At 39.1% G+C, this 56,438-nt stretch carries 63 protein-coding genes and 1 other annotated feature (1 of these 64 cut by a window edge); of the genes, 49 read left to right on the plus strand and 14 right to left on the minus strand.

The genetic code is table 11. The features are described from left to right. Positions 1 to 196 precede the first annotated feature (196 nt). The 3 genes from I858_RS17300 (at position 197) to I858_RS01270 (ending at position 3,023) form a co-directional block, all read left to right on the plus strand. The gene (locus tag I858_RS17300) at positions 197 to 376 is read left to right on the plus strand and encodes a hypothetical protein (protein WP_239457200.1); all 180 of its coding nucleotides are present in this window, start codon (positions 197 to 199) and stop codon (positions 374 to 376) included. A gap of 131 nt (positions 377 to 507) precedes the next feature. Next, positions 508 to 1,419 carry an ABC transporter ATP-binding protein gene (locus I858_RS01265; protein ID WP_049693484.1) on the plus strand — a complete coding sequence of 304 codons (912 nt, stop codon included), beginning with the start codon at positions 508 to 510 and terminating at the stop codon, positions 1,417 to 1,419. Then, positions 1,419 to 3,023 carry an ABC transporter permease gene (locus I858_RS01270; RefSeq protein ID WP_049693485.1) on the plus strand — a complete coding sequence of 535 codons (1,605 nt, stop codon included), beginning with the start codon at positions 1,419 to 1,421 and terminating at the stop codon, positions 3,021 to 3,023. Before I858_RS01265 ends, I858_RS01270 begins: the two co-directional genes overlap by 1 nt. A 49-nt stretch (positions 3,024 to 3,072) precedes the next feature. On the opposite strand, the gene I858_RS01275 is transcribed toward I858_RS01270, so the two are convergent. Both I858_RS01275 and I858_RS01280 read right to left on the minus strand, forming a co-directional pair. Beyond that, positions 3,073 to 3,765: an LrgB family protein gene (locus I858_RS01275; RefSeq protein WP_049693486.1), complete on the minus strand. Its 693-nt coding sequence runs from the start codon at positions 3,763 to 3,765 to the stop codon at positions 3,073 to 3,075. Beyond that, on the minus strand, positions 3,765 to 4,130 hold the full coding sequence (locus tag I858_RS01280; protein WP_049693487.1) for a CidA/LrgA family protein: 366 nt from the start codon (positions 4,128 to 4,130) through the stop codon (positions 3,765 to 3,767). The genes I858_RS01275 and I858_RS01280 overlap by 1 nt, the downstream gene beginning before the upstream one ends. Positions 4,131 to 4,610: 480 nt before the next feature. Here I858_RS01280 and brnQ point away from each other — a divergent pair, with 480 nt between their 5' ends. Continuing rightward, entirely contained in the window at positions 4,611 to 5,981 is a 1,371-nt protein-coding gene (brnQ, locus tag I858_RS01285) for a branched-chain amino acid transport system II carrier protein (RefSeq protein ID WP_049693488.1), read from the plus strand. 66 nt (positions 5,982 to 6,047) lie between these two features. On the opposite strand, the gene I858_RS01290 is transcribed toward brnQ, so the two are convergent. After that, on the minus strand, positions 6,048 to 6,710 hold the full coding sequence (locus I858_RS01290) for a GntR family transcriptional regulator (RefSeq protein ID WP_049693489.1): 663 nt from the start codon (positions 6,708 to 6,710) through the stop codon (positions 6,048 to 6,050). Between the two features lie 181 nt (positions 6,711 to 6,891). Here I858_RS01290 and I858_RS01295 point away from each other — a divergent pair, with 181 nt between their 5' ends. From I858_RS01295 to I858_RS01365, 15 genes are all read left to right on the plus strand, one after another. Then, on the plus strand, positions 6,892 to 7,260 hold the full coding sequence (locus I858_RS01295) for a SpoIIAA family protein (RefSeq protein WP_049693490.1): 369 nt from the start codon (positions 6,892 to 6,894) through the stop codon (positions 7,258 to 7,260). Positions 7,261 to 7,281: 21 nt separating this feature from the next. Continuing rightward, a complete protein-coding gene (locus tag I858_RS01300; protein WP_049693491.1) occupies positions 7,282 to 7,638 on the plus strand; it encodes a SpoIIAA family protein in 357 nt (118 codons plus the stop codon). A 170-nt stretch (positions 7,639 to 7,808) separates the two neighbouring features. Continuing rightward, complete coding sequence (locus I858_RS01305) at positions 7,809 to 9,002, plus strand: class I SAM-dependent rRNA methyltransferase (protein WP_049693492.1); 1,194 nt, start codon at positions 7,809 to 7,811, stop codon at positions 9,000 to 9,002. Positions 9,003 to 9,142: 140 nt separating this feature from the next. Further along, positions 9,143 to 9,454: a DUF3817 domain-containing protein gene (locus I858_RS01310; protein ID WP_049693493.1), complete on the plus strand. Its 312-nt coding sequence runs from the start codon at positions 9,143 to 9,145 to the stop codon at positions 9,452 to 9,454. A gap of 129 nt (positions 9,455 to 9,583) precedes the next feature. Next, on the plus strand, positions 9,584 to 10,798 hold the full coding sequence (locus I858_RS01315; protein ID WP_049693494.1) for an MFS transporter: 1,215 nt from the start codon (positions 9,584 to 9,586) through the stop codon (positions 10,796 to 10,798). Positions 10,799 to 10,836: 38 nt separating this feature from the next. Beyond that, on the plus strand, positions 10,837 to 11,397 hold the full coding sequence (locus tag I858_RS01320; RefSeq protein WP_049693495.1) for a GNAT family N-acetyltransferase: 561 nt from the start codon (positions 10,837 to 10,839) through the stop codon (positions 11,395 to 11,397). Positions 11,398 to 11,425: 28 nt separating this feature from the next. After that, complete coding sequence (locus I858_RS01325) at positions 11,426 to 13,159, plus strand: ABC transporter ATP-binding protein (RefSeq protein ID WP_049693496.1); 1,734 nt, start codon at positions 11,426 to 11,428, stop codon at positions 13,157 to 13,159. Between the two features lie 162 nt (positions 13,160 to 13,321). Beyond that, the gene (locus I858_RS17460) at positions 13,322 to 13,600 is read left to right on the plus strand and encodes a TipAS antibiotic-recognition domain-containing protein (RefSeq protein ID WP_053221267.1); all 279 of its coding nucleotides are present in this window, start codon (positions 13,322 to 13,324) and stop codon (positions 13,598 to 13,600) included. Between the two features lie 25 nt (positions 13,601 to 13,625). Next, positions 13,626 to 13,811, plus strand: a complete 186-nt coding sequence (locus I858_RS17465) for a TipAS antibiotic-recognition domain-containing protein (protein ID WP_065524419.1) — start codon at positions 13,626 to 13,628, stop codon at positions 13,809 to 13,811. Between the two features lie 205 nt (positions 13,812 to 14,016). Continuing rightward, complete coding sequence (locus I858_RS01340) at positions 14,017 to 15,051, plus strand: endonuclease/exonuclease/phosphatase family protein (RefSeq protein ID WP_239457201.1); 1,035 nt, start codon at positions 14,017 to 14,019, stop codon at positions 15,049 to 15,051. 202 nt (positions 15,052 to 15,253) lie between these two features. Next, positions 15,254 to 16,156 (plus strand): cation diffusion facilitator family transporter, encoded by a 903-nt coding sequence (locus I858_RS01345; protein WP_049693498.1) that lies wholly within the window; start codon positions 15,254 to 15,256, stop codon positions 16,154 to 16,156. Between the two features lie 90 nt (positions 16,157 to 16,246). Continuing rightward, positions 16,247 to 17,182, plus strand: coding sequence for a phosphotransferase family protein (locus I858_RS01350; protein ID WP_049693499.1), 936 nt, complete (start codon positions 16,247 to 16,249; stop codon positions 17,180 to 17,182). A 95-nt stretch (positions 17,183 to 17,277) separates the two neighbouring features. Next, a complete protein-coding gene (locus I858_RS01355) occupies positions 17,278 to 17,805 on the plus strand; it encodes a TraR/DksA C4-type zinc finger protein (RefSeq protein WP_049693500.1) in 528 nt (175 codons plus the stop codon). Between the two features lie 86 nt (positions 17,806 to 17,891). Next, positions 17,892 to 18,254, plus strand: coding sequence for a nuclear transport factor 2 family protein (locus I858_RS01360; protein WP_049693501.1), 363 nt, complete (start codon positions 17,892 to 17,894; stop codon positions 18,252 to 18,254). A gap of 54 nt (positions 18,255 to 18,308) precedes the next feature. After that, the gene (locus I858_RS01365) at positions 18,309 to 18,707 is read left to right on the plus strand and encodes a thiol-disulfide oxidoreductase DCC family protein (RefSeq protein WP_049693502.1); all 399 of its coding nucleotides are present in this window, start codon (positions 18,309 to 18,311) and stop codon (positions 18,705 to 18,707) included. A 65-nt stretch (positions 18,708 to 18,772) separates the two neighbouring features. On the opposite strand, the gene I858_RS01370 is transcribed toward I858_RS01365, so the two are convergent. Next, positions 18,773 to 19,966 carry a DUF3238 domain-containing protein gene (locus I858_RS01370; protein ID WP_049693503.1) on the minus strand — a complete coding sequence of 398 codons (1,194 nt, stop codon included), beginning with the start codon at positions 19,964 to 19,966 and terminating at the stop codon, positions 18,773 to 18,775. 134 nt (positions 19,967 to 20,100) lie between these two features. Between I858_RS01370 and I858_RS01375 the strand changes: the two genes are divergently transcribed. After that, positions 20,101 to 20,979: an STAS domain-containing protein gene (locus I858_RS01375; RefSeq protein WP_065524418.1), complete on the plus strand. Its 879-nt coding sequence runs from the start codon at positions 20,101 to 20,103 to the stop codon at positions 20,977 to 20,979. Between the two features lie 306 nt (positions 20,980 to 21,285). Here the strand turns inward: I858_RS01375 and I858_RS01380 are convergent, their stop codons facing one another. After that, entirely contained in the window at positions 21,286 to 21,786 is a 501-nt protein-coding gene (locus I858_RS01380) for a metallophosphoesterase family protein (protein WP_049693505.1), read from the minus strand. Positions 21,787 to 22,093: 307 nt separating this feature from the next. On the opposite strand from I858_RS01380, the gene I858_RS01385 reads away from it, so the two are divergent. The 5 genes from I858_RS01385 (at position 22,094) to I858_RS01405 (ending at position 26,048) form a co-directional block, all read left to right on the plus strand. Further along, positions 22,094 to 22,717: a cell wall hydrolase gene (locus I858_RS01385; RefSeq protein ID WP_049693506.1), complete on the plus strand. Its 624-nt coding sequence runs from the start codon at positions 22,094 to 22,096 to the stop codon at positions 22,715 to 22,717. A 101-nt stretch (positions 22,718 to 22,818) separates the two neighbouring features. Beyond that, on the plus strand, positions 22,819 to 23,166 hold the full coding sequence (locus tag I858_RS01390) for an ASCH domain-containing protein (protein WP_049693507.1): 348 nt from the start codon (positions 22,819 to 22,821) through the stop codon (positions 23,164 to 23,166). Positions 23,167 to 23,173: 7 nt separating this feature from the next. Continuing rightward, a complete protein-coding gene (locus I858_RS01395; protein ID WP_049693508.1) occupies positions 23,174 to 23,605 on the plus strand; it encodes a hypothetical protein in 432 nt (143 codons plus the stop codon). A gap of 190 nt (positions 23,606 to 23,795) precedes the next feature. Then, positions 23,796 to 24,007 (plus strand) — a binding site (T-box leader). A 98-nt stretch (positions 24,008 to 24,105) separates the two neighbouring features. Beyond that, a complete protein-coding gene (gene trpE / locus I858_RS01400; protein ID WP_049693509.1) occupies positions 24,106 to 25,458 on the plus strand; it encodes an anthranilate synthase component I in 1,353 nt (450 codons plus the stop codon). Beyond that, positions 25,455 to 26,048, plus strand: a complete 594-nt coding sequence (locus I858_RS01405) for an anthranilate synthase component II (protein WP_049693510.1) — start codon at positions 25,455 to 25,457, stop codon at positions 26,046 to 26,048. The genes trpE and I858_RS01405 overlap by 4 nt, the downstream gene beginning before the upstream one ends. A gap of 44 nt (positions 26,049 to 26,092) precedes the next feature. Here I858_RS01405 and I858_RS01410 read toward each other — a convergent pair whose 3' ends face one another. Beyond that, positions 26,093 to 26,947, minus strand: a complete 855-nt coding sequence (locus I858_RS01410; protein WP_049693511.1) for a dimethylarginine dimethylaminohydrolase family protein — start codon at positions 26,945 to 26,947, stop codon at positions 26,093 to 26,095. 140 nt (positions 26,948 to 27,087) lie between these two features. Between I858_RS01410 and I858_RS01415 the strand changes: the two genes are divergently transcribed. After that, positions 27,088 to 27,531, plus strand: coding sequence for a GNAT family N-acetyltransferase (locus I858_RS01415; protein ID WP_049693512.1), 444 nt, complete (start codon positions 27,088 to 27,090; stop codon positions 27,529 to 27,531). A gap of 26 nt (positions 27,532 to 27,557) precedes the next feature. Here I858_RS01415 and I858_RS01420 read toward each other — a convergent pair whose 3' ends face one another. Next, on the minus strand, positions 27,558 to 27,944 hold the full coding sequence (locus tag I858_RS01420; RefSeq protein ID WP_049693513.1) for a nucleotide excision repair endonuclease: 387 nt from the start codon (positions 27,942 to 27,944) through the stop codon (positions 27,558 to 27,560). 94 nt (positions 27,945 to 28,038) lie between these two features. Then, entirely contained in the window at positions 28,039 to 28,686 is a 648-nt protein-coding gene (locus I858_RS01425; protein ID WP_049693514.1) for an SDR family oxidoreductase, read from the minus strand. Positions 28,687 to 28,819: 133 nt separating this feature from the next. On the opposite strand from I858_RS01425, the gene I858_RS01430 reads away from it, so the two are divergent. Then, complete coding sequence (locus I858_RS01430) at positions 28,820 to 29,101, plus strand: DUF6509 family protein (RefSeq protein ID WP_049693515.1); 282 nt, start codon at positions 28,820 to 28,822, stop codon at positions 29,099 to 29,101. A 288-nt stretch (positions 29,102 to 29,389) separates the two neighbouring features. After that, on the plus strand, positions 29,390 to 30,499 hold the full coding sequence (gene hisC, locus I858_RS01435; RefSeq protein WP_049693516.1) for a histidinol-phosphate transaminase: 1,110 nt from the start codon (positions 29,390 to 29,392) through the stop codon (positions 30,497 to 30,499). A 43-nt stretch (positions 30,500 to 30,542) separates the two neighbouring features. Here hisC and I858_RS01440 read toward each other — a convergent pair whose 3' ends face one another. Beyond that, a complete protein-coding gene (locus I858_RS01440; RefSeq protein WP_049693517.1) occupies positions 30,543 to 31,256 on the minus strand; it encodes a YwaF family protein in 714 nt (237 codons plus the stop codon). A 157-nt stretch (positions 31,257 to 31,413) separates the two neighbouring features. Here I858_RS01440 and I858_RS01445 point away from each other — a divergent pair, with 157 nt between their 5' ends. From I858_RS01445 to I858_RS01495, 11 genes are all read left to right on the plus strand, one after another. Then, entirely contained in the window at positions 31,414 to 31,713 is a 300-nt protein-coding gene (locus I858_RS01445) for a hypothetical protein (RefSeq protein WP_049693518.1), read from the plus strand. A gap of 503 nt (positions 31,714 to 32,216) precedes the next feature. After that, entirely contained in the window at positions 32,217 to 33,221 is a 1,005-nt protein-coding gene (locus I858_RS01450) for a LacI family DNA-binding transcriptional regulator (protein WP_049693519.1), read from the plus strand. An 18-nt stretch (positions 33,222 to 33,239) separates the two neighbouring features. Then, positions 33,240 to 34,196: a sugar kinase gene (locus I858_RS01455; protein WP_071645338.1), complete on the plus strand. Its 957-nt coding sequence runs from the start codon at positions 33,240 to 33,242 to the stop codon at positions 34,194 to 34,196. Between the two features lie 61 nt (positions 34,197 to 34,257). After that, positions 34,258 to 35,271, plus strand: coding sequence for an ureidoglycolate dehydrogenase (gene allD / locus I858_RS01460; RefSeq protein WP_049693520.1), 1,014 nt, complete (start codon positions 34,258 to 34,260; stop codon positions 35,269 to 35,271). Between the two features lie 21 nt (positions 35,272 to 35,292). Continuing rightward, the gene (locus I858_RS01465; RefSeq protein ID WP_049693521.1) at positions 35,293 to 36,294 is read left to right on the plus strand and encodes a TRAP transporter substrate-binding protein; all 1,002 of its coding nucleotides are present in this window, start codon (positions 35,293 to 35,295) and stop codon (positions 36,292 to 36,294) included. A 68-nt stretch (positions 36,295 to 36,362) separates the two neighbouring features. Further along, positions 36,363 to 36,860, plus strand: coding sequence for a TRAP transporter small permease (locus tag I858_RS01470; protein WP_049693522.1), 498 nt, complete (start codon positions 36,363 to 36,365; stop codon positions 36,858 to 36,860). Next, positions 36,860 to 38,131, plus strand: a complete 1,272-nt coding sequence (locus I858_RS01475) for a TRAP transporter large permease (protein ID WP_049693523.1) — start codon at positions 36,860 to 36,862, stop codon at positions 38,129 to 38,131. The genes I858_RS01470 and I858_RS01475 overlap by 1 nt, the downstream gene beginning before the upstream one ends. A gap of 12 nt (positions 38,132 to 38,143) precedes the next feature. Beyond that, complete coding sequence (locus I858_RS01480) at positions 38,144 to 39,163, plus strand: zinc-binding alcohol dehydrogenase family protein (protein WP_049693524.1); 1,020 nt, start codon at positions 38,144 to 38,146, stop codon at positions 39,161 to 39,163. 12 nt (positions 39,164 to 39,175) lie between these two features. Next, positions 39,176 to 39,796 (plus strand): bifunctional 2-keto-4-hydroxyglutarate aldolase/2-keto-3-deoxy-6-phosphogluconate aldolase, encoded by a 621-nt coding sequence (locus tag I858_RS01485; protein ID WP_049693525.1) that lies wholly within the window; start codon positions 39,176 to 39,178, stop codon positions 39,794 to 39,796. A gap of 15 nt (positions 39,797 to 39,811) precedes the next feature. Next, positions 39,812 to 40,870 carry a mannonate dehydratase gene (gene uxuA, locus I858_RS01490; RefSeq protein ID WP_049693526.1) on the plus strand — a complete coding sequence of 353 codons (1,059 nt, stop codon included), beginning with the start codon at positions 39,812 to 39,814 and terminating at the stop codon, positions 40,868 to 40,870. 10 nt (positions 40,871 to 40,880) lie between these two features. Continuing rightward, positions 40,881 to 41,717 (plus strand): SDR family oxidoreductase, encoded by an 837-nt coding sequence (locus I858_RS01495; RefSeq protein ID WP_049693527.1) that lies wholly within the window; start codon positions 40,881 to 40,883, stop codon positions 41,715 to 41,717. Between the two features lie 462 nt (positions 41,718 to 42,179). Here the strand turns inward: I858_RS01495 and I858_RS01500 are convergent, their stop codons facing one another. From I858_RS01500 to I858_RS01510, 3 genes are read right to left on the minus strand one after another with little or no spacing between them, the layout of a single operon-like run. Continuing rightward, on the minus strand, positions 42,180 to 42,752 hold the full coding sequence (locus tag I858_RS01500; RefSeq protein ID WP_049693528.1) for a 5' nucleotidase, NT5C type: 573 nt from the start codon (positions 42,750 to 42,752) through the stop codon (positions 42,180 to 42,182). Continuing rightward, complete coding sequence (ribD, locus tag I858_RS01505) at positions 42,749 to 43,852, minus strand: bifunctional diaminohydroxyphosphoribosylaminopyrimidine deaminase/5-amino-6-(5-phosphoribosylamino)uracil reductase RibD (protein WP_049693529.1); 1,104 nt, start codon at positions 43,850 to 43,852, stop codon at positions 42,749 to 42,751. Before ribD ends, I858_RS01500 begins: the two co-directional genes overlap by 4 nt. Then, positions 43,839 to 44,600 carry a GTP cyclohydrolase II gene (locus I858_RS01510; protein WP_049693530.1) on the minus strand — a complete coding sequence of 254 codons (762 nt, stop codon included), beginning with the start codon at positions 44,598 to 44,600 and terminating at the stop codon, positions 43,839 to 43,841. The genes ribD and I858_RS01510 overlap by 14 nt, the downstream gene beginning before the upstream one ends. A 234-nt stretch (positions 44,601 to 44,834) precedes the next feature. On the opposite strand from I858_RS01510, the gene I858_RS01515 reads away from it, so the two are divergent. The 3 genes from I858_RS01515 to I858_RS01525 all read left to right on the plus strand — a co-directional run bounded on the left by I858_RS01515 (position 44,835) and on the right by I858_RS01525 (position 46,881). Beyond that, complete coding sequence (locus I858_RS01515; RefSeq protein WP_049693531.1) at positions 44,835 to 45,332, plus strand: ferritin; 498 nt, start codon at positions 44,835 to 44,837, stop codon at positions 45,330 to 45,332. Between the two features lie 62 nt (positions 45,333 to 45,394). Then, positions 45,395 to 46,126: an ABC transporter ATP-binding protein gene (locus I858_RS01520; protein WP_049693532.1), complete on the plus strand. Its 732-nt coding sequence runs from the start codon at positions 45,395 to 45,397 to the stop codon at positions 46,124 to 46,126. Then, positions 46,123 to 46,881 carry an ABC transporter permease gene (locus I858_RS01525; protein ID WP_049693533.1) on the plus strand — a complete coding sequence of 253 codons (759 nt, stop codon included), beginning with the start codon at positions 46,123 to 46,125 and terminating at the stop codon, positions 46,879 to 46,881. Before I858_RS01520 ends, I858_RS01525 begins: the two co-directional genes overlap by 4 nt. A 57-nt stretch (positions 46,882 to 46,938) precedes the next feature. Here I858_RS01525 and I858_RS01530 read toward each other — a convergent pair whose 3' ends face one another. Beyond that, entirely contained in the window at positions 46,939 to 48,000 is a 1,062-nt protein-coding gene (locus I858_RS01530) for a saccharopine dehydrogenase family protein (RefSeq protein ID WP_049693534.1), read from the minus strand. Positions 48,001 to 48,180: 180 nt separating this feature from the next. Between I858_RS01530 and I858_RS01535 the strand changes: the two genes are divergently transcribed. From I858_RS01535 to I858_RS01560, 6 genes are all read left to right on the plus strand, one after another. Beyond that, positions 48,181 to 49,182: a S8 family peptidase gene (locus I858_RS01535; protein WP_049693535.1), complete on the plus strand. Its 1,002-nt coding sequence runs from the start codon at positions 48,181 to 48,183 to the stop codon at positions 49,180 to 49,182. A 199-nt stretch (positions 49,183 to 49,381) separates the two neighbouring features. Next, complete coding sequence (locus I858_RS01540) at positions 49,382 to 51,022, plus strand: ABC transporter substrate-binding protein (protein WP_049693536.1); 1,641 nt, start codon at positions 49,382 to 49,384, stop codon at positions 51,020 to 51,022. 17 nt (positions 51,023 to 51,039) lie between these two features. Next, complete coding sequence (locus I858_RS01545; protein WP_049693537.1) at positions 51,040 to 52,119, plus strand: M42 family metallopeptidase; 1,080 nt, start codon at positions 51,040 to 51,042, stop codon at positions 52,117 to 52,119. A 167-nt stretch (positions 52,120 to 52,286) separates the two neighbouring features. Continuing rightward, positions 52,287 to 53,648 (plus strand): copper amine oxidase, encoded by a 1,362-nt coding sequence (locus I858_RS01550; protein WP_065524417.1) that lies wholly within the window; start codon positions 52,287 to 52,289, stop codon positions 53,646 to 53,648. 127 nt (positions 53,649 to 53,775) lie between these two features. After that, positions 53,776 to 54,333 carry a copper resistance CopC family protein gene (locus I858_RS01555; RefSeq protein ID WP_049694083.1) on the plus strand — a complete coding sequence of 186 codons (558 nt, stop codon included), beginning with the start codon at positions 53,776 to 53,778 and terminating at the stop codon, positions 54,331 to 54,333. 200 nt (positions 54,334 to 54,533) lie between these two features. Continuing rightward, positions 54,534 to 55,376 carry a mechanosensitive ion channel family protein gene (locus tag I858_RS01560; protein WP_049694082.1) on the plus strand — a complete coding sequence of 281 codons (843 nt, stop codon included), beginning with the start codon at positions 54,534 to 54,536 and terminating at the stop codon, positions 55,374 to 55,376. Positions 55,377 to 55,461: 85 nt separating this feature from the next. Here the strand turns inward: I858_RS01560 and I858_RS01565 are convergent, their stop codons facing one another. Beyond that, positions 55,462 to 55,938, minus strand: coding sequence for a DUF948 domain-containing protein (locus I858_RS01565; protein WP_049694081.1), 477 nt, complete (start codon positions 55,936 to 55,938; stop codon positions 55,462 to 55,464). Between the two features lie 210 nt (positions 55,939 to 56,148). On the opposite strand from I858_RS01565, the gene coaW reads away from it, so the two are divergent. Then, on the plus strand, positions 56,149 to 56,438 hold the beginning of the coding sequence (gene coaW, locus I858_RS01570; RefSeq protein WP_049694080.1) for a type II pantothenate kinase. It continues 526 nt past the right edge of the window; the window shows 290 of its 816 coding nt (coding positions 1–290); the start codon lies at positions 56,149 to 56,151; the stop codon falls past the right edge of the window.

The following is a 56,438-nucleotide window of genomic DNA, read 5'->3' on the forward strand; positions in this document are numbered from 1 at the left end:
CAGGCATATTCTAAAATAGACCATACTGGTCAACGAAGCAGGAAGAAGGAAAGCCTATGAAGAAATTCAAAAACCTCAATTCTGAAAAACAACAAAAATACTCAATTCAGCATTAAGCGAGTTTGCTGAATACGGCTATGAGCAAGCATCCACTAATCGTATCGCAAAACTGGAAAATGAGCATATCTTCAATTTTATGGAGACAATGTTATTATCAAAAGAGCTCGAGTTGCCGTTACATTTAGAAATGCGATTTGAACAATTGCACCAGCAAGGATATGTCTTGATGCATAAAGAGATCTGTAAGTCTCTAGTTAGAAATGATCTTGACATTGAAAAAGTATTTAATTTAATTCGGTGGGGAATTGACGGCTAACAGCAAGATCTTTTGCGCAAACTACACGACCAAAAAATGAGTAAACTGAATTTTGAGCCGTATTGGGACGAGTTTTACGACTATCTTGATACTTTACAAAAAAGCTTTTATATCAGTAAGGAGAGAGACTCATGACCGTATTAAAAACAACAAATTTAACAAAGACATTCGGTGAGTTTACAGCATTGGATGGCGTCAATATTGAAGTGAAAAAAGGCGAAGTGTATGGGTTTATCGGACCCAACGGCTCTGGAAAATCAACCACTTTGCGTGTGTTACTCGGTATTTTGAAAGCTACGGGAGGAAGTGCTGAAATTTTCGGCAAAGATTCTTGGAAAGAAGCTGTAGAAATCCATAAACGTGTTGCTTATGTTCCAGGCGACGTCAACTTATGGCCTAACTTAACAGGTGGAGAAGTTATCGATTTATTCGTTAACTTGCGTGGGGGCACTAGTCTAGAACGACGTGAAGAGTTGATTCAGAAATTTGATTTGGATCCGACTAAAAAATGCCGTACCTATTCAAAAGGCAATCGTCAAAAAGTAGCTTTAATCGCGGCTTTTTCTTCGGATGTTGATTTGTATATCTTAGATGAACCTACATCAGGGCTAGATCCTTTAATGGAACGAGTTTTCCAAGAATACGTTTTAGAAGCGAAACAACAAGGCAAAAGTATTTTATTGTCTAGTCATATCTTATCTGAAGTGGAAAAGCTCTGTGACAAAGTGGCGATTATTCGTGAAGGGAAAATCATTGAAACAGGAAGCTTACAAGAACTTCGTCATTTGACAGGAATAGTAATGTTGGTCGAAACAAAAGAACCCATTACTGATCTGGCAGCGCTCAACGGGGTTAGCGGCATTCAACAAAAAGGCAACGGATGGTCTTTTCAAGTAGAAACAAAAGAAGTAGATCGAGTGATTCGTTACCTTAGTCAATTTGGTGTGACGCGTATCGAAAGTTCACCACCTACGTTAGAAGAATTGTTTATGCGCCATTACGAAGGAACCGACAAGATAGCAGGGGCGGGAGGCGAATTCTAATGAATAGGCATCTCTTCGACGGCACCGGAACATTGATGCGTTTTATGTTACGTCGCGATCGTCTGCGTCTGCCGATTTGGCTGTTATCGTTTACTGCTGTTACAGCTATTATTGCGTTAACTTTTGTGGGATTGTATCAAAATGCAGAAGAAAGACAAGCCATGGCCCAGACGCTAGAAAACCCCGCTATGGTGGCCATGGTAGGTCCCGGCTATGGGATAACTAATTATACAGTGGGTGCTATGACGGCGCATGAAATGCTTTTGATAACGGCTGTAGTTGTTGGTCTGATGAGTATTTTGTTAGTTATCCGTCATACACGTACTGATGAAGAAGATGGTCGCATTGAAATGGTACGTTCTTTACCTGTCGGCCGCTTGGCAAATGTGTCTTCAATCTTATTGCTATTGATTGGTGTTAACGTCGTTTTGGCTTTGCTTGTAGCGGGCTCATTAACCGTTCTTAGCATCGACAGCATCGATTTAAATGGATCGCTCATTTACGGTTCAGCCCTCGGTGCAAGTGGAATACTTTTTGCAGCAATTGCTGCTCTTTGTGCACAGCTTTTTTCAAATGCAAGAAGCGCACTGGGCTTGTCGATTGCAGTTTTGCTCTTGATGTATATCACACGCGCGGTTGGTGATGTTACAAATGAAACCATATCTTGGTTTTCACCACTTAGTTGGGTCTTGCGTTCAGAAGCTTTTGTGAATAATTACTGGTGGCCAATTTTATTGACATTAGCGGTAGCATTTTTGTTTATGGTACTTGCACTGTACCTCAATGCCATTCGTGATTTAGACTCAGGGTTTTTTGCTTCTCGTGGGGGAAAAGAAGAAGCTTCAACATTATTGCTAAGTCCATTCGGTCTAGTTTTTCGACTTCAGCGAACGGGATTGATTTCTTGGGGAGTCGGTTTGTTGCTAATCGGTATTTCTTACGGCTCGATTCTTGGAGAGTTGGAATCTTTTTTTGACGAAATTGAACTGATTCAACAACTGATTGTGAAAGTAGAAGGATTTTCGCTAGTCGAACAATTTATCCCCATGCTCATGTCGGTTATGGCCATTTTAGGTGCTATTCCGGCGCTCATGGCCATATTAAAATTAAAGACAGAAGAAAAAAATGATCGTCTTGAGCATATTTTGAGCCGCGCAGTTTCTCGAAATCATTTAATGGTCAGTTATCTTGTCATGGCCATTTTATCAGGAGTCATCATGCTGTCTTTAGCATCGTTAGGTCTGGGTATAGCAGGAAATGCAGTAATGGAAGAGAAGTTTTCGATGGGTATGTTATATGGTGCTGCGCTGGCTTATCTTCCGGCAATTTGTGTGATGATCGGGCTAACTGTTGTACTGCTAGGATGGACTCCTCGACTAACAAATGGCATTTGGCTGTATTTAGCTTTTTCGTTTTTTGTTATTTACTTGGGTGGATTGTTTCAATTTCCGGACTGGGTAGAAAAACTAACACCATTCGGATTTGTTGCTAAGATGCCAATTGAAGAAATGAATTATATGAATGCAATAGTATTAATAGGAGTGGCTATGGTGTTCGTAGTCGTTGGAATGATTGGATTCAACCGCAGAGATATCGGAAAGTAAAACGCTCGAAAGCCCACTCTTCTGAAAATAGAAGAATGGGCTTTTTTGTTTACAATAGTAATAACCATGCGATAACAGGACCAAGCAAAGCACCAAATACTGCGCTTAATGTCATGGCAACAGAACCCATGGAAGCTTCTTGTTGACCATATTCGAATGCTTTTGCCGTGCCCATACCGTGTGCGGAAGTACCGAGACCAATACCTCGACCAATCGACGAATCTATGTGTAACCAGTTCAGCACAAATGGACCGAAAATATAACCAGTAAATCCGGCGACCATGACAAATACCGCTGCTAACGAAGGAATTCCACCTAAGTTACTTGCGACTTGCATCGCGACAGGTGTCGTTAATGATTTCGGCAACACTGTCAAAATCAGTTGTTCTGAAAAATGGAATAGTTGCGTAAACAACACGCCGCTAGTCATTCCCACAGTAACACCTGCGAGAATGCCCGAAACAACAGGCACCAAGTTGCTAAAAAGCAATTCTCTTTGTTTATAGAGCGGTATTGCTAAAGCTACAACTGCGGGTCCCAACAAAGTACCAATCCAGCTACCTCCTGTCATATACGTATTATAAGGAACATTAGCCAGCACCAAAATGAATGCAAGAATAGCTGTAGAAGCAAGTACTGGGTTTAATAAAGTTTTTCGGTAGCGTAAATAAACAAAATTGGTAACAAAATAAGTACTGACAGTTAAAAAAGCGAAAAAAGCAGCGATTAAGTTAAAGGTCATTACTCCGATCGCTCCTTTCGTTCAGCGGCATACTGGCTTACCCAGCCAGCTGAAGCCAGCGTCAGAAACGTACTAACCATGACGATGGGAAGAAGCAAAATGCCTTTTCCAGAAAATAATTCACCGTACTCAATTACACCGACAGTTGCTGGTATAAAATAAAGCGGTAAAAAAGCCAATATAAAGTGAGCGCCAGATTCAATCCACTCCAAGCGGTAAATTTTTAGCATCAAAGCAGTAAAAAGTAAAAGAAAACCAATAATACTACCGGGTAATGGAATGTGAAGAAATTCCTGCAGCTTTTCACCCAACAGATAAAAACCGGTAATCGCAAGAAGGTGAAAGAAAGTGTAGATGATTTTCAAAAAAGAGCACCGCCTTTCGTTTGGTCGAGTAGTTCATGCCTATTCTTTCTGTAGTAAATTATTTTACAGCATTCCATGTGAAAAGCGAGAAGGGATTGTGTAACGTATAATTCAATAAAAACTAATCAAGAAAATTCGAAGAAATTTTTCTGTAAAAAATGCTCATTTGTTAAATGAATAGAAGGTGAATAAAGAGTTAACTTATCAAGTCGCTAAACTTGCTTTAATTAGCGATAGGATATTATGTTTCGATTTTTTATGCATTTAAAAGCATATATAATATTTTAAGATAACAACTAGAAAACCGGAAATGACATAAAAGAGATGAATATTTTGAAAATTAGTAATGATAAGGCTTGCAATTCATACTCTGTATTGTATTATTACTTTGTGCAATATATCGCAATTCGAAAAAATAAAATGTATTATACTGGAATAGATATAAAATCTTTATCGTTCTAATTTTAGGAGGAACTTGTAATGGATAGCAAATTATCTTTTAAGTCATACGCTGTAGTAGGAATGATGTTGTTTGCACTGTTTTTTGGAGCAGGTAACTTGATTTTTCCTGCAGAGCTTGGTCAATATGCAGGAACAAATGTGTGGATTGCTATTTTAGGATTTCTAATTACAGGCGTTGGATTGCCATTATTAGGTATTCTCGCAATCGGTTTTTCAAAAAGCAACGATCTGCAAGATTTATCAAGTCGTGTCCATCCATTATACGGTGTGATTTTCACAGCTGTACTGTATTTAACAATAGGTCCACTGTTTGCATTACCAAGAACGGGGGCAGTTTCTTATGAAGTGGGTATTGCTCCATTTGTTGGAGAAGCACATGCAGCAATCGGTTTACTTGTATTTTCAGTGGTTTTCTTTGGAATTTCACTAATCGTTTCACTAAATCCTACGAAAATAGTGGATAGTATTGGTAAAATTCTTTCGCCGGCTATTTTAGTTACACTAGGTGTATTATTGGTGACTGCTATTGTAAAACCGATGGGCAAACAACAAGTTCCAGAGCCAGTTTATACAAGCGATGCTTTTTTTACAGGATTTACGGAAGGCTATAATACAATGGATGCACTCGCTTCATTGGTATTTGGAATTATCGTAATTTCAGCTGTTCGCAAGATGGGTGTAAATTCACCGAAAGGTGTCTTAACTGCAACGTTAAAAAGTGGTATAGTGGCTGCAACTTTACTAGCTATCGTTTATACAGGAATTGCTTATTTAGGATCCACAAGTACAGCCGCTTTAGGTCTTTTGGAAACGGGAGGACCCGTATTGAGTGGTGCTTCTGATTATTATTTTGGAACATTAGGTGCAAGCTTGTTGGCAATGATCATTATTTTGGCTTGTTTAACCACAGCTATCGGCTTAACGGTTGCCAATGCTGGGTTTTTCCATAAATTAACACCGAAAGTTAGTTATAAAACATATGTCTTTATTTTCTCTGCTTTTTCATTAGTCGTGACCAATGCGGGGCTTGCAAATATCATTACATATTCAATTCCGGTACTGATGTTCTTGTATCCACTAGCGATAGTGTTGATCTTGCTAGCATTTTTGTCACCTTTGTTCAGACACGCTCAATTTGTCTACATATCCACAACTGTTGTGACATTTTTTGTTAGCGTAATTGATGGCTTAAAAGCATTAACTTCTTCATTAAACGTCGCTAATCCTCAATGGCTGCAGTCAATTATTGATTTTTACGCGAACTTACTGCCTCTTTACAGCAATGGATTAGGGTGGTTCTTGCCTGCGATCATCGTTGTTGCCATTACGACAGTTATTGCGCGCAGTAAAAAAAATGTAACAGTTCAAGCGGTTCAAGATAACGGATAAAATCTATGCTAACTAAAAAGCTATATTCAAAGCACATGGCTTTGAATATAGCTTTTTTGATTGTTATTATAAGCTTTTAACAGTCGAGAGTTCATCTATTGTACGTACCCAATTAGACTTCATTAAATGTGTTACTTTTTCTGGGTTTTTTTCTTTTAAAGTTTGGATAATTTCCACGTGCTCATCATAAGAGCTCCTTGTTAGCATTAAGGAGTGGTGAAAAAACTGTCTTCTTACGTGAGACTGAAGACTTCCAAGTATGCTGTAAATATAGGGATTGTTGGCAGCATCTACAATGATTTGATGAAACTCTTGATCAATTTTTAAAGCCGAAAATCCATCTTGGCTTTGGATAGCTTCAATAAATCGTTGGTTGGTTTCTTCTAATAAAGTAAAAACGTCTTGATCAAGATTAGGGATGGCGAGTTCTGCAGATAGTGCTTGTAAGACAGCAAGAGGCGGTAGTAAGTCTTTGAGATCACCTTTTTTTACATTTGTAACACGTGTAGCTTTTCCGGGAAACATTTCTACAAATCCTTGAACTTCTAATAATTGCAAAGCTTCACGGATTGGGGTTCTGCTCAAATTTAATGCTTGCGCTAAATCCGTATCGATTAATTTTTCTTCTGGCTGTAACGTGCCATCAATAATCCATTGCTGCAATTGAAGATAAGCACTTTCTTTAGCTGAGACACGAACGGGCTTAGAGTGATTAACTGGAATCGGCATTGCAAGCTCTCCTTTTTTACTGTGTGATTTCTTCCATTATACAGTAATTAACACCAATCACAAAATATACTATGCAATATACTAGTAGATCTCTCAAATAAATTTTATGTGTCTGTTTGTCGTTATCCAAATAGGGAATAATACAGACATAATCGCATGCACAGAAATGAGGAGGAATAGCATGCTGTCATTTATTCCAAGCCAAGATTCAACCACAATTGCTTTTGAACTTAATGGAACAGCCACAAAAGAAGACTTACTCAAATTGGAACAGGCAATTGGAGAACAATTCTCTGATGATCAGCAGTTTAATGCTTTTGCTGTTATGCAAAAGATAGAGGTACCGACGATTAAAGCACTGATTGAAGAATCTAAAATCGATATGAAGTATGGCAACCAATACAATAAGCTGGCGGTCATCGGTGAAAAGAAACTCCTTGAAACAATAACCAAGCTTAGTAATGTTATGCCGGGTGTTAAAGCTCGATATTTCGAAATAGATGAAGCCGAGCAGGCATGGAACTGGATTAAAAACAAGCAGTTTGAATAACAAATTCGAGGAGGAAAAAAGATGTTATCATTTGTACCAAGTAAAGACGAAGAAACGATTGCTATTGAATTTGAAGGAACAGCAACACACGAAGATGCCATGAAAATCGATAGAATTATACAAGAAAAATTTGCGGACAAAGGAAAGTTCAATATTTATGCCATCATAAATAATGTAGAAGGTCCAGCTTTTTCAGGTCTTGAAGAAAGCATGCAAGTAAATATGAAGGCATGGCATCAATTTCATAAATTCGCCGTTATTAGCGCTAATTCTTTACCAGAACAATCGGCTGAAGTTGAAAATCTGCTGCCAAAACTTCAAGTAAAGTATTTTAATTTAGATGAAATGAACGATGCGTGGGATTGGATTCAAGAGTAAGAAAAGCGTTTTGCATTTACAATGCAAAACGCTTTTCTGATTGTAGTGTAAGCAAGCTAACCAAAGGTAGCGAGAGTTAGAAAATTCCCTTGACCAGGGTGGGCATAGAGTCAGCTATCGTATACACTAATTATGGAGTGAATGATGTTTAACAGATAGGATGAGAGACGATGAAAACAGAAATTTCTATTAAGATAAATGATAAATTTAAAGCGGAATACGCAAAAGGCTATCCGTTAATTTCGAAAGAAGCGTTAGAAGATCCCGAAGTGATAGCGACTGAAGGAAGCATTTTAAAGCTGGTCGATAAGCAAGGTCATTTTTTGGCAAAAGGCTATTATGGTCGCCAAAACAAAGGGTACGGTTGGGTATTAACAAATACCGAAAGTGAGACCATTGACCAAACCTTTATTGAACAAAAGCTAGCGGCTGCTATTTCTCGTCGACACGCTTTTTTCACTAACAAAGAAACGACGGCTTTCCGTATTTTTAATGGAGAAGGCGATGGTTTTGGTGGCTTAATCATCGATTACTACGATGGATTTTACTTGCTTAGCTGGTATAGCGAAGGAATGTATACGTTCAAAGATCAAGTGATTGCTGCTCTACAAAATGTGGTGGACTGCAAAGGCATTTATCAGAAAAAACGCTTTGATACAAAAGGTCAATATATTGAAGAAGATGATTTTGTAGCAGGTGAACGTGGTGAATTTCCACTAGTTGTAAAGGAAAATGGTGTAAACTTCGCTGTTTACTTAAATGACGGAGCCATGACGGGAATTTTTTTAGATCAGCGAGATGTACGAAACGTCATCAAACAAAAATACGCCAAAGGCAAAACCGTACTTAACACATTTTCTTATACAGGTGCATTTTCAGTAGTGGCAGCACTTGGTGGCGCAACAAACACAACGAGTGTGGACTTGGCAAAACGAAGTTCGAGTAAAACGATTGAGCAATTTAGTGTGAATGGTCTTGATTTTGAGAGTCAAGATATTTTGGTGATGGATGTTTTTAATTATTTTAAGTATGCTAAACGAAAAGAAATGAAATTTGATTTGGTTATTTTAGATCCGCCAAGCTTTGCACGTTCAAAAAAATATACGTTTAGTACATCCAAAGATTATACGAACTTGATGAAAGAAGCGATTGCCCTCACGGAAAAAAACGGCGTCATTGTTGCTTCGACAAACAGTGCTTCTTTTGGAATGAAAAAGTTCAAAGGGTTTGTTGATAAAGCTTTTAAAGAACTAGGTGGAAAATATAGCATAGTCGAAGAATTTACATTGCCAAGCGATTTTCGCGTTCGAAAAGAATTTAAAGAAGGCGATTATTTGAAAGTGCTCTTTGTAAAATTGAGCTAACTGAGAAAAAGCACATAAAAAACGAATAGTTTGTGACAGAATGGTTTTATACCACCATAAAAAAGATGTATTTGTTGTCAATCTCTGTACAGTTTCTGCTGCTACTTTTATAATGAAAAGCAGACTGTGAGGGATCGTCGATGTTTAAAAATGCGTTGAGCACTTTTCGTTTTATGGGCTTGCTAGAAGGTAGTTCATTATTGATCTTGCTTTTCATTGCCATGCCATTAAAATATTTTTTTGAGTTTCCAGAAGCCGTTCGTGCTATTGGGCCGATTCATGGTGCCTTGTTTAGTATGTATATACTTATCACGATTTATATGACGTTTGTTTATAAATGGCCGTTTCGCTTTTCGATTGGCGCAGTGGTTTCAGCGTTTTTACCATTCGGAAACTTTATTTTAGATAAACGCCTTGGACATTGGCTGCAGTTGAAACCTTCAACTGCCTGAGTACAAAACGAAACGAAAACATCTGTGGGATTTTTCCATAGGTGTTTTTGTTTTGTATTAACGAAATATCTTCTGTTCCTCTATAATGAAACTAGTGTAACGAATAGCTTCACAGGGGAGGTAGGGGCAATGACACAGTCGATCAACTCTTCTTCGTTAGTAGAAAAGCCTATTTACGGGGTCATGTTCGCGATCGGTGGCTGTCATTTATTGAATGATTCGTTGCAGTCTGTCATTCCGGCAATGTTCCCCATACTCGAAGTGAGTCTTAGTTTAACGTATACACAATTGGGCTTGATTGCTTTTGTGTTAAATATGGTAGCTTCTGTACTTCAACCAGTTGTCGGATTTATTAGCGATAAAAAACCAATGCCATTTGCATTACCACTCGGCATGACGAGCTCTTTTATGGGCATTGCTGGATTGGCGTTTGCTTCGGAATATTGGATGATTTTGGTCTCCGTTATTTTTCTTGGCCTGGGCTCTGCGATTTTTCATCCGGAAGGCTCACGGGTTTCGTTTATGGCTGCAGGATCAAAAAGAGGGTTGTCGCAGTCAATTTATCAAGTAGGTGGAAATACCGGACAAGCTCTTGCACCCTTAATCAGCGCATTTATTTTAGTGCCTCTTGGTCAAATAGGGATTGCTTTGTTTTTATTTGTTGCAGCTCTTGGTATTTTTATTTTATCGAAAATCTCAATTTGGTATAAACAGCAACTAGAACAAGAAAAACGTCAAAAAGTAAAAAAGATTTTGCTTTCTTCTTTACCTGAAATGACAAAACAGCAAATAGGTGTGGCTTTAGTTCTTTTACTGATTATTATTTTTGCGCGCTCTTTTTACGTAACAAATATGACCAGTTTTTATATTTTTCACTTGATTGAATTCTATGGACTCACCATTCAACAAGGACAACTCTATGTTTTTCTGTTTTTAGGTGTTGGAGCAGTAGGGACGTTTTTTGGAGGACCGATAGCAGACAAAATCGGTCGCAAAAATGTCATTTTGTTGTCTATTACTGTACCCATTCCGCTTGCTGCATTCTTGCCTTACTTGCCCTTGCCTGCCGTCTTATTGTTTTTAGCATGTATTGGATTTTTCATTATGCTAAGCTTTTCTGTGACAGTCGTTTATGCACAAGAACTTGTGCCTAGTAAGATTGGCACGATGGCTGGATTAACGGTGGGACTTGCTTTTGGTATGGGAGCCATTGGAGCTGTAGTTATCGGGATACTAATGGATGCTATTGGTGTGTACCATACGATGATTATAGTATCGTTTCTGCCAATTATCGGCGTGGTTGGTTTCTGGCTACCTCGCGACCGAAAACTAACAGTTGCTTAACGGCCATTCAATTAAAATGAACACGAAGGGGATATTTTATGTCAATCACTGGATTAGAAATACCAACTGAAATTCATACTGAACGCTTATTGTTACGTATGCCTAAAACGGGAGATGGAAAAGCAGTAAATGCCGCTATTCAAGCGTCTCTTGCTGAATTAAGACCATGGCTTGGCTTTGCAGAAGCAGAACCGTCTCCTCAAGACACAGAAATCAATTTGCTAGAATCACGTGTGAAGTTTTTAAAAAAACAAGCTTTTCGCTATTTGATGTTTGATAAAGAAAGCCACGAGTATATCGGAACTGCTGGTTTTCATAGTATTCAATGGGACGTGCCCAAAATGGAAATTGGCTACTGGATCAATACGAAAGCTGCAGGTAAGGGCTATATAAGTGAAGCGGTTAAAGCGTTGACTGAGCTTGCTTTTACGACATTAAAATGCAATCGTCTTGAAATTCAATGTGATGCCGAAAACGTGAAAAGTCGTGCAATTCCTGAGAAACTTGGCTTTGTATTAGAAGGAACATTGCACAACGATGTACGTTCAGTAGATGGCAAACGATTAACCGATACATGCATCTACGCTAAATACGCTTAATGAGACAGAGAGAACAGGAGCTTTCGCGATGAAAAAGAAAGAAATAGGGTTCAAGCCGTTTATTTCATTATTGCTGTCTTTGAAAATTCCAAAATCTGCACTTGCAGTTGGATTGATTGCGAGCTTAATAACAACACTAGTTGGTTTGATCGTACCACTGCTAACAAAAAATTTAGTAGATGGATTTTCCTTAGCGTCTTTAAGTGTTCCATTAATTTTAGGCATTGCACTTGCTTTTATTGTTCAAGCTGTTATTAATGGTGTTTCAATTTACTTGCTCAGCATGGTAGGTCAACGAGTAGTCGCAGGATTGCGAGAACGAATGTGGGCAAAGTTAATCCGGTTACGTGTAAGTTATTTTGATCAACATTCGAGTGGTGAAACGGTGAGTCGTGTTGTGAATGATACGGGAATTGTCCGGAATTTAATCACAGACCATTTTCCTTCTTTTATTACCGGTATGATTTCTATAATTGGAGCAGTAATTATTTTAGTCATTCTAGATTGGAAGATGACTCTCTTGATCATGTTGTCGGTTCCACTGACCGTTATTGTTATGGTTCCTTTGGGTCGTCAGATGGCGAAGATTTCTCGCAACTTACAGGATGAGACAGCTCATTTTACCGGTCATGTTCAACAAACCCTAGGCGAAATTCGATTAATGAAATCCTCGACAGCGGAAAATACAGAAGAAGCAAGAGGCGTAGAAGGCATAGATAAATTGTTTAAGTTAGGTATGAAAGAAGCAAAAATTTATGCGTTGATTGCACCGCTTATGTATTTGGTCGTTATGGTAGTCATTGTTTCAATTATTGGCTATGGCGGAATTCGTGTAGCGAACGGGGAAATGACTACAGGATCACTCGTCGCTTTTCTACTGTATTTATTTCAAATTATTGTGCCAATGGCGACATTCGCTCGATTTTTCACAGAGCTTCAAAAAGCCAGAGGCGCAACGGAACGCATTATTGGTATTCTAGAATTGCCGCTCGAAGAACCAGTTCAACAACCAGCTTTGAGTATTGATGGAAAAACTTTGTGCGTAGATAAGTTGAGCTTTTCGTATGATGAAGGAGAACCAGTGTTACAAGATGTGTCGTTTAAAGCGCGACCTGGTGAAATGATTGCTTTTGCAGGTCCAAGTGGTGGAGGGAAAACAACCGTTTTCGGTTTGATTGAACGATTTTACGAACCATCTTCAGGTGAGATTTCTATCGGAACAGTTCCAATTCAAGAAATTTCAATCGCTTCTTGGCGAGACCAAATTGGCTATGTATCTCAAGAAAGTGCAATGGTTGGCGGAACTGTTAGAGAAAATTTAACTTATGGATTGCCAAACGCTCAAGCGATTGAAACAGAAGAGTTGTGGCGCGTCACTCGTATGGCATATGCCGAAGATTTCATTCGACAATTTCCTAATGGATTAGACACAGAAGTAGGAGAACGTGGTATTAAATTATCAGGTGGACAGCGTCAACGAATTGCGATTGCACGTGCCTTTTTACGTGATCCCAAAATTTTAATGATGGACGAAGCGACAGCGAGTCTAGACAGTCAGTCAGAGGGAATTGTCCAACAAGCTTTGAGTCGTTTAATGGATGGCAGAACTACGTTAGTGATTGCTCATCGTTTATCGACGATTGTCGATGCGGATAAGATTGTTTTTATTGAAAAAGGACGTGTGACTGGAGTTGGCACACATCAAGAACTGATTGCTACGCACTCACTTTATCGTAACTTTGCCGAACAACAATTAACTTGATAGTACTGCTTGACCTTGACGCAACGTCAAGGTGTGAAGTGAGTTTATCAGGAGGGGGAGAAATGGAATACACCGTGCAAAACTTCTCGCTAAACGCATGCAACTCGATCTCTTGATCACCAATATGGAAAAACCATTTCCACAAAACAAGAAACAAGCATCATGATAGACAAAGAGAAATTTCAGGGGGTTAAGCAAAAGCTAGTCGACGATAACGAGCAACGATATGGCAATGAAATCCGTGAGAAATTTGGCGACCAATTGATCGATCAATCGAATGCCAAGATGTTAAATATGAGTCGAGAGAAATACCGAGAATTTATGGAGCTGGAGCAACAAGTAGTAGATCACTTAGTTGATGCGATAAAAACGAATGACTCATCAAGTGATGCAGCACAACAAACAGTTAGATTGCATCAACAGTTAGCCAAGTTACAGTAAAAGAGCGCATCGAGGACTTGTAGAAATGTATGTAGCAGACGAGCGATTTGTTGCGTATTGCGATAACGTACAGTCAGGTGCTGCCCAATTCTTGAGAGACACGATCGCATCATATAAGGTTAATAGCAGGCGGTCCGGTTTATGGGCTGCCTGTCTTTTTTATGTGGTATTCATTGGGAGTGGAAAGCCTTTTTTTGCTAAGCGTGCGTAAACTTTTTTTACCGTGCATAAGGATCTGTGGACCGTGCGTAAGTTTCGTCAAACGTGCATAAACTTCTAGAAGCGTGCATAACGCTCCAAAAATTAAAAGAACCCAGCTAGTCTGTCTTACACCCGTCGAATCTACACGGCTGCTTCTGCTTTTCTGATTGTCTAGCTCCAGCAGCCAGATTCTAGGGTCATAAGTCACTCCGGCTGTGCGGCTGAAAACATGCCACTTCGCCAGAGCGTCTTATGCCCGTCGAATCTACACGGCTGCTTCTGCTTTTCGTGTTTACAAACCCTTAACAATTGTTTACATCCTTGTCATGGCATCTTCACAAGCAGTTGGTATACTGGGGTCAATTCAGCAACTGTCAACGATTCGTTTTAATCGAAAAGGAGAGGTTTGCATGCAGGAGAAGAAAAAGAAAGCGCCAATTGTTAAGGTCATGTCGTTTAATATTGCTCATGGTTTAGGAATGGACGGGAGAGTTGATTTAGAGCGGACTGCAGAAGTAATTGAAGATTCGTGTGCGAACATTATTGCCTTGCAGGAAGTTGATCGCTATTTTTCGGATCGCAGCTCATTTATGGATCAAGTGGGATGGTTGAGTGAACGACTTGGAATGTATGCGGCTTACGGGCCCAATATAAACATTGCACCGCAAGATTCAAGGCGTTCGAACCATCAGTACGGCAATGTGATATTAAGTAAGTCTCCAATCATATTTAGTGAAAATCACTTGCTAACACAAGTGTACTGTCCTTTTGGTAATAATGAACAGCGTGGTATGTTAGAGACTGTTATTGAGATAGAAGGCAGTTACGTGAGCGTCTTTAATACACATCTAGCCTTAAAAGAAGATGAGCTCGCGACAAGTGTCGATGAAATGTTAATGATTTTCAAAAACAGTCATTTCCCAAAGATTATTGCGGGTGATTTTAATGCCGCTCCTTCAAGTATTCATATGCAAAAGCTTCATCATCGTGTTAAAGATGTCTTTTTGAAAATGAAACGCGGAGATTCCTACACGTATCCCTCTCCTTACGTGAGTAGTGTATCAGGCGAAGTATTCCAGCCTGCTACACGGATTGACTATATTTTTGCCGATCATTATGTGGAAGTTATTCAAGTAGCAACTATTAAAACCGCGGTTTCTGATCACTTGCCAATTGTCGCAGACATGATCTTGACGAATGTTAAAGTGAATGATAAGGTCCGTGCAGCAAAAGTTCACATAACTGTATAACTGTATTCACGCAACTAGAAACCGGCGGCTCTACTAAAGAGCTTCTGGTTTTTTCTGTGTAAGTTTTCCTATCCGTTTATTTCCATTTTCATCTGTTGACTCCATATGCTATAAGCTAAAGTCACGCTGATAAGACTTGGCATTCGTGGTTAAGCGGGAAAATTGTTAAAATGAATATATGTAGATATAAGGAGAGGACAAAATGGGACATGATCATGATCATTTTGAAACTGTAAGAAGTGGTAACAAAAAAGCGTTAGCTACTGCACTTGTCATAACAGCAGGTATTATGCTAGTTGAATTTTTCGGTGGACTTTTTACAAATAGCTTGGCATTGATTGCAGATAGCGGTCATATGTTGTCGGATACGGTTTCACTAGCACTTAGTTTGTTAGCCATTTGGTTTGCAGGAAGAGCTGTATCGGCTAAAAAGACGTATGGCTCTTATCGTTTTGAAATTATTACAGCTTTTATTAACGGCATTACTTTGTTTGTTATGGCGGGGATTATCATATATGAAGCCGTTCAGCGATTGTACGAACCTGCAGAAGTCCAAGGTGGGTGGATGTTGATAATTGCTGCCATCGGACTTTTAGCTAATTTGTTGAGCGCTTGGGTGTTAAATCGTGGCGCTGACGTTGACGGTAACTTAAATATGAAAAGTGCCTACATGCATATTATTGGAGATGCCTTAGGTTCGGTTGGAGCAATAGTTGCCGGATTGCTTATCTTGTTGTTCGATTGGACGATAGCCGATCCGCTTATTTCGATCGCGGTTGCATTATTAATATTGCGTAGTGCATGGGGAATTTTGCAGAACAGTCTTCATATTTTGATGGAAGGGACGCCGGAAGAAATTGATACACAAGAAGTAGAAAAGCGACTTCTTGAAATTGAGGGTGTATTAGCTGTTCACGATTTGCATATTTGGACAATCACTTCAGGAATGGATCTTTTCACTTGTCATATTGATGTTGATATGGATATAGACGAACAAGAAGTTTTGCAACAAGCAATAAAGTTAGTGCATGATAGTTGCGGAATTGAACACACCACAATTCAAATTGAAAAGCCAAAAATTGTACATCCTTCACTAAAAGTATAACTAGAGTAATTTTCTTATTTATAGAGTGAGGGAACCTCTTTTTTTCATGGTAAACTAAACATAAAAATTAGATGGAAAGGAGCAGCGAGTATGACAGAAAACCAGTGGCTTAAATTGCACGCGCAATCCTTAGAATGGGTAAAAGCACAATTGAATCCAACCGCAAAAGTTCTAGACGTTTACTCATTAAAAGGTGGAACTTCTTCAACTCTTTTAGAGTTACTTGTCCAAGAAGAAGATCAACAACGTTTTTATGTATTACGTCTTTTTCATAAAGCGGATTGGTTAGCAAAAGAACCTGATTTAGCAAAGCATGAAGCAGAAAGCCTTCAGTATGCAAAAAGAGCAGGTCTTGCGGTTCCTCGTTTGATTGCCTATGATGAAACAGGCGAAAATAGTGGGATGCCTGCGGTGTTAATGACCAAAATGCCTGGTTCTGTCGTACTTCAGCCCTCTAATGATGAGCAATGGCTTGATAGCTTGGCAGCGACACTAGCAAAATTACACCAGACAAAAGTAGACAATTTTTCTTATGACTACTTTTCGTATAACGATGTGTTCTTATTGGAAAAGCCTATTTGGTCGAAATTTCAACATGATTGGATGCGTGCTTTTTATATCGTCTCTGGGGGCCGTCCTTCATTTCAAGAATGTTTTATCCACAGAGATTTTCACCCAGCCAATATCCTTTGGGAAGATCGACAAGTAAGTGCTATCGTCGATTGGGTCAATGCGTGTCGAGGTCCAGCTGGAATTGATATTGGACATTGCCGAGTTAATTTGGCTCAACTGTACGGCATTTCTGTTGCGAATGATTTTTTGACGGCTTATGAGCGTCATGCGGGAAGTTCGTTTACTTATGATCCTTATTGGGACCTTCTGTCATTGACGGATACACTTGATGGTTCACCTACTGTTTACCCTGGCTGGAAAGTGTTTGGCATGAAAGGTCTGTCAGATGAATTGATGCGTCACCGTTTAGATGATTATTTATTGAGTTTGCTCGATCGTTTTGACGATTTTTAAGAGCAAATGAGAAGTTGTTAAATTCGTTCTGAGGTTTGATTTCTCCGATAAAGGCAATATACAACAATAAGTGAGTTTTTTGAGGAGGAAATCAAATGACAGATGGACAACTAAAAAAGTTAAAAAAGCAGTTAGAAGAACAGGTAGCATCACTAGAAGAACGCGTTGAACAGACAGACGAGTTTGAGACAACAGAGCTTTCAAATTATGACAACCATCCAGCTGATAACGCAACAGATCTATACGATCAAGAGCGCGGTTTGGCGATGACTCAATTTAAAGAAGAAGAATTAGAAGAAGCAAAAGCTGCACTAGCTGCAATTGAAGAAGGCACATATGGAACCTGTTCGGTTTGTGGGAAAGACATTCCGTTTGAACGGTTAGAAGCATTGCCTACAGCCTTAACATGCATCGACCATGCAGACCATGACTTAGATTTGGAAAGTCGCCCTTCTGAGGAAGACGTGCTTCAAGCTTCTACAAAACAGCCTGTCAAAAAAGAAGACGGCGCTATTCGAGATGATGAAGATAGCTTTGAAGAAGTAGAAGATTTTGGATCATCCGATACGCCACAAGATCAACCAAATGAAAATTCAGAGAAGTTCTTTAAAGATGAGGATTAATCGTAAAACCCTTGCTAGCTTTGAGTAGCAAGGGTTTTAAAACGAAATCGTATTTCCCGGGAAATACGATGGTGAGGAGAACGACTATGGGTGAGTTACTGAAAGAAATTTATGCCTTAGAATGTAGCCACATCGATCCAGAAGTTCGGATTTCTGCTGAAAAGCTTGGCAATGTGCTAGATGACGATTTTTTTGAATTTGGCAGTTCTGGTGGCCTCATAAAGCGCTCGGATTATAAAGAGGATCATCAGTTAAGTCCGGATCCAATGGAGATTAAATTTTTCGACATGCATGAATTGGGACCAGACGCTGTTCTCACCACTTATCAAGTACATAACCGGAATACGGGAAGACTAACAAATCGTAGTTCTATTTGGAAAAAGCGAGAGAATGGCTGGAAACTGTTTTTTCACCAAGGGACAGTTTCTGCTGGAGATGTGTTTAACTAAGAGAACAAAAGGATATTTACGTAAGAGAACTATTTTGTTGAAGGAGGAACTCAGATGAAACACGCCGTCGTATTATTTGATGGAGATTGCAATTTTTGCGACTCAAGCGTTAAATTTATTATAAATCATGATCCAGCTGCTTATTTTCAGTTTGCTTCATTGCAAAGTGAAGTCGGCCAAGAACTGACTAGAAAACACAAGGTTCCTGATGATGTAGACAGTTTGGTCCTTATACAAGACGGGCAAGCTTATGTAAAATCTGAAGGAGCTTTAATGATTTCACATCATTTAACGGGTCTTTGGAAACTGGCGCATTACTTGAAGCCGTTTCCTCGAGCACTTCGAGATGGAGCATACGATGTTATTGCCAAAAACCGTTACAAAGTGTTTGGGAAACTAGACAGTTGTACGTTGCCACCACCTCACGTCCGAAAACGATTTTTGGATAAGTAAATGCAAAATCCCGAACTAGATTTTTCTAGTTCGGGGTTTTTTGACTGAGACGACATTAGCAATCTTCAACAAAAATTAGATAGTCGCCAATATTTGTTAGCAGTTGGACCGGCCATAAAAGCCAATCCTTCACTTTCGGATTGATGAAGTTCTGTCCATTCTGTTTCGTTGTCTAGTTTTAAATACACTTCGTGGTTAGGTGATTGATCATGTACGCTAATGACGTCATAGATGCCATTACGGTGAAAGCTAGCGGATAGTTTATAATCAATGGCTGGTGAAGTAGTAAGTGGATTTCCAACGCTATGCGTTAACACTAGTGAGCATTTAGAGTCTGATGTTACGGTTTTTTTCAAATTGATTTTTTCGTCTGAAGCGACATCTGCTTTGCTGAACTTTTTTCGCCAATTGTAGCCAATTGTCGGACCAACGTTTTTATCCCATGTCAAAGTAGGCAGAGTGTCTTGAAAAGACACAGTAAACTTAACGTGCGTCCGGGATTGCGTAGCTTCCGGATCAAATTTTCGGTCGTCTCCTTTAAAATAGTGAAAAGGTGACAACAAATTCGGATTTTTTAATAGGCTATCTGGCAAGAAAGTGTTGTAACGGAAATGCCAAATAGGGTGCTTGACTTGTTCTTCTGTATCATTCAATAATGATTGAAGAGGTGCTATTTTTTTAGTTATCCAAAACTCTTCCATCGCTGCTTTTTCGGGGGGAGAGCTTGGATTTAAAGATCCAAAGAGTTTGTTCAAAGTAAATGGTTTCTTTCCATCGTTTTCGTTAGATTTTGTGACAGGACGTTTTCCACGCACCCAATACGTAAAATGTTGTTCGTTTGAAACAGCACGATCGGTATATTGATTTTTTTCCACCGTTTCGATCCATTCACTATTTCGATAAATATCGAAAGTCGTGATGTCGTCAATTTTTCCCCATGCTAAAGAGATTCGACTTTCTGAAACAATTGTTGTTATCACCAATTCCGCCAACCGGTTCATGCTATCAATTTGACGATTTTCAGTGCCGGTTTGCATCTTGATTTTGTCCATCCATTTTCCAGATCCATCTAAGCGTTCAATGGTATACGTATACAATTCTCCTTCGATCAATCCTTCATCTTTGAAAAAATTTTGAGTCCCCGTATAAACGACTTGGTCTCCTCTTTTGACTCGACAGACATCTTCTGTGCTAGACCACCGAAAATAAATTAACGTATCAGATTGCTCTACTACAATAATATCTATAGCGTGTTGCATTTCTACACCTCCAGAATGTATTAATAAGGATATACCCCATTTAAAATAAGATGAACTCTTTTCTCTAACTTATATAGAAACAACGAATTTATCTGTATAATGAAAACACATAAAGCTGCTTAAGCAGATAGACAATGAACAACGAACAAAGGGGGATTTTAGTGGGAAACAAAGAACAAGTAAAAAAATTCGGTAACTTTGATGAAGTTGCTAGTCATATATTGGCGTTATTGAGTAAACAAATTGGCATAAACTCTTTGTTTATTGCTAAAAACGATGGTCAGACAAATGATATTCTTAAAGTACACAACAAAAAGAAAACTCTTGTTGAAGAAGGAAGTTCAATGCCACTTTCTCAATCGTACTGCAACTTGAGTGTCAATCACGGTAGCCAACCACTCGTTATAGAAGATGTTTCAGAAAATGAGTTGACTCGATCTATGAAAGTTACTGAAAACTTCGGTCGCGGCACATTTGTTGGTATTCCTGTTTATTACAGTGATCACACAGTGTACGGAACTATTTGTGGTTTAGATGATCAAACTTACAGCTTCTCTGAAGAAGACTTGACTACTTTTGAAACCATGTCAACATTGCTCACTTATGTATTAGAGCTTGAAAAAGCGAACCAACAAATTCAAACTTTAACTGCGCCTATCGTTCCTATAATGAAAGGAGTGGCGATTGTTCCCGTCATCGGTGAGATTACGGATTCTCGAGCAGAATTTATTATCAAACACATTCTTGAGAAATGCAGTATCGAACCGATGGATCATTTGATTATTGATGTTTCGGGAGTCCACCAAATCAACTCCGTCGTTGGAGAGTACTTATTAAAAATAGTAAATATTCTTAAAGTGATTGGTGTAACACCGGTTATTACAGGCATCCAGCCTTATATGGCAGTAAAAGTCCCTCATTTTGCAAGTGCTTTAAAAGGTGTATTGATAGAAGCTAATTTAGAAGCCGCTTTAAAACGGCTTGGATTTATAGTAATGAAAGAATCTAAATAAAAACCAGACTTTCACGAAAGAAAGTCTGGTTTTTATTTGGATAGATCGTAGACAAAAGAATTTCTATGTTGTTTAAAGAATGAATATTCTCCTCTTTTTAGGTATACAGGATTCTTCGCTCCATGCAGACGCTTTGAGGTCTCGTAACGTCGTTTCTTCTTTTGCAAGAGCACGTTTGGCCTTTCGCCACATACTCACCGGTCTGGCCACGTAAACTCTCTTGTGCAGCGGAAGCTAAAGCTGAGCTCACAAAAAGCAGAGTGGCTAGAGCGATTGAGTTGTATACAATTATTCATTTTGTTTTGATTAAGTTTCTTTATCAAAAAAGACGTGTTGTAGTTCCCACGAATCACCAATTTCTAATAAACCAAAAGAAAATTGTGCTTGTCTTCTTTTATCTGTAGGAGAGCCAGGATTAAATAATGTTATACCGTCAACTTCACGCATTACCGGTGTGTGTGAATGACCAAAGACAATGATGTCGACGTGGTCGTTACGGAATGTATCGTAAGCTTGCTGTTCAGTAGGCTTGCGGTCTCCATCGCCGTGTACAACGCCGATTTTCAATCCATCAAATGTGAAGATCTTTTTACGTCCGAATTTTTCGAGAATATCCCACGGATCGACATTGCCAGTAACGCCATCGGTTTCAGCATATGCTGCTAATTCGTGATAAACATCCATCGTTTGCCAATCACCAGCATGAATAATGAAATCAGCATTTTCACATGCTTCTACTAATGGTTTAGGCAGTTTTTTAGCACGAAATGGAATATGAGTATCTGAAACAATAACAATTTTCTTCATTTAAACGCCTCCAGTTAGTTATTTTCTTTTCACTGTACCAAATAAACGCGGTAAGGTCGAAATCTATATGTGATGAATCGTAGTTTGATAATCTTATTTTCTTGAATAAGTAATAATATAAGTAAAAAGGTCCAGCTTTTTAAAAGATAACTCACTTATTTTTTAAAAAAGGTCAATATTTTATTAGTTACTTTATTTTTTTGTAAAAATTAAAGTAGTAATGATGCATTGAATTCTTTTGGTGTCAATTATATACTATTAGTAAGAATTTTTTGTAGATTCTTGGATATTAAAAAGGAGAGAAAGCATGAAGAAATTAAAAGTATTGATATTTGGCTTATTTACGATGTTATTTTTAAGTTTTTCTCAAATTTCTGCAGAAGCTCATTCTCCAGATTTGCACGAAGGAGTATCTGGACAAGATGTAAAAGAGCTACAAGTTAAGTTGACAAAGATGGGCTACTTTCATACAACAGCGACTGGCTATTACGGATCCATAACTAAAAATGCAGTCGTTCAGTTCCAACGTGATTTCAATGTATCGGATACAGGTTTTACCGGGCCACTAACACGTGCGAAACTGGCAGAAGTTGATATGATGGCACATGTTGTTTATGGAGAAGCGCGGGGAGAAAGCTACACTGGACAAATTGCAGTAGCTGCTGTTATTTTGAATCGCATCGAATCTTCGTTATTCCCAAACAGTACATATAACGTTGTTTTTCAACGCAATGCATTTACAGCTGTCAACGATGGACAATACAACTTGTTACCCAATGCTGCTGCTTACCAAGCAGTGAAAGCAGCTGTTAAAGGATCAGATCCATCACTAGGTGCGACTTATTACTACAATCCAAGTGGTGTTACAGATACATGGATCTTTTCGCGTACACCTATTACAAAAATCGGCAAGCATGTATTTGCTAAATGATTTTCTGAATTGTCCTGTTTTACAGGACGATTTTTTTATTACGTGAATATTAGTAAGTAAACAGGTTATACTAAAACAGAATAAGGAAAGGTGGAATAATTATGTCTGAAAAAAATGAACAGCAATTACCAGCAAAAACATGTAGTGTCGAAAGGTTGGTAACCAATAAACAAGATATAGAAAAAGTATTACTTGGTAAGAAAACGGCGACTCGTCGTAATGGTCGTTACGCGGATGTAGGAGAAATTATGGTTTTAGAAGATAAGAAATTCATTGTAGATCGTGTATACCAACAAACACTTGGGGAGTTAACGGATGAAATAGTAGCGGGAGAAGGGTATGCAACTGTTGAAGAGTACAAGCAATCGATTTTGTCTACTCATGCAGGGATGCCGTGGTTGCCGAAAATGACTGTTTGGGTTCACGAATTTCAATTGATAGAAGAGTAAGCACAAGATGTACACAATCGTGTTATTCGCTCACATTTTAAGTGCGATTTTATCTATAGGGCCGTTCTTTGTTCTTCTTCCTCTAGTTAAACGAATGGAGGTCGCCCGTGGGGATATTCTTCAATCGCATATTATCACATTTAAGTCAGCAACACGTCTTGTTAAGCATGCAGGTCATGTTTTAGTGACGACAGGCGTATTGCTGATTTGGCAAGGGCCATGGGAATGGGACACTTCGTGGATACTAGGGACCATTGGAGTAATGGTCGGCTCTGTGTTTTTCTTAGCCCGTGCATTTACCCCAACTCTTCGTAAATTTCATCAGGAAGAATTTAACCATTTGCAATTAGTTAAGAAACTACATCGTTCGTTGTGGATTTATATCCTTTTGTTGCTGCTCATGTTGTGGTTGATGGTCGATAAGCCAGTTCTATGGTGACAGTAAAATAGGTATCACGTTATCGGAGTAGTATTTTTTTTTATAGAAATAGAATTACCTAAAAAACTATGACTATGGTTGACAAACCACTGTGGATTTAATACGATAAGCACAACCTTTTTTGTGCGGATTACGGTTGAAGGTGTCGGGAGCGACACTGCCGAAGTCTAGTAGAGCAGAGCATAGCAGAGCTAAATCGATGAATAAGAAGAGTAGCACAGATCAACCTCTCAAAGAGAGCCAGTGGCAGGTGGAAACTGGTGAGGCATTTATGCGAATGGGCTTATGAGTGATTCTTTGAACAGAACAGTAGAAGAATCCGTTCCCCTACGTTATCAGGGCTAGAGTGAAAGCTTTATCAGCTTTAACATGAGGTGGTACCACGGTTAATCCGTCCTCTACAAGAAACAATTCTGTTTCTTGTAGAGGGCTTTTTTGTTTTTAAAAGATATAAAAAATGCAGTGTAGGCTGTATTTTTTAGAAATGGAGATGAGTTGAGATGAGCAAAGAAATAAAAATGAAGAAAATTGATGGGGACTCGTTAACGCCAATTGCAGTGTTTAACCGACTCGCAGGAAAACGCAAATGCTTGCTTGAAAGTTCATTGAAGACAAGTAAGACGGGTCGTTACTCTTTTATTGGAGCAGACCCGTCTATTGGGTATATTGGTCGTGGTCATCAATTGACAGAAGTCAATTTTCAAACAGGTAGTGAAAAGACTTATGAAGGCAAACCTTTAGACATAATTAAGCAATTACTACCCAGATATGAAGCGAAAGTCGAAGACCTCCCTTTTACAGGAGGTGCTCTTGGTTATATCGGGTATGACGCTATTCAAGTATATGAACCGATCAAAACACCAGCAACAGACAGTTTACAAATGCCGGATATTCATTTACAAGTCTATGAAACAATCGTTGTGTTTGATCACGTAAAAAATGATGTGACGATTTTAACGTTTGATGATAAATTAGATGAAATTGAGCAGCAATTAGCCGTTGTTGAAAAGACAAACCAGCCAAAAGATCAACTACCTCTTCAATTTAAATCGAAAACGAGTGATGCTTTTTTCCGCAAACAAGTAGAACAAGCAAAAGATCATATTCGAAAAGGCGATGTCTTTCAATTAGTCTTGTCACAGCGATTATCTGCTAGTTACACAGGAGATCCATTTACGTTATATCGAAAATTACGTAAACAAAATCCATCGCCATATCAATTTTTTATTGATTTTGACGGATATGCAGTTGTTGGTGCTTCACCTGAGAGTCTGCTGACGATACGCGATCGTCATATGGTGACCAATCCGATTGCCGGCACACGGAAAAGAGGGGAAACTGAAGCACAAGACAATCAATTAGCGGAAGAATTGAGTGGCGATGAAAAAGAACAAGCAGAACATAAAATGCTAGTCGATCTCAGCCGTAACGATGTCGGACGTGTTGCTGAGATTGGCACAGTAGAAGTACCAAAATACATGGTTATTGAGAAATACCAGCATGTTATGCACCTTGTATCGGAAGTAACAGGAGAGCTTAACGAGCACATGCATCCAATCGATGCGTTAGTATCATGCTTGCCTGCAGGAACAGTCTCAGGAGCTCCCAAAGTACGTGCTATGCAATTAATACAGGAATTCGAAGAAGAGCGCAGAGGTGTTTATGGGGGAGCTATTGGCTATATAGGATTTAACGGAAATTTAGATGTTGCACTGGCGATTCGCACTTTTGTAGTTAAAGATGATTTGGTCCATGTTCAAGCAGGAGCAGGCATTGTCTTTGATTCAAATCCACAAGCAGAGTACGAAGAAACACTTCATAAAGCACGGTCACTTACGGAGGTGTTCGGATGATTTTGCTAATCGATCACTACGATTCATTTACTTATAATATTTATCAAGCTGTAGCAGCGATGGGAGTAGAAGTTGAAGTTGTGCGTTATGGCGTTTTGACTGTTGATGAGATTAGAGCAAAAAACCCTCGAGCGATTATTCTCTCGCCAGGACCAGGGCATCCAAGAGAATTACCAGAATCAATAGAGCTAATTCAAAAACTATACCAGTCGATTCCGATTCTTGGTATTTGCCTTGGTCAACAACTTATTGGGGCTGCGTTTGGTGGAAATATTGTCCAAGCTCCTTCTATCCGTCATGGCAAAGTGTCTGATGTTTCTCACCAGCGACAAGGACTATTTAAAAATATGCCCTTGCCATTACCGGTCATGCGCTATCATTCGCTTGTCTTAGAACCAGAAAATTTAGCAGGTTGTTTAGAAGTGCAATCAAAAGCCCTAGATGACGACACAATCATGGCGGTAAAGCACCGAGACTATCCTGTTTACGGGATTCAGTTTCATCCGGAGTCTATTGGTACCCCGAATGGAGTCGAATTGATGAAAGAATTTATTGGTGAGATCTGTCAAGGGGTAGCACATCAGCATTAGAAAAAATTCACCTCTAAGCCTCAATGGCTTAGAGGTGAATTGGTTTATGATCGGATCAATGGCAATGTGCAGCAACGGAAAGCACCACCTGATTTAATGATTTCAGAATAATCGACTTCGATGATGTGAAAACCACGAGCGGTCAACTGTTTATTCACTTGTGCATTTTGCGGTTGACTAAACACTTTGCGGTTACCAATCGATAAGACATTTGTGCCTAAAGCGAATTGTTCTTTTTCGTTAACACGAATTAACGTGTAGCGCTCAGCAAGCATTCGAATGGTCGCTGCATCGAGTGCGTCCGGGAAAATCAACGCTTCAGTTGGAGACAAGATATTAAAAACACAATCCAAATGTAAGTATTTCTCGTTAAAAGAAATGGGGACAACTTCAAAATTTGGCAGTTCTGCTTGTAGTTGGTGAATCGCTTTTTTAGAAGTGCGGCTGCTAATGCCAACAAAAACCGTATCTTGGTCAATAATGACATCACCACCTTCAATACGGTGACCTGTTAATCGCTTGAAATTAACATCACGTGTCTTCATCCATTTTTGGAGTTCTTGCTCTTCGCCTTGTCGAATTTTAGAAGCCATTTCACTAATGAATACTGTTTCGCCAATGGTAAATCCAATGTCACGCGTAAAAACTTGTTCAGGGTAGTTCTCAGCAGGTTCAATCAAATCGGTTTGAACACCTTGGCCGATTAGCGCTTGGACAAATTCATTATGTTGGTGAAGCGCTTTGTTTACATCGATGTTTTCATCTTTGTATCTTTTTTGAACGTCATTGATGACATCTTTTATTTCCATAAAACGTGGCGGGCACAACAACACCCGTTGGAGCGGATCGTATTCACTTTGACTGTGAGCAGATAGACTTTCTTTTATTGTTGAAGACATGTGATTTCCTCCAAAAAACATAGTTTGTACTTCACTATTCCTTTTAACTAGCAAATTAAAACCTGATTGTCAGCAAAATGCACACAAATGCAGTAGCAAATGAGAAACTATAGTGACGTATTAAAAGGGAGAGTCCAACAATGAAAATTACTCAATGTGATGTGTCAGAAGAATGTGATTTTATACGAAAAAAAGTGATTGAACATAACGAAGCTAATTTACCAGAAGAAGTGAAATCATCAGTTGAAAAAATGAATTTTATTGCACGCAATAAAGAAGATGAGATTATAGGTGGTTTAACAACTACAAGTTTTTGGCAAAGTCTCCAGATCGATTTCTTATGGGTAGATCCTTCGGTCAGAGGTCAACGTGTAGCAGAAAAGCTAATGGCACAAGCAGAAGGTTATGCACGGAATAAAGAATACCGCTTGATGGTCGTCGACACGTTTAGTTTTCAAGCTCCTGATTTTTATAGAAAACAAGGGTTTACGGAATTTGGTAATGTGAATGATCATCCAAAAGGGCATAGCCATCACTATTTTGAAAAATGGCTTATTGATCCAACTGAAACTGATAGACAATAAAAAAAGAAGCCCGAGGGCTTCCTTTTTTATTGTTCTTGCTCTTTGTAAAATACTTTATCTACGTTGTATTTGGCTTTTTGCGTATTAATGATATACGTTTCGTAAATATCGCGTTCCATTGGATCTTCAACGAAAGAAACCGCAATGCGGTAAACTTCTTCACGATGGTTTTTCAATGGGGACACCGAGTCTTCGAAATGTTTTTTCACACGTTGACGTAGTTTGCGGGCTTTCCCTACAAACAATAGTTCACCACTATGGTTAAAGAATTGAATAATACCGCCTTTATCACGTGGAATATCGTGCAAATCGACAAAGCCGAATAATGGTTTGATGACGGCTTCGTCACCAGTGATTTCTTGTTTGCGCTGTGTAATTGTCACATCCGCTTTTGGTGGTTGAATACTAATCATGCTTTTCACGTCCTCTAGTTATCTGTAATACTTATTTTAACACAAAAAAGAGCGGAAATCCATCCGCTCTTTTTCTCTGTCATTCAAGAATTTTTCATAAAGTCTCTAATTGATCACCAACGGGCTGCTCGCCTTGCAATACTTCAAATGTTTTGTGATACGTATTGCTGCGATCGAGTACGTCTACTAAGACCTTAGCGACATCCGCTCTTGGAATTGATCTTCCTTCAAGAGAAGAAAACCCATTTGCAGAAACCTCGATTTTGCCTGATTGGTCTTCGTCTGAAAGAGCTCCAGGACGAACGATTGTATAATCCAAATCAGTAGCTTTCAACATGTCATCTGCTGTGCGTTTAGCTACAAGATAAGGTTTCATCGCTTCGCCACCTGCATCAGGGTCATTTGATCCGACCGAGCCAAGTTGAACAAAGCGTTTGACGCCTTTTTCTTGTGCGTATTGTGCTGCTTTTACAGAGCCCCATAAATCAATAGTTAACGTTTTGTCAGCTCCTGTTTTCGGACCAGATCCTGCTGCGAAAATAACAGCATCTACACCTTCATAAGCATCGCTGAAATCTTTTTCTAAGTCTGCCAGTACAACATTGGTAGCCCCTAGTTTTTTCATTTCATCTATTTGTTCCTCTTTACGAACCATGGCAGTTGCTTTGTGGTTTGTTTCAGCTAATTCTTTGACAATGTTGCGACCGACTTGACCGTTTGCTCCAATAACTAATACGTTCATTTCGATTCCACTCCTTTAATTGTCTTCACCTTACGTAATATACCCTTTTCAATCTAAATTAAACACTTTATTTCGCTGTGTAACTGTCCAAAAGGGAGTAGACAAGCTAGAATAGAGTGACGGAGGTGTTACAATGCAAATTACAGATTATGTGTTTCACAAAATCAACGACCCTACAGGCATCATGGTGGGAGATCGTTATGAATTTTTGTTGAGTGTCGAAGTTGACGAAGAAGATGAATTATTTACAGAAGGCGGGCTAGAGCTACGCGTTATTATTGCTGCGGAAGAAGCTGGTACCCGTATCGCTCATTACAACTTTCTCGACAAACAAACGAGAAAGGCTCTTGAATTTGGGCTAGAAGAAGAGGAAGAAGTAGAAATCCTCGCTTATTGTTCAGAGAAACTAGCTTAATGAAAAATGCTCAACTCACTGTGAGTTGAGCATTTTTTGTTGAAATTTCGTTTTGATTTTTTCAGAGTATTCTATTCATTTTAGAGATATAAATAGTTGCTTGTGCTGATGTAAATTATTTTTTAATTCTGTATACTAGAAATAGACGTAAAAAGAATGACTAAACAGATGTGGAGCAAATCGTTTTTGTTCATTCAATCTATTCAATTTGAAATATGTGTTGAAAATGGTATGATTATGAGAATTTATAAATAATGATGCAATCACTTATTTTTTGGAGGAATTCCTATGACAAATTTAACGAATATTAAAGCACGTAAAACTTTAGATAAAATTCAGCCATATACGCCAGGAAAACCCATTTGGGAAGTGCAACGAGAATTGGGCTTGGACCGTGTCATTAAATTGGCATCTAACGAAAACCCATTAGGGCCTTCTCCCAAAGCGGTAGCTGCGATTCAAAATAGCTTAACAGAGTTGAATCGTTATCCAGATGCAGACGCAAGCGCGTTAAAGGAAGCTATTGCCACTAAATTTCAAGTTACACCAAAACAAGTAATTACAACAAACGGTGCCGATGAATTGATTACGTTAATTTCTGAAGCTTTTCTTGAAGTAGGAGACGAAGTAATCGTTCCGTCTCCATCGTTTAGTGAATATGATTTTGGCGCGCACATTATGGGTGCAACAGTCGTGCCTGTTGCATTTAAAGAAGGATTTGAGTATGACGTAAATGCATTGATTTCTGCAGTAACAGAAAAAACGAAAATCATTTACATTTGCACACCGAATAATCCGACAGGAACCTATATGGCAAAAGCAGATTTGGATAAATTAGTAGAAGCGATTGGAGATGTATTGATCGTGATTGATGCAGCTTATGATCATTTCGCTGATGCAGCAGATTACACAAATGGCGTGCAATACATTCAAGCAGGCTATCCTGTAATTACACTAGAAACCTTTTCAAAAATTTATGGTATTGCCGGTGTACGAGTTGGATTCGGAATAGCTCCTGAATCGATTATCCAATCAATTTTAAAAGTAAAAGAGCCATTTAATGTCAACACATTAGCGCAAATTGCGGCAACAGCAGCGATTGAAGATGCTGAACACGTCAAAACTTCTCAACAAACCAATAAAGCAGGTCGCCAACAATTATACAAAGCCTTTGATGAACTAGGGCTAACGTATATCCAAAGTATGGCTAACTTTGTTTTGGTCCAAATTGGTGAAGACGGTGAGAATCTCTACAAACAACTAATGGCAAAAGGTGTTATTGTACGATACGGAAAAATTTGGGGATTACCTGAGTACGTGAGAGTTTCTGTTGGTACAGAAGAAGAAAACCAATTCTTTATTAATGTGTTAACCGAATTAGTCATCAAGCAAGCATAAAAAAGATGCTCCTGAAATCGGGAGCATTTTTTTATGGATTTTATTATTTTACAAATTTACGAAACAATAAACACTGGATGAAAAATAGCGCTAAAGTAGTTAGACATAAATTGATGTAATACCATATGCCTTCACCAAAAAAATCGAGTGGTGATACCGTAGTAGGAAGTGTTGATAAAAAAAGAAAATTGGAATCTGTCCATGGATTAATGAAAAATCCCACAATGACAGCGTAAACGAGCAATAAGCCATAAACCGAAAAAACAGAGCGTAAGGTGATTACATGAGGGCGGCTCAAAGCTAAAAATAGACAACTCCAAGAAATAGCTATGTGGTGAATGAAGAATTTCCAAAACCGAAAATGCTGAAAATCATAAGGCAATTCCGGTGTGATTAAAGCTAAAAAAGCAGGTAGCACGCCTAGGAAAAAAGAAAGTTGAATCCATAAAGGGCGCATCGTGAGCAAGCCAATCATAGCTACAACAGAAGCAATGCCACATAAATGAAGAGGCATTTGATTGTCAAAACGCCACACGCCGTTACGAATTGCCCAATATTGATAGGCAAATTCAGAAACGAACAAAAGAGCAAATAATATCCAACGAAGCGATGTAAAGAGTTTTTTCTTTTTTTTCAAGTGGTTTTTTGCTGCTAAAAGAGTGACAAAACCTGCAAGAGTAATCGTTAAAGCAATCAAATGACTCGTAGAAAAAAGACTAAAGTAATGAGTAGATGTTGCAGCAAACCAGCTCTCCATCAGTAGACCTCCTAAATTAACAGAAGTTTTTGTGTGGATAGTTTACCATGAAATGCATGTATCAGGAGAACCTTAGATCAAAAATAAACAGATGAGTTGCTTAAATCATGCATTCTGCGATAAACTTCTACAAAAGCTTAAAGGGAGGAATACCGGCTTGGATTCACTTGATTTACTGTCCTCTATTACGTACATCGACACGGAACGTTCCATTGAGGCCGGCGAAATGAAAATTGTTGAAACCGAATGCAATATTCAGCTATATAAAGACACCATAGTAACGCCAGGTACGCAATTTCATGTAACAAACGTCTGGGACATCTCCTACAAATCCTTTTCGTCAGAAGCCAGATTGTTGTATCTGCACACGCACCGAGGTGTATTAACCTATATGATTTATACAGATCCTGATAAATTTGTCGAAACGTTTAAAAAGCTGAAAAACGAAAATTACTAAAGAAGGCAGGTTTTTTCCTGTCTTCTTTTTTAACTTTACCGAGTTGTAGACAATCAGTACATTCTTTGTAAGTATATGGAAAATTCAAGTGCTCACATAGAAATCCAAAACCATTATGCTAAAGTTGACAAAATCATTTACACACAAAAAATTATAAGAAAAACCAAAGTGGCCAGATTATAATTTATACTTGTGGGAAGATCAAAAACGGTAAGGTTCGCCTAGTCAGGTTCGATACGCTAGACGATACATTTGACCAAAGTCGATTAAGTAAAGAAAATCAAAATGAGTAGCAAAAAGGACGGAGATTATTTCTCCGTCCTTTTTAGGGTTTTGACGTATGCATAGTTTCACTACCTAGAGTGTAATAGTTATTATATGCGACTTTTCTACTGTTTTAATACCTAATCTAAATTTTCTGAAAAAACTATTGATTTTTTAAAAAAATTCAATTATACTTTCCTAAAACGACTTACTAAACCGGTTTAGTAATGGGAGGAAAAATGAAGAAAACCACAATGCAAGACGTAGCGTTAAAAGCGGGAGTCTCCAAAAGTACCGTTTCTCAGTATATAAACAATCGTTTTGAATTTATGAGTGCTTCAACCAAACTTAGAGTTGAAGAAGCTATTAAAGAATTAGGTTATATTCCAAATCATATAGCTAAAAGCTTAAAACAGAAAAAAACTGGAACAATCGGTGTAATTGTAGCGAATATTCTCCATACGTTTTCAACGGAAATTATTCGGGCGATTGAAGACGAATGTGAAAAAAACGGTTTTCACTTGTTTGTTTGTAATGCGGATGATCAACCGACAAAAGAACGCTCTTACATTGATATGTTGGTTGCCAAGCAAGTTGATGGCTTAATTATTTTCCCGACTAATGGCAATAACGAGTATTATAAACAATTGAAAAACGCAGAATTCCCAATTGTATTTGTTGATAGAGTAATTAATGAACCCCTTTTCCCAACACTTTTATTAGATAATGAAAGCGCTTCACAGACGGCGGTAGATCAATTAGTAAAAAAAGGACGAAAAAAAATTGGTCTAGTTTCCACTTCGATTGTTCAAAAGGTAACACCGCGAGTCGAACGCATTAACGGGTACAAAAAAGCGATGTCACTACACGGGTTAGCTATCGAAGAAAATTGGATTGTTGCTGTAGAACGGCAGGAAATCGGCAACAAACTTCAGCAGTTGTGGAATTCTGATGATCGACCAGAAGCATTTTTTGCAACCAATGATCTGGCATTAATTGAGTTATTAAAGTTTATCAAAAAAAATCAATTGGCTATTCCGGAAGATGTTGGTGTAATTGCGATCGATGATTCACCATTTCTTGAAATGGCTACGACTCCTATTTCAGTTATTAAGCAGCCAACTTTTGAAATAGGACAACAGGCAGCAGAAACTTTATTGTGTTTGATTGTTAGTAAGGACTTCAAAAAAGAATATCAAGAACAGCGTTATCAGCCAATTCTGGTTGAACGTGAGTCTACATAAAGTAAGGGAGGTGAGAGTTTGTTTAAGAAGTTTGGTGTATTAACGATTGGGGATGCCATGATTACGATGAACCCCATGACAACAGGCCCGTTAAAATATGTAACGCAGTTTGAGCGCAGAATCGGCGGTGCTGAAATGAATTTTGCAATTGGTTGCGCAAGATTAGGGCTAAACAGCAAGTGGATTAGCAGATTAGGGAAAGATGAATTCGGTCGAGTTATTTATAATTTTGCTCGTGGCGAAGGAATTGATGTTTCAGCAGTTCATTTTGTTGAAGGAGCCCCGACATCAGTGAACTTTAAAGAAATCCATGCAAGTGGTTCGGGGAAAACATATTATTATCGAAATCCTTCTCCCATCGAGTCTCTCACAGAAGAAGATATTACTGAGGAGATGTTTGAAGAGATTCAAGTGGTTCACTTAACAGGTGTTTACTTAGCTCTTGGAGAACAAAATCTAATCATTGCTAAAAAAATAGTGACAATAGCGAAACAAAAAAACATTATTGTTTCTTTTGATCCTAATATTCGCTTAAAGCTGTGGAGTATCGAGAAAGCGCGCCAAGCCTACGAAATGATTTTTCCAGATGTAGATATTTTATTGACAGGCTTGGATGAAATTCAAATGATTTCAGGCAAGCATACTTTAGAAGAACTGGTGGAATATACTTCTAGTTTCTCTATACGCGATTTTGTCATTAAAGATGGAGAAAAGGGGTCAAAACTTTATAGAAAAGGGAACTGGATTGAAGCACCTGGATTTCCAGTAATACCTGTTGATACGGTAGGCGCTGGCGATGGTTTTGATGCAGGTTATATTTATGGTGTATTAAATCATTTCGACGAAGAATCGTTGTTGAGATTTGCAAATGGAGTTGGTGCGCTTGTTACTACGGTCACTGGAGATAATGAAGGACTTCCTTATTTAGAAGATGTTGAAGATTTTGTCGGCGGAAGAAAAGTCGTTGAACGATAGAAAAATAACTACTTAATAATCGCTAGAAAATAGCATAAACACTTAAAACTGGAGGGACGCTATGACAACAGTAACTAGACCTTTTACAGAAGTTCAAAAATTAATTGAAGAAAAGCTGTTAAGTGCTGAAGTTAGAAAAGAACATGCTTCTAAAATTGCTGAAATTCTTATACATGCGGATTTACGTGGAGTGAACTCGCATGGTGCTCTTCGCACAGAGCATTATATGAAACGTCTCGAGGCAGGAGGCATTAACCCAGACCCTGGTATTGTGTTCAATCCGACTGGTCCGGTTACAGGTGTGGTTGATGGAGATGATGGCTTTGGTCACGTCGTTGCAGATATCGCGATGAGTCATGCAATCGAGATGGCAAAAGAAAATGGCGTAGGAATGGTAACAGTTATGAACAGCAGCCACTGTGGAGCGCTTAGTTACTTTGTCGAAAACGCGACAAAGCATAAATTGATTGGTATCGCGATGACACATACCGACAAAATTGTTGTTCCGTTTGGTGGAAAAGAATCTTTTCTCGGTACAAATCCAATTGCGTACGGAGTTCCTGGGAAATCTGAAAATCCATTTATTCTAGATATGGCTACTTCAAATGTTGCGCTAGGGAAGATTCTTCAGCGTAAAGAAGAAGGCAATGATATTCCAGAAGGATGGGGAGTAGATGAAACCGGAACACCCGTAACAGATCCTGCAAAAGTCGTTTCTTTAACGCCTTTTGGTGGTCCGAAAGGCTCTGGTTTATCTATGATTGTTGATATTTTCTCAGGGCTGCTTGCAGGTATGGCGTTTGGTCCCCACATCAATGGCATGTACACGGACTTGGATAAGAAACGTAAATTGGGTCATTATTTCTGCGTGATTAATCCATCATTTTTTACAGATACCGAAATATTTTTAGAGCAGGTGGATAAAATGATCAAGGAAATTCGTGAAGTACCAGCTGCTAAAGGATTTGATCAAGTTCTTGTGCCAGGAGAAATCGAACAAAAAACCGAAGAGCGAAATCGTAAAGACGGAATCCAACTTGCATTCACTACTTATGAATACTTGAAGAAAAACTAAACAAAAAGGGGAGAATGGAAAATGAAAAAGAAATTATTAACAGGAATTTTTGCATCTGTATTGGTATTGGGAGCTTGTGGGTCAAACGAAGAGAAAACAGAAGGTTCTTCAGAGTCTGGCAAAACAATTGAATGGCGTTTTGGTCATTTAGCGGATGAAAATCACATCTGGCATAAAACAGCTATGAAATTCGAAGAGTTGGTAGAAGAAAACTCAGATGGACAAATGGAAATTACTATTTACCCGAACAACTCGTTAGGTGGAGAAACAGATACAATCAACTCTATTCAAGCCGGAACAGCCGATATGGTTATTTCAGGTGAAACTTTGCAAAACTGGGCACCCAATGCGGCATTAATGGCAGTACCATATGCTTTCCGCGATTTAGATCATGTAAAGTCTGTTGTTGAAGGTGAGATTGGCGAACAAATCAAGCAAGAAATTAGTGATGAAGCGGGATTAAAAGCCCTCTACTATCACACCCGTGCTCCGCGTAACTTAACGTCAAATAAAGCGATTACTTCTCCAGATGATTTAAAAGGATTCAGTATGCGTGTACCAAACGTTCCATTGTTCTTAGATGTATGGCAAGCAGCCGGAGCGTCTCCTCAAGTAATGGACTTTAACGAAGTATTTACAGGATTGCAACAAGGAGTTATTGATGGTCAAGAAAACCCTGTAGATTTAATTAAGAGCGGTGGATTAGCTGAAGTTCAAGACTTTGTAAATCGTACTGAACATGTTTACTCTTGGATTTACATTTTAGTAGGAAACGATCAGTATGATGCGCTTTCTGATGATTTGAAACAAGTGGTTCAAGATGCTGCTGAAGAAGCACAAACGTTTGGTGATGATTTGTATGAAGAAGAAATTGCTGCAGTTGAAAAAGACTTAATGGACGCAGGAATGGAATTTGTAGATGTTGACCAAGATGCGTTCCGTGAAGTAATGACACCAGCTGTAGAATCTTCTTTGTCGGCGGAGCAATTGGAATTGTACAAACAGATCCTTGCAGTTGAATAATATGTGAGTAGGGCATATTTGGCTACTATTGCTAAATATGCCTTTCCATTGAGGAAGGAATGATTTAGATGTCCAATTTCCGGAAAATAATAGACAATACACTCGCTTTTTTAACCGTCCTCAGCTTTGCGGGCGTTATAATTATTGTGACGATTCAAATTATTTCGCGTTTTACTCCAATGTCTTTTATTTGGACAGAAGAATTGACGCGGTATCTCTTTTTATATGGCATTAGTTTTGGTGCTCCACTAGCTTTGATGCGCAATGAATTTATCAATGTGGATATGATTCTTAACCGAATGTCAGATAACTTTCGCAGGTATTATGAAGTAATTATTTACCTGACGATTATTTTGTTGAGCTTGGTAATGGTCGTTCAAGGATATACCTTCACTTTGCTAGGTGATAAACAACAATCGGCCACTATGCCTTTTCAAATGTCAGTTGTTCATGCATCTTTATTGATTATGAGCGTATTCTTAGTGTTTTATGCTGCTATAAAAATTATTGACCTTATCAAAAACAAACAAGACTATAGTCAGAATTATGGAGGTGATGATAACTAATGGCTACACTTCTTTTCGTATCCTTTATTGCTTTAATTTTCTTAGGTGTTCCTGTTGCTTTTAGTCTGGGGCTGGCATCGTTTATCTATCTTATGATCGCCGGAATTCCACTTAATATTATTCCTCAGCGAATGTTTGGGGGATTAAACTCATTCGTGTTGTTATGTATTCCGGGATTTATCCTAGCAGGAAACTTAATGAACGCAGGTGGAATCACTCAACGGATTATTAAGTTTGCCAACGATCTCTTCGGCCATATCCGTGGCGGTCTGGGACTTGCTAACGTTGGCGCTTCAATGGGATTCGCGGGGATATCTGGAACAGCACTTGCAGATACAGCGAGTATTGGTTCCATTTTAATACCTGCTATGAAAAAAGAGGGCTATGGCGCAGGATTTTCAGCTGCTGTAACAGCGTCGTCTTCTACAGTCGGGCCCATTATTCCACCTTCTTTGCCTATGATTATTGTTGGAACTTTGGCATCGTTGTCTATTGGGGATTTATTTTTGGCCGGTGCACTTCCTGGTATTCTACTAGGAGTTGGCCTAATGATTCCAACCTATCTTATTTCAGTCAAAAGAAACTATCCTAAAGGTGAACGCCAACCAGTTAAAGTAATTTGGAAAAGCTTCACAGGTGCTTTCTGGGCTTTACTGATGACGTTCATTATTCTTTACGGAATTTTGGGAGGATTCTTTACACCAACGGAAGCATCTATTATTGCGGTTCTTTATGCATTCGTCATTGGTATTTTTGTTTACAAAGAATTACCAATCAAAAAAATTCCGGAAATTATGCTATCTTCGATGACTGCTACGGCATCCATCATGTTACTAGTTGGCTTTGCCAATCTATTTGGGTGGATTATGGTGCGTGAGCAAATTCCTCAGCTTGTTGCAGAATCGATTCTTGGCATTTCAACGAATGCCATTATCGTCATTTTACTGATTAATTTGCTGCTATTGTTTGTGGGTACATTCATGGAAACGATTGCAGCTTTAGTTATTTTATTCCCAGTTTTGTTGCCGGTAGCGCTAACAGTGGGAATGGATCCTATTCAATTCGGCGTTATGATGGTATTGAACTTAGTAATTGGATTAGTAACTCCACCGGTGGGCGTTTGTCTTTTTGTAGCTTCTCAAATTGGCAAGGTATCTATTGGAAAAACATCAAGAGAGTTGTTGCCATTTTTAGGAGTCAGTTTAGTGGTGTTAATGCTAGTCGCATTTATACCTCAAATTACGTTATTCTTACCAAATTTATTTGAATAGGTGGTTGTAAAAATGAAAGCAGTACAAGTTCCAGAAGCATATAAAATACAGATTATTGGACAAACAAAACCAGAGATTCAGCAAAATAATGAGGTTTTAGTGAAAGTGAAACGTGTAGGTATATGCGGTTCAGATATGCATATTTATCATGGTACGAATCCACTTGCGACTCTTCCACGTGTTGTTGGTCACGAGGTAACTGGAGAAGTAATAGAAGTAGGAAGTTCTGTTAAATCTCTGGAAATTGGCGATCACGTTGTAGTTGAACCAATTAACTATTGTGGCGAATGCTACGCCTGTAGAAAAGGACGCCCGAATGTCTGTAAAGAATTATCAGTGTTCGGTGTGCATGAAGATGGAGGGATGCGTGAATTTATCGTCTTACCAGAAAAACAACTTCATGCTGTAGATAAAAAATTGAACTGGGATGAAGCCGTGTTGGCAGAGCCCTATACAATTGGAGCGCAGGCTGTTTGGCGTGGAAATGTTGAAAAAGGTGATACGGTATTAATTCAAGGCTGTGGCCCTATAGGAATTTGTGTTTTGAAGCTTGCTAAAATTGCAGGCGCGACTGTTTATATGACGGATTTAAATGAAGAGCGACTAACTTTTGCGAAAACAAGCGGTGCGGATGAAGTAATTCATGCAGGCAAGGAATCTATAAAAGATCGTCTGCTCGAATTGACTTCTGATGAAGGAGTAAATGTAGTAATTGATGCGGTAGGGCTTCCAGCTACAGTAGAGCTGAGCATTGATGTAGTATCACCAGCGGGCAGTGTCGTCATTCTCGGATTTGACGAGAGACCTTTTGCAATTGCGCAATTACCGATTACCAAAAAAGAAATTAACATCGCTGGTTCAAGGTTACAAACCAATCAATTTGGAAAAGTCGTAAGCCTTATGAACAGTGGTGCATTAAAGTCAGATGGATTAATCACGCATAAGTTTTCGTTAGATGACGTACAAGAAGCATTTGCATTTGTTGAAAATAATCCAGACAAAGTAAGAAAAGCATTAATTGTTTTTGAATAAGGAGATGTATAAATGATTCCTAAAATGGAAGTATACCAACAACTTTTAGATGCAAAGATTGTTGCTGTCATACGCGGTAAAGATGCGGATGAAGCCATTGCGATTGCAGAAGCTGCGGTTAGTGGAGGGTTAAAAGCAATTGAACTGACTTACACAACACCAAACGTTTCACGTGTTTTTGATAAACTAGCTGGTTCAACCGCATTAATGGGTGCAGGGACAGTGCTTGATGCTGAAACTGCTCGTCATGCGTTATTACACGGAGCGGAGTTTGTCGTTAGTCCAAATTTCAACCCAGAAATAGCTAAAGTTTGTAATCGTTACAATGTACCTTATTTACCTGGGTGCATGACAATAAAAGAAATGGTGGAGGCTACGGAATGGGGATGCGATATTCTCAAGCTGTTTCCCGCTAACGGGTTTGAGCCTTCTTTTGTCGGTTCAGTTAACGGTCCATTACCTAAAGTTCGCATCATGCCGACCGGAGGCATCAATATTAATAATATGAATGCTTGGCTGGATGCAGGTGCGGTAGCGGTTGGAATCGGTAGTGACTTAACAAAAGCCTATCGTTCAACTGGAGAACAAGGTGTAACTAGATTAGTTAAAGATTATTTAAACGAGCTAACTTAACAGAGGAGGGCACTCATGGATATTACATTTCGTTGGTATGGACGCAATAATGATAGCGTGCAACTAGAACAAATTAAACAAATTCCAGGAACAAACGGCATCGTTTGGGCACTTCACCAAAAGCCTGCTGGAGAAGTTTGGACGAAAGAAGAAATAGCTTCAGAAGTAGAATACATTAAGTCATACGGATTTCATGCGGATGTTGTAGAAAGCGTCAATGTTCATGAATCCATTAAATTAGGCAACGAAGAACGCGATCAGTATATCGAAAATTACAAAGAAACGATTCGCAATTTAGGTGAAGCTGGCGTTAAAGTCATCTGCTATAATTTCATGCCAATATTCGACTGGACACGTACTTCTTTGTATCATCCACTACCAGATGGTTCAACAGCTTTATTTTTTGAAAAAGAAAAGATTGAATCTTTGGAGCCAGCAGAGTTAATCGAAACAGTTGCTTCTGCTTCTGATTTAACACTGCCCGGTTGGGAACCAGAAAAAATGGCGCGAATTCAAGAACTTTTTGCAGCATACGAAGGAATGGACGAAGAAAAACTGTGGGATAATCTGACTTATTTCCTAAAAGCGATTTTGCCAACAGCAGAAGCGAGTGGCATTCAAATGGCGATTCATCCTGATGATCCGCCATGGTCAATATTTGGCTTGCCACGCATCATGACAGGTGAAAAGAGCTGGGAGAGACTGATTTCAATCTCTGATTCTCCAGCTAATGGGATTACATTCTGCACAGGATCGATGGGTGCAAACCCAGAAAACAATATGGTGGATTTAGCATCGAAATACGCTAAACATTCGCCTTTTGCTCATTTACGGAACGTTAAAATTTTCGATAATGGAGACTTTATCGAAACCTCTCATTACACTCAAGATGGTTCTATCGATTTGAATGGTGTGGTTCGCGAATTATCGAAACAAAACTACACAGGTTATGCGCGCCCAGATCACGGTCGTCATATTTGGAGCGAAGAATGCAGACCTGGATATGGATTATATGATCGTGCACTTGGAATTATGTATCTTTTAGGTTTGTGGGATGCATATCAAACAAAATAAAGGGGATATCATGTTTTCAACTCATGAAAATATCGCAGGAAGAACAGCAGTCATCACTGGCGGAAGTGGGGTTCTGTGTTCAGAGATGGCACGTCAACTTGCGATTCAAAAAGTGAATGTCGCGATTTTGAACAGGACCGTTGAAAAAGGACAAGACGTAGCAGATAAGATCAATGGAGCAGGAGGAAATGCGATTGCAGTAGCTGCTGATGTATTAGATCGATCATCGTTAGAAAACGCAAAAGGCCAAATTCTTGAAGCATTCGGACGAATCGATATCCTCATTAACGGTGCAGGTGGAAATCATCCTGATGCTGTTACAGACATTGAAATTCATGAAGACAAAGCATCAGGAAAATCATTTTTTGATTTAGAGGAAGATGGTTTTTCTCGTGTATTCGCTAGTAACTTCACTGGTACGTTTTTAGCTAGCCAAGTATTTGGCAAGGAATTACTAAAACAAAATTCACCAGTCATCTTAAATATCTCTTCGATGAGCGCTTTTGCACCGATGACGAAAGTACCGGCGTACAGCGCTGCTAAATCAGCAATCAACAACTTTACAATGTGGATGGCTGTCCATTTTGCAGAAGAAAATTTGCGTGTCAATGCAATTGCACCCGGTTTTTTCCTGACAAAACAGAACAAAGACTTGCTGACTTATGCTGATGGCTCGTTAACTCCGCGCTCCGGAAAAATTATGGCAAGCACACCGATGAAGCGCTTTGGGAAACCTGAAGATTTAGTGGGGACCATGCTGTGGCTAATCGATGAAAACTATTCCGGTTTTGTAACGGGAATCACAGTTCCTGTAGACGGTGGATTTTTAGCTTATTCCGGTGTATAGAATAAAAACCACATTCTTTGCGGAATGTGGTTTTTTCTTGAATGAAAAACAAAGTGCTTTGACACCTATAAAAGACTTACTCTTAACTTTTCACTCTATATTTTAAAGATTGGATGCTAAAGAATACCAAGAACAAAGAGAGAAAGGTAACTAAAAATAACTACTTTGCACAGGCTAAATCCTTTAAAAAAGAGAAGACAGATTTTTCCCGCATCTCTACTTCAAGCAAGTGATGACCACTAATGCTTGCAGTGCAGGCGCTCGACTCCTGCGGGAAAAGCGCGAGTCGGAGCCACTGGACTGAGCAACGCGAGGGAAGCGGCAGAGGCCGTGCCCGCGGAAAGCGAGCGCTGGAACGGAAAGCTTCCACTTTGCATCTTATTATATCCTCACCCTTCTAGCCTATGGTTTATTTTATATGTTCGGTATATAAACAAAAGCTCTCAACATCTTTACAGTTCTTCACCTCATTCTACTATTGATTAACTCGCTCGACTCGCTCCAATGACGAACGCGTGGAAGATTTAAATTACGGTTGTACGATTGATCTTTAACAATCACTTTCACTGATTCACCTAGTAACGTATTTAGAACAGCCGGCTTGTCATCAAAATAATAATCTAGTTGCAAGTTATTGATAATGTCGACTTTTTCTGAGTCTTTCATGCCACAGAAAAAATTCTCTCTTACGATAGGAAAGCCTTGTTGAATCATCCAACTGAAGGTTTTTTCCGTGTATTCCGATGGGCGTGACGTTATATAGTAGATTTCATGGCCTTCCGACTGAAGATGACGTAACAAGTCGAGTGCTCCAGGGTACACTGGACAGTCTGTGAAATACAGAAACGTTAACGAACGATTCCACATGTTCTTGCCTTCTTCGTTGGTCAATCCAAAAGCTTCATGAATTTCTACGCGTGTCAAAGCGTGAAAAATTGCGATGTCTACGTGTTGTTCTAATTGCTTTTGATAATAATGAAAAGCGTACTCGCGCAAATTAATCAAAGTATCGTCTATATCAAAGCCGAACTTCATACGTTATTGCCTCGCTTTTGAGGATAGCCTGTAAATTTAAAATCTTGACCCACTTTGCTAAATTCTCCGTCGCGAAGGTCAATGGCGTCTTTCATCCATTCTATACCCATTCCTTCAATAAAAGTCGGAGCCGTTTTGCCACCCACAATTTTAGGAGCAAAGTAAAACACCACTTTATCAATCAAGTCGTTTTCTAGGAACGCGGCATTGATTGTGCCGCCTCCTTCGATAAAGAGCGAAGAAATCCCTTTTTCACCCAGTGTGCGCACAACGTCTACTACGTCTACTTGTGTTTCATGACTGGTTTCAAAGACAGAAACGCCCAAATCTTCTAGTGCTTGTCGTTTGGCAAAATTCTGGTTTTTGCTTGTGAAAATCCAAGTGTCGACGAGACCATCCGTAACAAGCTTGGATTCAAGCGGTATCCGCAAAGTAGAATCGAGAACAATACGAAGTGGATTGCGACCGGTTGAAACACGAGCGGTCAATTCAGGATCATCTTCTATAACAGTTCCAACACCTACGAGTATTGCCATGTGCTGACTGCGTAGTAAGTGAGCATCGAGTCGCGCTTCAGTTGCGGTGATCCATTTACTATCGAGCGTATGTGTAGCAATTTTGCCATCTAGTGTAGATGCTGCTTTTAATGTGACAAAAGGTGTTTTTTCCACGATAAATTTATTGAAAACTTCATTCATCTTTCGTGATTCATCTTCGCGTACTCCAACAAGTACATCAATACCAGCTTCTCGCAACATGTTAACACCATTTCCTGAAACAATCGGATTGGGATCTAGCGTCGCTATAATGACTTTTTGTATGCCTGCATCAATAATGGCTTGCGCACAAGGACCGGTTCGGCCGATATGGGAACAAGGCTCTAGAGTCACATAAATTGTTGCGCCGTGACTCATGTCTCCAGCCATTTGAAGTGCATGAATTTCTGCATGCGGTTCACCAGCTTTTAAGTGAGTTCCAATTCCAACAATTCGGTGATCCTTGACAATCACGGAGCCCACAAGTGGGTTAGGATCAGTTTGCCCTTTTAAGGCTTGTGCATTTGAGAGTGCGAGGTCCATATAAAATTCATGGTTTGACATGTAAAGCTTCCTCCACGTCTCTCAAATGTCCAGAGCGTTCAATTTTCGTTTGCAGATAATTCGTGTTAAATTCAGATTCATCTCCCCAAAGAGACGTTCTCGAGGCGATTTGAAGTCCAGCTTTTTCGATGGCTTCTACTTTTTTTGGATTATTCGTCATCAAAGTTACTGGGCTTGTCCGCAATGTTTTCAAAATAGCGATAGCGCCTCCATAATTTCTAGAATCGTCTACGTAGCCTAGCTTTTCATTGGCTTCGACCGTATCGTATCCATTTTCTTGTAACAGATAAGCCATAGCTTTACTAAAAAGACCGATACCGCGACCTTCGTGGTTTGCTAAATAAAACAAGGCGCCACTCCCATGGTCTGTAATTCGCTTCATCGATTGTTTTAGTTGATAGCCACAATCACAACGTTTGCTACCAAAAATATCACCAGTATGACATATTGAGTGCATACGGACTAATGTCTCTGCATCATTTTTGAAATCTCCATAAACAAGAACGCTCGATTGTTGATATTCAGCGAGATTTGCTGAGTTCAGTTTTTTTATAATACTTTCGTAATCCGTTGTAATTTCATCAAGTGTTAACCAGCAATACCAGTTGAACACAAACGTTTCTTCATATAAATTGACAGGTAGTCGAATAGGGCCCACTAAATAAATGGCACCTTCTTCAGTCTGGATCATTTGAATTTTTTCTTTTAGTATCGCAAAGACTTGAGGGTCTAGCTTCACATCTGCCATTTCTACATCCCCTTACATAAAACTTATACAATATAGCGTACTACAATATGTTCTAAAAAGTTGTTTTTATGCATCAAACGATAATTATTATCATTAAGAAAAGTTTAAAAACCATTTTAATTGATATCTTTTATCAATTATAATTATTATTCTCACTTGATTTGATTATACGAAAGAGCTATGGTATATTAACTACATTATAATAATTCTAAATAAGAAATAGGAGGAATAAACATGTTACCAGAAAAATTAACAAATGCACTGAACGACCAATTTAATAACGAACTACAGGCAGCACACGCTTATACCGCAATGGCTGCGTACTTTTCAAAAAAAGGGTATCATGGTTTTGCTAACTTCTATTTAATCCAATCAAAAGAAGAGCACTTTCATGCGATGAAATTTTATCAATATTTAGTAACGATGGATGAAACACCTGTTTTGCAAGCGTTGACTGAGCCCAAAAATCACTTTGTGAGTGCATTAGACGTTCTTGAAAACTCATTGTCTCAAGAAAAAAGTGTAACAAGTAATATTTATGCGTTGGTGACGTTGGCTGCCGAATTACAAGAGCATGCGACTTTATCTTTTCTAGATTGGTTTATTGAAGAACAAATGGAAGAAGAAAAATCATTCCGTGATATTATCGCGAGAGTTAAAGCGGTTGAAGAAGGCGGAGAATACTTTTTGAAAATGGACGATGAGTTTGCACAACGTAAACTGGAAGAGTAATAGAACGCAACAGCACACTGCGTTAAGTGTGCTGTTTTTTTGTCTGAAAGGAAGTGACATCGTTGTCTACAAGTTATAAACCAGCCATTCATTTCAATGCTGTGGATTTTTCTTACGGAAAAACGACCATTTTGAAAGATATTACTGGTTCTTTTCCGAAAGGAAAAATCACAACTTTAGTAGGACCATCAGGAGCAGGTAAGACTACACTATTAAAATTGTGCAATGGACTATTATCAGCTCAAACGGGAGAAGTTTATATTAAAGATCAGCCTATCGAAAGCTACGGCCCGGTCGAATTGCGTCGGTTAGTTGGCATCGCACTTCAAAGTGCACCGATGGTTACGGGCACTGTCTACGAAAATTTAAATTTGCCGTTGGATCTTCAAGGAAAGTCTTTGTCGAAAGCGGAAGCATACGAATTATTAGAAGATGTTGGATTAGAAGAAGAGCTACTTGAGCGAAAAGTAAAGGATTTGTCTGGTGGACAGCGCCAAAAGGTTTCAATTGCTAGAACATTGGTCAATAAACCAGAAATTCTGTTGCTGGATGAAATTACTTCTTCGCTAGATCGTACTTCTTTGAGAGAAATTGAAGAATTGATTGTTAAAATCAATCGACAATATGACGTCACGATTATTTGGATTACTCATAATTTACAACAAGCAGTTGAAATTGGTGATTATACATGGGTCATGATGGATGGCGAAGTGGTCGAAACAGGTGAAAGTGAGTTGCTTAATGACCCGGTAAACGATAAAGTCAAACGGTTTGTTAGAGGTGAGGCAGAGTGAGTTACTTAACATTATCGATTACGCTAATTTTTGTCTTGATTCCTCTGTTATTATCCAAGACTTTAAAGTTGGGGCTAGAGAAAGATACCATTATCGCAACACTACGCTCAATTGTTCAATTATTAGCAGTCGGCTACGTACTGAAATTCGTGTTTGACTCAGACAGTTTAATTTATATTTTTATGATGGTAGGTTTAATGGTGGTAGCCGCTACTCATAATGCACAGAAAAAAGGAGCAGCGATCCAAGGTATTACAACCAAAGTGGCTGTTACGTTAATTTCTGTAGAAGTGCTCACACAAGGAATATTGCTTGGCTTTAATATTACACCAGCTACCGCACAGTACATTATTCCAATTAGTGGAATGGTCATCGGAAATTCGATGGTGCTATCAATTTTGTTTCTTAATCGGTTTACTGCAGAAGTAGAATCGAATCAAGATCAAACCGAGTTAATTTTATCGCTCGGTGGAACGCCTAAACAAGCCATTCACCGTCAATTGATCACATCTATCAAAGCCAGTATGATTCCAACAATTGAAAGCCAAAAAACCGTTGGGCTTGTTCAACTTCCAGGAATGATGAGTGGTCAAATTATCGCTGGAGCCGATCCCATACAAGCAGTTCAATTTCAGTTGCTTATTATGTTCCTTCTCTTAACAACTGCTGCTGTAACGAGTGTTATGCTCGGATTCTTGTCATATCCAACTTTGTTCAATCAACGCATGCAATTAATGACAACAGATACTAAGTAACAAAAAAGCTCAATTCGAGAAATTCGAATTGAGCTTTTTTCTATTATAACGATCCTTTCATCTAGGATAAAATGTATCAATTTCAAATGTTCCTGAACCTGTTAGGGTTTCGACTAGCTTTGAACCAAAAAGACCAGCGGGTGTATAGTATCCACCTTCGATTTTTTGGTTGAGAAGACGTTTGACAATTTCTAAGGAGCCGTAAATTGTCAAATCGTAAACATTTGCTGTTTGGATGCGAGCTACTTTAATAACGCCTTTTTCATTGATTGCTTCTCCCCAAATATAAGCAGGAGTGTTCGCACGAAATTCGCTATCAGGACCTTTAACTCGTTGTTCAACTTGTTTCTGTAATTGAGTTTTTACCCAATTTGATGAAAGTAAAAGACCGAGTGTGCCCATCAAACGTGCACTTTGTCTTTTTGATTTACTCATGGGAATCCAAGTTGAGATGGTTGGGATACCAGTTGTATAGAATGCGGTAGACACATCACCCCAAGGGATTCCCATAGCGGAACATGTGCCTCGACCGAAATCAACGGATCGGCGTTGACTTCCAAGAGCAACAGGTTTTAGAACACGATCTTTTCGCTGCATACTCCCTGAGCCCATCCCTTGAATCATCGTTTTAAAAGTACCTGGCGAAATCCCTGAATCAGAATCGAATCCTAATGATAATTCAATTGCATCAGGTAATTCTTCTTTTAGTTTTAAAGCAGTGCAGTCTGTTGGTATAACATCAAAACCCACTCCTGGACATAGAATAATATCTTGCTCTACTGCTTGTTTATGTTGAGTGTGTGCGTGTTCAAAGACAGAAATTTCTCCAGTGATATCCAAGTAATGGGCCTTTGCTGCTAAACAAGCTTGAATCATCGGTTTGCTTGTCAGATTAAAAGGACCTGCGCAGTGAAGAACTAAGTGAATATTTTCTAATTTTTCTGCATTGGCTTCATCTAACGTAAACACTTGGAATTCTAGCGATAGCTCTTTAGCTAAAAGTCGAAGTTTATCAGCATTACGTCCTCCGAGTATAGGGGACATGCCTCGACTGACAGCTTCTCGAGCAATTAATTTGCCTGTATAACCAGTAGCTCCATAAATCATCCATTTCCTCATTTTATCTACTCCTCACTTTTACGCTATTTTACGCTATTGTCTAACATTACCGAAACTCTTTGTTTTATGAAAAGAGTGATTGAATTTTTAAATTGACGAAATTTATAAAAAAATAAAGGATTCAAGTAAAATGCAACGAATTAGAAAGAAATAAGTCGGAAATTGAGGAGAGTGAACAACATGGCAGAACTAAATTTAATTCCTTACCGTGTAGAAGAAATTACAGAAAAAGCACCTCAGATTCCAAAAGGCGTGCGAATGATTCAAGCACCTGAAGTATGGGAAACAGCAGACAGAGGAAAAGGGAATATAATTGCTATCTTAGACACAGGATGTCAGCCAGATCATCCTGATTTAAAAGATCGGATTATTGACGGGAAAAATTTCACGCCTGATTTTAACGGAGACGCCACCAATTTTGATGATAATAATGGCCATGGCACACATGTCGCAGGGACAGTCGCTGCTTCTTATCGAGATGGCGGTATCGCTGGCGTTGCACCAGAAGCGCGCTTACTTATTTTGAAAGTGTTAGCGGGTAAAGGCGGCGGAGAATACCAAGGCATCATTGACGGTATTCAGTTTGCGATTGATTGGAGAGGACCTAACGGAGAAGCTGTAAGTGTCATTTCCATGTCGCTAGGGGGACCGGAAGATGTAGAAGAATTGCATGAAGTGATTAAACGCGCTGTAGGAGCTGGCATTCCAGTTGTTTGTGCAGCAGGTAATGAAGGGGATGATGTGCATGACACTAACGAATTTGCATACCCTGGGGCTTATGGAGAAGTCATTCAAGTGGGTGCAATAAATTTTGATCGCCGAATTGCGAATTTTAGTAATACGAACGATGAAATCGATTTAGTCGCTCCAGGCGTTGATATTTATTCAACGTATCCAGGAGGGAAATACGCCAGTTTGTCGGGAACTTCCATGGCGACCCCTCACGTTTCAGGAGCTTTGGCATTAATTAAAAATATTGCAGAAAAAGAATTTGCTCGCGAAATGACAGAAGCTGAATTATATGCTCAGTTGGTACGGCGTACAATGCCGCTTGGTTATCCAAAAACCGCAGAAGGCAATGGCTTGTTGGCATTGGATATGTTGAACAAAATCGAGCAGTTGTTTAAAGTAATTAATCAGTCTTATAATACAGATGAAAAGCAACCTATCAGGAAATTTTAGTAAATTGAGCCGTCCTTGTAGAAACCTAGAGGATGGTTTTTAATTTTTAAAAATATATATAGAAAATTTTGAATATTAATTTGATAATGTGCATTAAAATGCGTATAATAAATTTATCTTCTTATTGTCTATAGATATACGGATATGACTTCCGTTATGTAGATGAAAAGTATTGAATAATAGACTAGGAGGAAAACGAATGAAGAAAAAACACTGTTATCTATTTTATCTCATCATCATCTTAAGTATCGTATTGTCAGCTTGTTCTGGAAGTGACGAAACCACAAGCAGTAAAGATAACAACAAAGATATGACAGAAGAAGACAAGCAAGGTGGCACATTGATTTATGGTCGCGGGGCAGATTCGGTTGGGTTAGATCCTATTAATGTCACAGATGGCGAATCGATTCGTGTGACTCATAATGTTTTTGAGACTTTATTAGAGTACGATGATGACTTGGAGCTACAACCAAAACTAGCAACTGAATATAGCTCGAGCGAAGACGGTTTGACGTGGACTTTCCAATTGCGTGAAGGCGTTAAATTCCATGATGGAACTGATTTTAATGCGGACGCTGTCGTCTTTAACTTTGAGCGATGGATGGATCCAGAAAACGAATTTCATCAAGGAGACTTTCCTTATTATCCGTTTCTCTATGGCGGATTTAAAGGCGATGAAAATCATTTGATTGAATCTGTTAAAGCGACAGGTGATCATGAACTTGAGATTGTGTTGAAACGTAAAACTGCACCATTTTTGAGCTATTTAGCAATTTCAATGTTTGGGATTGCAAGTCCTGCTGCTATTGAAGAATATGGTGCAGAATTGTCTGAGCATCCGGTTGGAACAGGACCATTTATGTTTGAAGAATGGAGCCGTAACAGTACAATTACTTTAGTGAAAAATCCACAGTATTGGATGGATGGAAAGCCTTATCTCGATAAGCTAATTTATCAAGTAATTCCTGAAAATGCAGCAAGATTGAATGCCTTGCAAACAGGAGAAATTGATGTGTTAGATGGAATGAATGCTGGAGATACAGACGTTGTTGAAGAAACAGAAGGACTAGAGCTACAGAAGCGTCCGAGTTTTAACATTGGGTATATGGCTTTCAATATGGAGAAAGAACCATTTGATGATCCGTTAGTTCGGAAAGCAATCAACTTAGCGATCAATAAAGAAGAAATTGTCGAAGCTTTTTACAATGGTATGGCAGACCCGGCAACAAGCCCATTGCCTCCGTCATTGTGGAGTCACGACGAAACTTTAAAGAAATATGATTACAATATTGAAGAAGCAAAAAAACTATTAGCTGAAGCTGGCTTTGAAAATGGTTTTGAGACAGAACTATACACAATGAGCAATCCGCGTCCGTATTTGCCAGAGCCGATGAAGATTGCTGAAGCGATTCAATCGGATTTATCCGAAGTGGGCATTACAGCAGAAATCGTTTCGATGGAATGGGCAACGTATCTTGAAGATACGAAAAACGGAAAACACAGTATGGCGATGTATGGCTGGACGGGTGTGATGGCGGATCCAGATAACTTCTTGTATCCAAACTTAAGTAAAACAAATGCAGAAGTCCCTGCACAAAATATTGCTTTCTATAAGAGTGACGAATTTACTTCTTTGATTACGGAAGCACGTGAAACGATTGATCAAGACAAACGAACTGAACTTTACAAGAAAGCACAACAACTATTCCAAGAAGACGCACCGTGGGTAATGTTGGCTTATACAACGCCACCACTTGCACAAAGTGATTACGTAGAAGACTATAAACCGCATCCGATGAGCAATGATTTAATGACGGATGTATATTTATCAAACCAATAATTTGAGGTGGATAGACTTTGTATAAACTAGTGAAAGAGTTATGTGATTTAGTAGGACCAAGTGGTTTCGAGCAAGATGTTCAACGCTTTATCAAAAATGAAATACAAGACAAGGTAGATCGATTAGAAGTCGACCCGCTTGGCAATTTGATTGCTACAGTAAAAGCTACAGACTCACAAATGCCATCTATTTTGCTTGCAGCACATGCAGACGAAATTGGTTTTATTGTAAAAAAAATTGAACCCAATGGCACATTACGTTTTGAACAGCTTGGTGGATTCGATAATCGCATTTTATTGGCGCAGCCAGTGACCATTAAAAGTTCACAGTCTTATATTGAAGGAGTGATTGGCGCGTTAGCTGTTCATTATGTAAAATGGGACGATCCTAAACGAATAGACTCTCATCGTGATTTGTATATCGATGTTGGTGCATCTTCTGCAGAAGAAGTGCTAGAAATGGGTATTAAAGTCGGTCAGCCTATTAGCTATGGTAGCAAATTGAAAATGGCGGGTGATGGAAAACGCAATCGTGTCATAGGTAAAGCGTTAGATGACCGAGCGGGTTGTGCGGTTTTGATTAAACTGATTACTAATCTTAAGTCTAATAAAACAGTAAAGCATGGTGATATATATTGTGTCTTTACGGTTCAAGAAGAAGTGGGATTAAGAGGTGCTTCTGTCTTATCGCAAGGCCTTCAACCGGATTTCGCGTTGGCGATCGATACAACGCCAACAAGCGATACGTATGATGTATTAATGACGGGAACTAGAAAATTAGGAGAAGGACCGTGCATTAAAATTGCAGACAAGTCATTGATTTCTCATCCACTTGTAACAAATCTATTGGAAAAAGTAGCGGTAGAAAAAGAAATTCCGTATCAACAAGAAATTTTCATGGGCATCGGAACAGACGCTGGCGCAATTCATATGACTGCCACTGGAGTGTCAACTGGCGCGATATCTATTCCGTCGCGTTACACACATACGCCAATTGAAATTGTTGACTTGGATGACCTCGAAAATTCTGTTCGTTTAGTAGAAGCATTTATTTTTGCTTCAGGAGAACTAGTAGGTAAAAATTTTTTAGATACATGAATAGCAAAAGACCGAGTGCTTACTACGCACTTGGTCTTTTGTATGTCTAATAAAAACGATTCTATAAAAATAATAATTTTAATTATTTTTTAAAAAGTGATCTAAAGCAATTCCTTTTGCGTTATGCCTGTATAACGAAAAAAAACGAGAAAAGGGAGCGATTTTAGATGAAATTAAACAAAGTACTTTTAGCCTTACCCCTTAGCCTAGCATTACTTGTACCAACAGCAGCACTTGCAGACAGCCACGGAGGCACAACGCCGACAAGCGAATCTGCAATGGACATGAGCACTGCAACACCTGCGGCGGAATTGCGCATTGCACTAGATACGACTTTAACGGAGCATGCGTTCTTAGCAGTTGAAGCGATGCGTAAAGGCGTCGATGGCGCTGAAGATTTCGACCAAGCAGCCGGTGCGTTACTAGCGAATGCTGACGACTTATCCGCAGCAGTTGGATCGGTTTATGGCGAAGAAGGCGCAGCGCAATTTGACGAAGTATGGAAATCACATATCGGGTATTTCGTAGATTACGTAACAGCAACCGCTGAAGATAACCAAGAAGGCAAAGACCAAGCCCTAGCGGAACTAGAAAAATACAAAGTGGAACAATCGAAATTCTTTGATACCGCAACAGGCGGACTTTTACCAGCAGCGGCGGTTCAAGAAGGTTTGGACATGCACGTCGATCAGTTGATCATGGCGTTTGACGCGTATGTAGCAGGTGATTTTGAAAAAGCGTATTCATTAGAACGTGAATCGATTCAACACATGAGCATGTTTGCAGAAAGCTTATCAGTTGCGATCACCACTCAATTCCCAGACAAATTTGACAATACGAGTGCCGATACACCGGCAATTGATTTACGTGCAACATTGAACACAACGTTCACAGAACATGCAGGACTTGCGGTTATGGCGATGCAAGACGGCGCTGACGGTGCTGAAAGTTTTGACCAAGCAGCCGGCGCACTTTTAGCGAACGCTGATGACTTGAGTGCAGCAGTAGGATCTGTTTACGGCGAAGAAGCCGGAATGCAGTTTGAAGAAACATGGAAGTCACACATTGGCTACTTTGTGGATTACGTAACAGCAACAGGTGAAGGCAACAAAGAAGGACAAGAACAAGCCCGTGCAGAGCTTGATCAGTACATCTTAGACCAAGCAGCATTCTTAGACGCAGCAACGGAAGGACGCGTTCCTGCAGCAGCACTTGAAGAAGGCTTGACAGCACATGTTGGCCAACTCCTAGCCGCATTTGACTCATACGTAGCCGGTGATTTTGACGCAGCGTACAGCTCGATTCGTGAAGCATATGCACATATGCAAATGCCAGCAGCTGGCTTGTCTGCAGCGATAGTGGATCAATTCCCAGATCAATTTAGCGCAACAGAAATGCCATCTGAAATGCCGAAAACAGGCATGGGCGGCATGTCCGATACCGGATCATTCCCATTCATGTGGGTACTTGCAGGCTTAATGTTAGCGGCATTGACTACAGCAGTAGCAGTTCGCACGCGTAAGCAGTAAGTAGAAGGAACAAAAAAGCTAGCCTAGTCGGCTAGCTTTTTGTTTGCTAAAATGTGTAGTGAAAAAATAAAAGAATGAACAAAACGGCAATTGCTGTAAAATAGAAATAGAAATGGAGATGAACTGAATGAAAAAAATGATTATGTTGTTGGTAATAGCTATTTTAGCGTTGCCGTTAGTTGGTCAAGCACATACAACACTATCCTCATCGACACCTGCAGAAGGATCGGTCGTCGTCGATCCTTTAGATGAAGTCATTCTAACTTTTGGAACGGTTATCGAACTGGGAAGTACAATGATTTTAGAAAATGAAGAGGCAACTTATGAATTTGAAGAAGTTGCGCTTTCGAATGAAGTTATGACTGGGAAAATGACTGAAGAGCTTCCAAATGGTTCTTATGTGATTAAATGGAAGATTATTGGAGTAGACGGGCACCCGATTGAAGGAGAAGTTCCATTTGAATTAGCTGTTGAAGTTGTCGAAGAAGAACCGGTAGTAGAAGAACCTGAAGTTGAAACGGAAACAGAGCCTGCTGAAGAAAAAGTGACAGCTACAGAAGAGTCCTCTGCTCAAGCTACAGAAACGACTGAAGAAGATGGTGGAAGCTCCATCATTACGGTCATTCTAATTCTAGCAGTGGTTATCATTGGATTTATTGTTTTCCGACTGCTAAAGAAAAAATAACTTCACTGTTTTAGTATCCATTGAAGAGAAAGCTTCTTATGAAGCACTTCTCTTCTTTTTTTGATTGTAAATACTAAAAAATCTAGATGGCGAATGAAATCATTGCTGCAATTATGTTATAAAGGAACAGGCATATAGAATATTATTGTCGCAAAGCTACATACATATGGATTGCTATAAAGAATAGAAAGGATGATTGTATGTTTGATTTTAAAAATTTTGACTGGGAAGGGCTTCTTTTTGGAGCAGGCGTAATTGCAGCTCAGATCATTGGAATTTTAATTGCTTTCTTATTGGTTAGAGCAATCGGTAAAAAACTAATAAACCGTTTTTTTGAAAAATTATTAGTAAAAGAAGATGTTACAAAAGGTCGCGCCTTAACACTTCAAAGCTTATCAGAAAATGTGTTTTCATATGTATTAATCTTTATCCTTGTCACGACCATTTTTAATATTTTCGGATTGTCTGTAGCGAGTTTAATTGCGGGTGCCGGAATTATTGGCTTGGCAATTGGTTTTGGGGCACAAGGTCTCGTTAGTGACGTGGTCACCGGGTTCTTTTTACTGCTGGAAAAGCAATTGGATGTTAATGATTATGTTACCGTTGGAAGTATTGACGGTATTGTAGAAGCAGTAGGGTTACGAACGACTAAAGTTCGGAGTTTCGATGGCACATTGAATTACATTCCGAATCGAGACATCACTACAGTGAGCAATCATTCACGTGGGCATATGCGTGCGCTTGTGGATATTGGGATATCCTATGATGCAAACATTGATAAAGCGGTGACCGTTATCCAAGCGGCTTGTGCGCAAGTAGCAACAGAAGAGATCGGCATTGTGGAAGGACCTGATGTGATTGGTGTGCAAGCATTTGGTGCTTCAGATGTCACTTTGCGCGTCATTGCAAAAGCAGCGAACGGAGAGCAATGGGCAGTAGAGCGCCAATTGCGCAAAGCCATTAAAGAAGCGCTTGATGAAAATGGCATTGAAATTCCATTTCCACATCAAGTGAATATCCAAAAAAGCATCGATGCTTCCTAACGTGAATCACTTTAACTAAAGCAAGTTGTCAGCATTTACATTTTCTCATGACAAAAGGCAGCCATTTGGCTGCCTTTTGGTGGTTCTACCATTGTTTATCTTCGGATAAAGGAGTGGAAGAATAAGTAGAGTTGTTTTTTTCAGTGCGTGTCCGATTTTCTACCATTTGGAGAAGTTTAACCGCACCGTTGCTCCATTCGTTTACTTGCGCTACATTTTCTCGGTCGTGGTCTACTCTCGATGCGATGTTCTTTGTAATTGCATGAACCGATGCATTCAAGTCAACAACTGAATTTTTTGTACCTTTTGCCGCATCAACAAACAACGTAATTTTTTCTGATTTCATTTGAATATCTTCTTTTAGTTCGTTTGCATGATGTGACAAACTAGTTGTCTCTAATTGAAGTTTGCCCATACGGTCTTTTAAATTATTAGCGGAACCTTTGATTTCTTTCATGGGTTCTTTCATTCCAACGATTAAAAGCACAACGCCAACGATTGCGATAATCAACCCCAGTATGATGATGCCAAGTGCTATGTACAACCATGTTGAAGTGTCCATTTTTTTGCCTCCTTAGTTTCATTGATCTCTTGCATAGGGTATACCCGTTAGTCTTCTATCATTAACATACTATTTACTAGAGAACAAAACTTTGTGCGGTTTCAATGGTAAACAGCTCCCATAATCTAAATGAGTATGGTAGAATTTTATCATATATGTATAAATTATCTGACATTTTTTAGAAGAATGCGAGAAAGAGCAGGTGTGAACATGGACGTCGGAATAGATGCAGGTGGTACTTTAATCAAAGTGGCATATACTCAAAAAGGAAAAGTCCATTTTGAAAAATACCCAATTGCGGAAATAGAGCAAGTTGCTCACTGGGTAAATAAATTAGATGACTGCCAAGTTTGTGTGACAGGAGGCAAATCAGGCGTTTTGATTTCTTTGCTTGATCGACCAGCGCAAGAAATGATGGAATTTGAAGCGACGCACTTAGGTGTACAAGTTCTTCTTGAGGAAAGTGGAGACTTAGAAGATGCTTATCTCATCACAAATGT

It is taken from the genome of Planococcus versutus, assembly GCF_001186155.3.
Taxonomy (GTDB): domain Bacteria; phylum Bacillota; class Bacilli; order Bacillales_A; family Planococcaceae; genus Planococcus; species Planococcus versutus.

What these genes read in the sequence shown, in the direction of transcription:
- I858_RS01430 (WP_049693515.1), top strand. Translation starts at nt 28,820, where the DNA reads ATGCAAATTACAGATTATGTGTTTCACAAAATCAACGACCCTACAGGC.
- I858_RS01275 (WP_049693486.1), bottom strand. Translation starts at nt 3,765, where the DNA reads ATGACCTTTAACTTAATCGCTGCTTTTTTCGCTTTTTTAACTGTCAGT.
- I858_RS01540 (WP_049693536.1), top strand. Translation starts at nt 49,382, where the DNA reads ATGAAGAAAAAACACTGTTATCTATTTTATCTCATCATCATCTTAAGT.
- I858_RS01385 (WP_049693506.1), top strand. Translation starts at nt 22,094, where the DNA reads ATGAAGAAATTAAAAGTATTGATATTTGGCTTATTTACGATGTTATTT.
- I858_RS01420 (WP_049693513.1), bottom strand. Translation starts at nt 27,944, where the DNA reads ATGATTAGTATTCAACCACCAAAAGCGGATGTGACAATTACACAGCGC.
- allD (WP_049693520.1), top strand. Translation starts at nt 34,258, where the DNA reads ATGACAACAGTAACTAGACCTTTTACAGAAGTTCAAAAATTAATTGAA.
- trpE (WP_049693509.1), top strand. Translation starts at nt 24,106, where the DNA reads ATGAGCAAAGAAATAAAAATGAAGAAAATTGATGGGGACTCGTTAACG.
- I858_RS01470 (WP_049693522.1), top strand. Translation starts at nt 36,363, where the DNA reads ATGTCCAATTTCCGGAAAATAATAGACAATACACTCGCTTTTTTAACC.
- I858_RS01425 (WP_049693514.1), bottom strand. Translation starts at nt 28,686, where the DNA reads ATGAACGTATTAGTTATTGGAGCAAACGGTCAAGTCGGTCGCAACATT.
- uxuA (WP_049693526.1), top strand. Translation starts at nt 39,812, where the DNA reads ATGGATATTACATTTCGTTGGTATGGACGCAATAATGATAGCGTGCAA.
- I858_RS01480 (WP_049693524.1), top strand. Translation starts at nt 38,144, where the DNA reads ATGAAAGCAGTACAAGTTCCAGAAGCATATAAAATACAGATTATTGGA.
- I858_RS01375 (WP_065524418.1), top strand. Translation starts at nt 20,101, where the DNA reads ATGAACAACGAACAAAGGGGGATTTTAGTGGGAAACAAAGAACAAGTA.
- I858_RS01305 (WP_049693492.1), top strand. Translation starts at nt 7,809, where the DNA reads ATGAAAACAGAAATTTCTATTAAGATAAATGATAAATTTAAAGCGGAA.
- I858_RS01410 (WP_049693511.1), bottom strand. Translation starts at nt 26,947, where the DNA reads ATGTCTTCAACAATAAAAGAAAGTCTATCTGCTCACAGTCAAAGTGAA.
- I858_RS01380 (WP_049693505.1), bottom strand. Translation starts at nt 21,786, where the DNA reads ATGAAGAAAATTGTTATTGTTTCAGATACTCATATTCCATTTCGTGCT.
- hisC (WP_049693516.1), top strand. Translation starts at nt 29,390, where the DNA reads ATGACAAATTTAACGAATATTAAAGCACGTAAAACTTTAGATAAAATT.
- I858_RS01565 (WP_049694081.1), bottom strand. Translation starts at nt 55,938, where the DNA reads ATGGACACTTCAACATGGTTGTACATAGCACTTGGCATCATCATACTG.
- I858_RS01465 (WP_049693521.1), top strand. Translation starts at nt 35,293, where the DNA reads ATGAAAAAGAAATTATTAACAGGAATTTTTGCATCTGTATTGGTATTG.
- I858_RS01270 (WP_049693485.1), top strand. Translation starts at nt 1,419, where the DNA reads ATGAATAGGCATCTCTTCGACGGCACCGGAACATTGATGCGTTTTATG.
- I858_RS01555 (WP_049694083.1), top strand. Translation starts at nt 53,776, where the DNA reads ATGAAAAAAATGATTATGTTGTTGGTAATAGCTATTTTAGCGTTGCCG.
- I858_RS01535 (WP_049693535.1), top strand. Translation starts at nt 48,181, where the DNA reads ATGGCAGAACTAAATTTAATTCCTTACCGTGTAGAAGAAATTACAGAA.
- I858_RS01310 (WP_049693493.1), top strand. Translation starts at nt 9,143, where the DNA reads ATGTTTAAAAATGCGTTGAGCACTTTTCGTTTTATGGGCTTGCTAGAA.
- I858_RS01350 (WP_049693499.1), top strand. Translation starts at nt 16,247, where the DNA reads ATGACAGAAAACCAGTGGCTTAAATTGCACGCGCAATCCTTAGAATGG.
- I858_RS01530 (WP_049693534.1), bottom strand. Translation starts at nt 48,000, where the DNA reads ATGAGGAAATGGATGATTTATGGAGCTACTGGTTATACAGGCAAATTA.
- brnQ (WP_049693488.1), top strand. Translation starts at nt 4,611, where the DNA reads ATGGATAGCAAATTATCTTTTAAGTCATACGCTGTAGTAGGAATGATG.
- I858_RS01510 (WP_049693530.1), bottom strand. Translation starts at nt 44,600, where the DNA reads ATGGCAGATGTGAAGCTAGACCCTCAAGTCTTTGCGATACTAAAAGAA.
- I858_RS01295 (WP_049693490.1), top strand. Translation starts at nt 6,892, where the DNA reads ATGCTGTCATTTATTCCAAGCCAAGATTCAACCACAATTGCTTTTGAA.
- I858_RS01485 (WP_049693525.1), top strand. Translation starts at nt 39,176, where the DNA reads ATGATTCCTAAAATGGAAGTATACCAACAACTTTTAGATGCAAAGATT.
- I858_RS01390 (WP_049693507.1), top strand. Translation starts at nt 22,819, where the DNA reads ATGTCTGAAAAAAATGAACAGCAATTACCAGCAAAAACATGTAGTGTC.
- I858_RS01370 (WP_049693503.1), bottom strand. Translation starts at nt 19,966, where the DNA reads ATGCAACACGCTATAGATATTATTGTAGTAGAGCAATCTGATACGTTA.
- I858_RS01415 (WP_049693512.1), top strand. Translation starts at nt 27,088, where the DNA reads ATGAAAATTACTCAATGTGATGTGTCAGAAGAATGTGATTTTATACGA.
- I858_RS01300 (WP_049693491.1), top strand. Translation starts at nt 7,282, where the DNA reads ATGTTATCATTTGTACCAAGTAAAGACGAAGAAACGATTGCTATTGAA.
- I858_RS01265 (WP_049693484.1), top strand. Translation starts at nt 508, where the DNA reads ATGACCGTATTAAAAACAACAAATTTAACAAAGACATTCGGTGAGTTT.
- I858_RS01405 (WP_049693510.1), top strand. Translation starts at nt 25,455, where the DNA reads ATGATTTTGCTAATCGATCACTACGATTCATTTACTTATAATATTTAT.
- I858_RS01475 (WP_049693523.1), top strand. Translation starts at nt 36,860, where the DNA reads ATGGCTACACTTCTTTTCGTATCCTTTATTGCTTTAATTTTCTTAGGT.
- I858_RS01440 (WP_049693517.1), bottom strand. Translation starts at nt 31,256, where the DNA reads ATGGAGAGCTGGTTTGCTGCAACATCTACTCATTACTTTAGTCTTTTT.
- I858_RS01290 (WP_049693489.1), bottom strand. Translation starts at nt 6,710, where the DNA reads ATGCCGATTCCAGTTAATCACTCTAAGCCCGTTCGTGTCTCAGCTAAA.
- I858_RS01550 (WP_065524417.1), top strand. Translation starts at nt 52,287, where the DNA reads ATGAAATTAAACAAAGTACTTTTAGCCTTACCCCTTAGCCTAGCATTA.
- I858_RS01560 (WP_049694082.1), top strand. Translation starts at nt 54,534, where the DNA reads ATGTTTGATTTTAAAAATTTTGACTGGGAAGGGCTTCTTTTTGGAGCA.
- ribD (WP_049693529.1), bottom strand. Translation starts at nt 43,852, where the DNA reads ATGTCAAACCATGAATTTTATATGGACCTCGCACTCTCAAATGCACAA.
- I858_RS17460 (WP_053221267.1), top strand. Translation starts at nt 13,322, where the DNA reads ATGATAGACAAAGAGAAATTTCAGGGGGTTAAGCAAAAGCTAGTCGAC.
- I858_RS01355 (WP_049693500.1), top strand. Translation starts at nt 17,278, where the DNA reads ATGACAGATGGACAACTAAAAAAGTTAAAAAAGCAGTTAGAAGAACAG.
- I858_RS01360 (WP_049693501.1), top strand. Translation starts at nt 17,892, where the DNA reads ATGGGTGAGTTACTGAAAGAAATTTATGCCTTAGAATGTAGCCACATC.
- I858_RS01495 (WP_049693527.1), top strand. Translation starts at nt 40,881, where the DNA reads ATGTTTTCAACTCATGAAAATATCGCAGGAAGAACAGCAGTCATCACT.
- I858_RS01450 (WP_049693519.1), top strand. Translation starts at nt 32,217, where the DNA reads ATGAAGAAAACCACAATGCAAGACGTAGCGTTAAAAGCGGGAGTCTCC.
- I858_RS01325 (WP_049693496.1), top strand. Translation starts at nt 11,426, where the DNA reads ATGAAAAAGAAAGAAATAGGGTTCAAGCCGTTTATTTCATTATTGCTG.
- I858_RS17300 (WP_239457200.1), top strand. Translation starts at nt 197, where the DNA reads ATGGAGACAATGTTATTATCAAAAGAGCTCGAGTTGCCGTTACATTTA.
- I858_RS01395 (WP_049693508.1), top strand. Translation starts at nt 23,174, where the DNA reads ATGTACACAATCGTGTTATTCGCTCACATTTTAAGTGCGATTTTATCT.
- I858_RS01500 (WP_049693528.1), bottom strand. Translation starts at nt 42,752, where the DNA reads ATGAAGTTCGGCTTTGATATAGACGATACTTTGATTAATTTGCGCGAG.
- I858_RS01315 (WP_049693494.1), top strand. Translation starts at nt 9,584, where the DNA reads ATGACACAGTCGATCAACTCTTCTTCGTTAGTAGAAAAGCCTATTTAC.
- I858_RS01365 (WP_049693502.1), top strand. Translation starts at nt 18,309, where the DNA reads ATGAAACACGCCGTCGTATTATTTGATGGAGATTGCAATTTTTGCGAC.
- I858_RS01320 (WP_049693495.1), top strand. Translation starts at nt 10,837, where the DNA reads ATGTCAATCACTGGATTAGAAATACCAACTGAAATTCATACTGAACGC.
- I858_RS17465 (WP_065524419.1), top strand. Translation starts at nt 13,626, where the DNA reads ATGTATGTAGCAGACGAGCGATTTGTTGCGTATTGCGATAACGTACAG.
- I858_RS01345 (WP_049693498.1), top strand. Translation starts at nt 15,254, where the DNA reads ATGGGACATGATCATGATCATTTTGAAACTGTAAGAAGTGGTAACAAA.
- I858_RS01515 (WP_049693531.1), top strand. Translation starts at nt 44,835, where the DNA reads ATGTTACCAGAAAAATTAACAAATGCACTGAACGACCAATTTAATAAC.